The organism is Methylobacterium sp. DB0501 (assembly GCF_011043735.1).
Lineage (GTDB): Bacteria > Pseudomonadota > Alphaproteobacteria > Rhizobiales > Beijerinckiaceae > Methylobacterium > Methylobacterium alsaeris.
In genome coordinates this window covers 1-55,707 of sequence record NZ_JAAKGV010000014.1, presented here as the reverse complement: position 1 = coordinate 55,707, position 55,707 = coordinate 1, and the positions used below count along the sequence as shown (strand labels likewise).

Sequence of the window (55,707 nt, the reverse complement as noted above, 5' to 3'; positions counted from 1 at the left end):
ACCGCCAACTTCTACGGCGTCGCCAACCCGCCGCCGGAAACCGGCGAGCAGATCGAGGTCGGGACCCGGTTCGACCTCTCCCCGGACCTGAGCCTGACCGCCTCGGTGTTCGACATCACCCGCAACAACGTCGCGGCCAACGACCCGGTCAATACCGGCTTCTCGATCATCACCGGGCAGCAGCGCTCGAAGGGCGTCGAGGCCGACCTCGCCGGAACGATCCTGCCGGGCTGGAAGGTCATCGGCGGCGTCGGCTACACCGATGCCCGGGTATCGCGCGACCTCATCATCCCGGTCGGCAACCGGCTCGACGGGGCGCCCCAGTTCAGCGGCAGCGTCTGGACCACCTACCAGATCGAGGAGGGGGCCTGGCGCGGCCTCGGACTCGGTGCCGGCGTGACCCATGTCGGCTCGCGTTTCGGCGACATCACCAACACCTACAAGGTCGGTGCCTATACCCGGGTCGATGCGGCGGTGTTCTACGACCTCAACGAGCACGCGCGGTTCTCGCTGAACCTGAAGAACCTGACGAACGCGCGCTACATCGAGGCGCCGTTCAACCAATTCAACAACATCCCGGGGGCGCCGTTCTCGGTGCTGGCGACGATCACGGCGCGGTTGTAACCCCGCCTACCCCCGCGGCCAGCGGAAATCGTCCGCCCGGCCGGGCTGGGGCGGAGGCGCCACGCCGCGGGTCAGGCTGCGCTCCAGGGTGTAGCCGGCATCGCCCTCGACCCGGGGCCGGCCGGTGACCAGCCCGCCGCCGGGCGCGACCTCGTTGCGGGTCAGCGGCAGGACCGGGCCGGCGGCGGGCTTGACCGGCAGGGCCGGGATGCCCGGCGGCTCCGGCAGGCTCGGCAGCATCGCGGTAATCAGCCGGTCGATCGCCGCGTCGTCGTCGAGCTTGGGCAGGCCGGCGGCCGGCGGCGCCTCCGGGGTGAGGGAGGACACCGCGTCCGGCAGGGCAGGGGTGCCGCCCTTCGCCTCGATCAGCCGCCTGATCTCGACATCGGCGAAATGCGCCGCTTTGCGGGCGCCGGCCTGGGTGAAGTGCACGCCGTCGGCGGTGCGCAACTTCGCCGGCTGCCCCTCGAGGTCGGGCCCGCTCGCGGCGTAGCGGTTGTTCTCGTCGACGAAGGCCGGCCAGATGTCGACGTAGACGCCGCCGGCGCGCTGCACCCGGTCGCGGGCGATCTCGTTGAGCGAGGTGATGTCGGCCGACAGGGTGTCGCTCTTCATCGGCGGCTCGCCGACCCAGACCACCGGCACCTTGCGGTCGGTGAAGACCTTCAGGAAGGCGTCGACCCGGTCGCGGTAGACGGCGCGCCAGCGCTCGCTCAGGGGATCGAGGGTCTGGTCGCCGTCGCGCAGGGGCTGGCGGTCGTTGGCGCCGATCATCACGACGGCGTAGGACACTTTCGGGTTCGCCTTGAGATAGTCCTCCGCCGCCTTCGGCCAGTCGACCACGTCCTTGCGCACGAGGCCGCTGTCGCCCTTGGCGCGGCGGATCACCACCACGTCCGGATTCGCCTCGTAGACGGTGTCGAGGCCCTGACCCAGCAGGTCGGCGAGGGAATCACCGAACACCGCGATCTGCGTGTGTGGGTCGGTCTTGGGCTTGGGCGCGGCGGGGCGCGCCACGACCGGAGCGGGGCGGGGCTTCGGCCGCTGCACCGAGCGTCCCTCGCGGCTGCGCACCACCTCGCGTTCCCGCTCCCTCTCCCGCTCCCGCCGCGGGCGGGGGGTGCGGTAGGCGCTGCGCGGAGCGGGCTGGCCGTAATCCTGGGGCGGGGCTTGGACCGCGGGGCGGTCCTCCCACGGCCAGAAGAACTGCCGCTGCGGCTCGGGAGCGGGCCGGGCGGCGGGCGCGCGGCGATAGCCGTAGCCGTCGTAATATTGCGCCCGCGCCGCGTCCGGCGCGACGAGCCCCGCCAGCAGGCTTCCCAGAAAACCCCCCAAGAGGCTCCTCATCAGGAGGCGCGACAGCGTCCGTCCCGTCGGCCGATCCATCCGCATCACCCCGGCTCGCTCCGCATGCGCATCGCCGGAGTTATAGCGCGGCGACGGGCCTGTTCCCACCCGCGCCCGGGACGAGGCTGCGTCTTCGTCGTCCGTCAAGGTTATGGGATGATGAAAGACAGTGTAAAACCTCCGTTCAGCATCGCCGGAACTCGCCGGTCTTCGATGAGGACGTCCGACGGAATGACGACCACCCGTTAAGCGACGCCGGTCGAGGATGGTCGAAGGCGAGCGACGGACTCATAACCACAGTCGCCGCATATCAGGCGAGTGCGTCACATGATTCGGACTGTAGGGCGGCTGGGCGTCCAGGCCGCGCTCATCACGGCGATCGGGGCGGGCGTGCTGTTGCACCGGGGCGGCCAGGAGGCGGCGGCCGTGACCTTGCGACCGGCGCTCGACCCGGTGCCGATCGCCGCGCGTCTGGCGCGGCCGGCCGCGCCGGCACCCGCACCCGGCGTCAGGGTGGTCCTGGCGATGCCCTGGGCGAACGGCAGTGCCGAGCTGGCGAGCGACGCGCTGAACGCCCGCTACGGCTCCGACCTCAGCGATTCGCGGTGACGACCGGCGAGACCGCCCGGCCGAGGGAGACCCAGCGCGCACCCTCGTCCCCCTCGCGCTTGATGTAGGTATAGCCGGTCTTGTGCCAGGGCAGCACGGCGCTGGTCTTGTTGTCGAGGACCAGATCGCCGCGGTCGGTGCGCAGCATCAGCACGGCGTGGCCCTCGCCCTTCTCGTCGATCACCACCGTCATCCGCATCGCGCGCCGCGGCAGCCCGGCCTGGGCCAGCAGCTTGCGCTTGAGGAGCTGGAAGTCCTCGCAATCGCCCGAGCCGTCCTCGGCGAGGTCCCACCGGTCCGGTACGCCCCAGTGGTCCATGTCGGTGACCGCGCGCAGGGACGTGTTGACCTGGCGGTTGATGCCGGTGACCGTCTGCCACAGCCGCGGGGTGAGGGTGACCTGGGCCGGCTCGCTCGGGTCGACCGCGCATTCCGACGCGTAGCGGGCGCAGAACTCGGTCCAGGCCGGGACCGGCCGGGCCTCGCCGACCGGGGCGGCCGGGATGGTGACGGCGGGAAGCGCCGCCAGGGTCTGGCTTCCGGCCCCGCTCACCGGGGCGAGGAGGGCGACGGCGACGGCCGCGGCGACGGCCGCCGAATGCGCGACGATTCCGATTCCATTCCGGCGACCCGCGATACGCATCCGACCCGCACCCGCAACCGTTAAGCTCTCGTTAACGAGTTGGTCGCACGCCGGGTCCGCCGGGGCAACGGCCGAGTTAAGAAAAGGTTAACGCGTGTTCACAGGGGCCGCGCATGAGGCTCAGACCCGCCGCAGGGACAGGGCGGCGATCACCGACGCCGCCAGCAGCGTGACGGCCACCGGGGTCGCCGAGCCGTCGTGCCAGGTGGCGACCGCCAGGGTGAACAGGGCGCCGAGCGCCATCTGCATGAAGCCGTAGAGGCTCGAGGCGGAGCCGGCGGCATGGGGATCGACGTTCATCAGGCCCGCTACCGCATTCGGCCCGAGGAGCCCGATGCCGACGGCGTAGAGCACGAGCGGCGCCAGCAGCGTCGCGACGGTGAGCGACCCGCTGCGGTCGATCGCCAGCAGCGCCAGGGCGGCGGCGAGGCACAGGCCGTTGCCGGCCTTCGCCGCGCGTCGGATCGGCACCCGGCCGGCGAGGCGCCCGGCGAGCGCGGAGCCCACCACCATCCCGGCCACCACGATCAGGCAGTCGAGCCCGACCTCCTGCGACGAGCGGCCGAGCCGATCGACGAGGAGGAACGGCGCCACCGCCAGGAAGGCGTAGAGGCTGGTGCCGGCGCAGGCCCCGGCGGTCATGTAGGCCCGGTAGGCGGGGTTGCGCAGGAGCCGCAGATAGGCCCCCGCCACCGCGCCGATCCCGGGAAGCGCCACTGGTCGCCGGTTGGTTTCCGGCAGGGTCAGCACCACCAGGGCGCCGAGGCCCGCCACCAGGGCGGCGAGCACCACGAACACCGCCCGCCAGCCGAAGGCGCCGTTCACGAGGCCGCCGATCGCCGGCGCGAGCGCCGGGGTCAGGGTCATCGCCATGGTGAGGATCGCGATCTTGCGGGCGGCGTCGGTCGCGGTCGAGACGTCGCGCACCATCGCCCGGCCGAGGACGAGGGAGCCGCAGGCCCCGAGCGATTGCAGCACCCGGGCGACGATCAGCACCTCGATCGATGTGGCGGGGATCGCGAGCAGCAGGCCCGCGAGGTAGAGCGACAGGCCGGCGATCAGCACCGGGCGCCGGCCGAACCGGTCCGAGAGCGGTCCGTAGACCAGTTGCCCGCAGGCGAGGCCGACGAGGTAAAGGGTGATCGTCAGTTGCGCGGCGACCGGCGTGGTGCCGAGATCGGCCGCCGCCGCGGCGAGCGCCGGCACGAAGATGTGCAGCGCCACCGTCCCGGTCATCGTCACCGCGACGAGGAGCGGCAGCGACGCCTGGGCGGACAGCTCTCGTGACATCTTCATCGGTGCTTCCGTCCGCTCACGGTCCTTGGAGGGCTGAGGAGGGCGCCCCGGAGCGGGGCCCGACCTGTGTAAGGCGGGCCGCTCGCGGGAGACATGCCGGGCGGGAATGGCTGGGCCTTGCTGCCGGCGCCGCTCGGCCGGCCCCCGGAAACAGGCGTTCACCGGAGTGGGTAACCTTATCGTTCTTGTTTGTCTGCGAACGAATAGGACAATAATCTGTGTCTCGACGGAGCGGGCGCGAGCCCCGGGGGCGTACCCCGCGCGACGCGGCTCGAAGGACGGGAGGGACGGATGTCCGATGGTGTGTTCGATCCCGGCAAACGGCTGCGATCCTCCCACGGCGACGGGACCGTGCCCGGGGGGAGCCTGTCGGCGCGCCGCCTGCGCGAGATCGAGACCCTGCTCGGTGTGGTGATCGACCCGGCCGCCGGGTCCGGCGGCCTGCAGGAGCCCGTGCCGCCCGGCATCGTGCAGGCAAGCATCGTGCAGGCAGGCTTGGAGATCGAGGCCCAGGCGCTCGAGCTGCTGCGGGCCTTCAGCCGGATCACCGATCCCGAAACCCGTCGCGAGGCGCTGCGGCTGGTCCAGGCGGCGGCGCGCGGCGACCGGGGCTGAGCGCGGCCGCGCCGGCATGCGACATCGGCGCCGCTGTCCCGGTGGCGAACCGGTGCCGCCGGCGGGAGGTTTCCTGCTGCCGCCCGCCACGAGGCGGTCGTTGCAGCAGGAGGACACCACCATGCGGGCCATGCTGATCGGGGCATCGTTCCTGATCCCGCTCCTCGCCACCGCCGCCGCCGCGACGCCGTGCGCGGAGCAGATCGCCACGATCGAGCGCCGGCTCGAGAGCCCGGGCGCCGCCGCGGTCACCGGCAGCACGCCGACGACGCAGGGCTCGCCCAAGGCGCTGCCGGCTCCGCCCGCCGGCGAGCCGAGCGATCCCGCCACGGCGCCGAATGCCGGCCGGATCGCCGAGGCGCGTGACCTCATCGCCAAGGCCCGCGAGCAGGACCGCGCCGGCGACGAGCGCGCCTGCGAGGACACCATGACCCGCGCCAAGGAGCGGATCGGCGCCCTGCCCTGACCGTCCGGAGCACCGAGGGGCTGCGCCCGATCATACGAGGTCCGATCGATCGCCGGGCGACGGCCGCGCGATCGCTTTCGCGATGCGGACATCGCCGCCGCTCAGGCGTGCGGGGCAACGCTCCGCCGTCGCTGGCTGGCGATGCAAGCTCCGGGAGCGATCGTCCGGAGGCCGGTCACAGGGTCTCGCGAAGCCGGTGCATCGTGCGCACCCAGTCGCGCGGGCCGACGCCCGGCGTCGCGCCGACCGGGTGCAGGCCCCCGTGGGCGAGGCGGCGGGCATCCCGCGGGGACATCGCGAACCGGCTCCTGAACGAGCGGCTGAAATGGGTCTCGCTGGAGAAGCCGCTGCGGTAGGCCACCTGCGCGATGCTGCTGCGCTCGGCCTCCGGCCGGCTCAGCGCCGTGAAGGCACGGTCGAGCCGGCGCCCGGCGATGTAGGCCATGACGCCGCCGTCGAAGCCGAACAGCCGGTAGAGGCTCGCCCGCGACACCCGGCAGGCCGCCGCGATGGCGGCGGGGCTGAGCGTCGGATCGTCGAGGTGCTGGTCGATGTAGGCGCAGATCCGCTCGTGGACGCTGGCGCCGGCGGATGCGCGCACCAGGGGATCGGCCTCCCGCAGATCGCTGCCCGAGAGCATCAGGCACAGGGCTTCCAGGGCGGTGCTCGCCTCGACCGGCGACAGCGAGGGGGCGTGCTCGGCGAGGCTGCGCAGATGGCCGCCGATCACCGCCGCCAGCGCGCTGCCCCGCCCGATCGCCCGCCCGTGCAGGTCGTGCGATCCGGCCAGCGCCAGCCGGTCCCGCGGCAGGACCAGGGTCAAGTTGGAGAAATCCGTCGCCCGCGTGCGGAGGGTGCGGTTCAGGTCGAGGATGTTGATGTCGCCCGCCTCGACCGTGACGCTCCGGTCGCCGCACAGGCCCGTGAATCCCCCGCTGACGTAATGCTGGATCACGACGTGGTCCCAGCCCGAGCTGCGGACGTCGCTCAGGCTGCGCTCGAAAGACTGGGCCTGCGAGGAGCAAGTCGTCAAAAGGGCATCGGAGACGGGTACCGCCCGTACCTCGGCCTGGAACCCCGCCGCGGAGCGCTCCTCGAGGCTGACCCGGAACAACGGCTGCACCAGATCGTGCCAGAGGGCGAAGCGCTGTTCGGCCGCGAGGCGCTCGAGCCTGAAATCGGTCGTGTCCTGGTTCGACATCGCGACAGTGTCCGCCTCACCCTTCGCGACCGCCTCGTGCACCGGGACGGACCGGCACGGGGACGGGCGACCGCGGGGTCACCGATCTGGTACGCGCGATGCGAGATCGCCGTCCTGGCGTCAATCCGCGATGAAAGACCATGAGCGTCTTTTCCGCTCACGGCCGGGCCGGTCGTTCGAGCGACGATCGATTGCGGGGCGGGCCGGCGGAGGTCGGGATTGTCCGCTTCGGCGAAGAACGGCGCGCAGCTAGACACGATGAGACGCCCGAACAGGGATACGAGACGCTGAGCCTCATCCCGTCGCACCATCGCGTGCCAAGTATGCTACGACACGATAGAGTTTCTGTTCGGCAGCGCGTCGTATCATCATGGTCGGGTCAGGTTTCGACATCATTCCCGCGAAGGACCTGCCCGGGGGCGCCGGGCGCCTCGCCTCCGTCGTGTTGAGCCTCGCGCTCGTCCTCGCCATCACCCTGGTGGTCGCGGCGCCGTTGCTTATCGCATCCTGAGCCCGTCGGGCCTCACGCGGGGGGGCGCGTCGCGATCCAGACCACGTGCGGGGTGCGTCCGCGGCGTTCGGCGCGGATGCGGTGCTCCGTCACCGAAAGGCCGGTGCGCCGCAGCCGGGCCTTGAACTTCCGGTCCGGACAGCCGGACCAGACGCCGAGCACGCCGCCCGGCCGCAGGCTCCAGCGGGCCCGCTTCAGGCCCCAGGAATCGTAGAGCCGGTCGTTGCCCCGGCTGACCAGGCCGCGCGGGCCGTTATCGACGTCGAGCAGGATCGCGTCCCAGGCTTCCGGCCCGGACTGGATCACCCGGTTGACGTCGCCCTCGCGGATCTCGACCCGCGGGTCGTCGAGGCAGCCGCCGAAGACATGGGCGAGCGGGCCGCGGGCCCAGGCCACCACCGCCGGCACGAGCTCGGCCACCACGATCCGGGCCTGCGGTCCGAGCGCCCCGAGGGCCGCCCGCAGGGTGAAGCCCATGCCGAGCCCGCCGATCAGCACGCGCGGGCTTTCCTGGTCGCGCAGAGCCGCACAGGCGAGCGCTGCGAGCTCCCGCTCCGAGCCGCTGCGATGGCTGCCCATGAGCTCCATCCCGTCGACCGCGATCAGGAACTCGTCGCCGCGCCGCACCAAGCGCAGGCAGCCGTCCCGGCCGGGGATCGGGCCGGTCTCGAGTTCGGTCCAGGAGGCCAGCCGCGCCGCCTCGGACGCGCCGGGTGCGAGGGAACGCCGCATCGGTTGATCGCTCTGCCGGGGGAGGGACGGACACAGCCTCGCGCGTGAGCCGCGAGGCACCTGATCCGTTCGCTTGTCGGGGGAGGAGAGTGGTGCCGCAAGAGGGATTCGAACCCCCGACCCCCTCATTACGAAGCAGGGGTTCATAGGGAGCATAACGGATCGGGAAGCTGCACAAGGTATTGCATCTCAGGGCCTTAGCTCGATACCTTCTGATTTATGTGATCCCGGGAGATCGCTGGGAAGCAGGACCGTGCTTCCCATCAGCTTCCCAGCCGAGAGCCCTTATGCGCTTCACCCGACCGAATGTCGCCCGCCTTTCACTGCCCGAGGGCAAGAGCGAAATCATCGAATTTGACGAAGCCATGCCGGGTTTCGGAATTCGCATCCGTCAGGGCGGAAAGAGGACGTGGATTGCGCAGTACCGGATTGGAGCGAAGCAGCGGCGCATTACGCTCGGGACCGTGGAAACCGTGGACCTTGACGAAGCCCGTAAGCGCGCCCGGGAAGCGCTCTCCAAGGTGCATCTCGGGCAGGACCCGCAGGCCGAAAAATCGGAAGCCCGAGCACGCGCCGCCGTCACGATGGGCACCGTCGCGACACGCTACCTTGCGCAGGCCAAATCCAGGTTGCGCGAAAAAACTTATGAGGAAGCCGAGCGCCATTTGAACCGGCATTGGGCCGATTTGCGAGAATTGCCAATTCACAAAATCGCTCGGGCCAACGTGGCAGCATGCATGAATGACATCGCCGCGAAACACGGGCCCTACTCCGCAAACCGTGCCCGCGCATCGTTGTCCGCCATGTTTACGTGGGCGATGCGTCAGGGCGATGTGGACGTAAACCCGGTCACGGCAACGGGCAAGGCGATTGAGGAGGTAAGCCGCAAGCGCGTGCTCTCGGACGAGGAAATTGCAGCCGTGTGGGCATCGTGCCGAGACGACGATCATGGGCGCATTGTCCGCCTTCTCCTGCTTACCGGGCAGCGTCGGGAGGAAGTCGGCGCCATGCGCTGGTCCGAAATCAACCGAGCCAAGGCGATGTGGAGTTTGCCACCCGAGCGCACGAAAAACGGTCTACCCCACGACGTACCGCTGTCTCGGTCGGCACTCTCAATCATCGAAGGCACGGCCGAGCGGTCGGGGCGGGATCACATATTCGGCGACGGGGAGGGCGGATTTCAGGGATGGTCGAAATCCAAAGCATCTCTCGATAAGCGGATTTCCTCCGTCCAGGGAAAACACCCAGAGAAAAAGAGTGCAGCGGTTTCTCCGTGGCGCCTTCACGACCTGAGGCGCACGATGGTGACGCACATGAACGAGCATCTTGGAGTTATGCCGCATGTGGTCGAAGCCGTCGTAAATCACGTCACCGGGCCGGCTAAAATGGGTGTGGCAGGTGTTTACAATCGCGCGTCGTATGCCACCGAAAAGCGGCAAGCGTTGGTGCGCTGGTCCGAGCATATTGTGGGCCTTGTTTCGAAATGAGTAACAGCGGAAGCGTCGAATGCCGCCGTCATTGCATTTTCACCAACTCGATTCCGGGGCATTGTGATTTCGCGGCAGTGCCCCGCAAAATTCAACGGCATCTATATCAGGGAAATCGAAGGTCGCAGTACAAGATTTGACAATCTGAAATCAGATTAGCCGTTAGAGAGTTGTATCAAGACAACAGTCTACCGTTGCGATGCCACATGATCCCTGATAGGCCTTCAGCGTCCCGCTTGCACGCGGAAGCTCCGAGGCGTCTACATGGCTCATTCATATCTGGACGATCTGCCGAGAGAGGTGGCCTCTCAAATCGCGATGAACCGCATCGTCGGGGCGGCCGAAGCAGCATCGTTCTGCAATTATTCCCTTCCCCATTGGCGTCGGCTGTACCGAGCTAAAAGAGTGCCTGCGCCTGTCAAATTAAATGGCAGAAAAGTCGGCTGGAAACTTGGAACGTTGATTGAATTCAATTCTCAGCGCAGCGGGTACTGACGGGCAAGCATCAAGCAATTAGTGCTTATCGGTGTTTGTTATAAAGAAGCGCTTGCAGTCCCCGCTATGCATTGCGGCAGGGGCGAGAGCACGGGGCGCGAGATAGCTGACATCGCGGGCGAGGCGGCTGTCCCGATAGGCCTGTGCAATGCGCTGCCCAAGGTCACCGATCCACCCTCAGGGCTGAAGGGCCCTCGTTGCCTCCCTATAACGCCCCTACGGCGCGGCTCCCGACCACCTGCGCCAGCGTCCCGCGGCAACCCCGGTGCGCTACCGGCGGCTCTCTGCGGCCCGTCTTGGCAGCCAGGGCATCGTTCCGTTCGAAGGTGGATCCCACGGGGCACGGATTTCGCCCCTGGACGCCCTCAGCTGCCTGGACAGCGTAAAGGGCGACGAAGACCCCGCCTGAGGCGGGAGGTTCACATAACGAGCCGCCACGACGTTGCGACCGTCGCGACGGCTCTAACCGCAACCTTGGGAAAGCAAGGAAGGGCTACGCTTATGAAAGCGTCGGTTTCGCATGCGCGCAACAACGATTCATCGTGCGCCGAGGATAAAGCCAAATCACAATTAACAGGGCCACGGTGCCGGTCTATCCGAAACTCGCCCATCAGCGGGGCGCGACAGCCCTGTTCCGCAGGAGGTGGCCCGGGAGCCCGGAAAAGGGCACGGGCCGCGACTGCGGACGTGGCGGTGGGCGTGGGGAAGCCTCGGGAGGTGCTGGACGCCGAGATGATCGCCCGCGCGCTTGCAAGGATCGCCGCCAAGGGAATCCGAACGGCAACCGTGCGGGAAATCGGCGGCGTGCCTGTCGTGATGACGACAGAGCTTCCCGAGGGCGTAACCGCGATGATGGCGGTGGACCGGATAACGGCTTACCGGGCCGGCGAACCCGTCGCGTGGCTGCCAATTCCCTTGCCGCCTCGCGCGTAGCGCATCACTCGATCAAGCAATTTGTCGGGGCGCCCACGGGCGCCCTTTGCATTTATCCAATTACGAAAGTCGCGAAATCAAAATTCCCCATTTATCCGCAGACGATACGCATCCTAATTTAAATTGCCATTAGCAGTTGATACCACTGTGGAAGATGTAGACTCCGGGTCAAGGCTGATTTACTATTGGGTGCTTGCAGGGTATTCCCGTAACAAATTGTTATGGACGGGCCCGCGGCGTTCCGAGGCGCTTATGGCTGTTGCGAGCGCCAAGCACCTCGGCGCGATGCTCATTCCGCGCGCAAGCTTCCCCTCTCCACGTCTAAACGAGAAACAAGGAATAACGAAGATGTATGAGCAAGGAAAATATATTTATAATTTACAAGACGATATTCGCGAAGCCATCATAAAAATTGAAAAATACAATTCTAAATATGCAAGTTATAATATTGGAGTTGCTGGATATAATGCAGCATTGCGTAGTTTTGAAGAAGCTAAAGCGGCAAGAGATCGCAGATTGGGTAAAAACCAAGATGCAAATCTAAACTGGTTCGAAGAATTGCCAGACGCTCAGGTTTTATTGTTTGCCATATGTCCTGATTTGGACCCATTTATCGACCTAGTTATTGCTTCAAGCGGAAGAATGCAGCGACTACCCGGCGTGAAAACAAGCGATATTGAACAGCGTAAGGGTCGATTGCTCGCTGTCCTGAAGGCCAAGCTGATCCCGGGCGATGCCTGAAAATGAAACGGGGGCACACCCGCCAGGATAGCGCCCCCGTCTCTAACTCTAAGCGAGATGAAAATAATGAAAGCCGATACAAAGTCAACGCCGAATTTCGGCGAGGCGTCCAAACGATTTCGCGACGCCGGCATGGATGCCCGTTGGCTCCTCCCGATCGCGCCTGTTGATGCGATGATTTCCGCGAACGGGTTGCTTGAGGAAAAGTCCCTAGGCAAGGCACCGGGGCGCTACAATCCAAAAACCCGGGATTGGACCGGGCTCGGCGGCACGGTCACCCGTGACGGTCTGTCGTCGGGGGACATCAAAGCGGCAGCGTCATGGCCTACGCCGAATGTGGGGATTTGCGGCGCGTACCTGCCCGGCATCGATTCCGACGCCATGTCGCCCGAGGCGCGGCGGCTGGTGGACCGTGCCCTTATTCGGGCGTTCGGGGACGATGCTCAATATGCGGTGCGCCGTCGTGGTGATAACGACCGGGCGCTTTACGCATTCCAGGGCCCACCGGCGGACCAGCCGGAGAACGCGGTAAAAACGCGGTTCATCAAATACCGCCTCGCCGGGGACGACCCGAGCGCGAAGCCTCACGGGCTCGATATTATCGGCTTTGGCAATCAATACGTCGCCGCCGGCATCCACCCGGACGGCGATTTGTACGATTGGGAGGCCGATTGGCACGTCGCCACCCTGTTGGAGCGCGGCACGCTCGAACCGCTCGATAACAAGGGCGTCGGCGCCTTCCTGGAAGTCTTCACCGAGGAGCTTAAGGCCGCCGGGGGCGAAATCCTCCACGCCTCGAAAGCGGGCGGCGGGGACGTTGCCGAACAGGACTATTCCGACCTGGACCCGGTTATGCCGGTGGACGCTATCCTGGAGGGCCTGGACCGGATGCCGAACAGCGACCGGAACCGCTTCCCGTTCCGTGACGACTTCGTGCAGGCCGTGGCCGCCATCCGGGCTGCGCTCGGGTCTGAGGCCGAGGCCCACGAAGACGATATCCGCGAGTGGGCGTGCCAGGACGAAGACTGGTGCTCGCCCGAGTATTTCGACAAGGTTTGGAATTCGCTGTCCCGCGGCCAGCGCGTCGGCCGGCATTCGCTGGACGCGATGTTTCGGCGTAACAAGATTTACGTTTCCGCGAAATATGAATTCCCTGACGACGTGGAGGCGGCGCGCGAGCAAATCCGCGTAGTCAAGTCCGCGCGCAAGAGCGACAAGGAACGCCTACTGGACGAAGTAGCAGAACAATATTTTTTCGGTCACGTAAACACGCTAGAGGATAATAGCGAAGTGCAAATGCGCCTCGCATCGAACGTCGGGCGCCAATGGGCTGCGCTTAAGTGGTGGCAATTCAAATCACAGGATGCCAAGGGCAAGCCCCTGGTGCTCCGGCTACATGAGAAATATCCCTCGAACGAAGCTGGATTTTGGGATTTCATCCGCGATCTAGGCACGGTCCACCCGGACATTTGGTTCAGCGGCGAGACGCGGCACCCGGGGGCCGAGCGCGGAAAAATTGTGGTGGAGGAAAACCTGGACGGGTCCGTCACTCAATACATCAATATGCGGTATCTCTCGCCGGTGATCCGCTACGCCAAAAAAGAGCCGGAGAATAAATGGCAGGCCCGCGAGGACGTGAAGCACCTTCTTGATTTTATGGGGCGACTTTTCCCGGAAAAGCGTCTCATTGATTACGAACTGGACACGCTCGCATACATGGTAAAGACCGGAGAGCGGCCGGGCCACCTCCTGTTCATGGTCGGCTTCCCGGGCGTGGGCAAGTCGATTTACACCCACATGTTGATTTCTATGTTTGACGGCATCGGGAAAGGCATGGGTGGGCAAATCGACGGCACGAAGCTGGTCAACGAGAACAGCCGCCGTTTCGCCCTGGCGCGGGTGGAAGGGTGCCGGATCATCTCCGTCAAAGAGCTTCCGGACGGCAAGGCAAGCACCCCGGCAAACATGGCCGCCGTCACGGCCACCCTCAAGCAAATCGTGGACCCGGGTCCGGACGCCGATTATTTTCAAATTGAGAAAAAGGGCGTCGATAGCCTCACGGTGCGCAACTTTGCCCGGGTTGTACTCACCTCGAATTACGAAAATTCAATCCATATCGAGGAACACGACCGGCGCATTTTCTATAATCAATGCGGCATCACCCTGGAAAATAAGCCGGCGCCAGAGTATTACACCCGCCTAACGACCATCACGAAAAACCCCGAGCGGCTAGCTGCGTTCTGGCGCTACCTGCGCGATCGGGATACCAGCCACTATAACGTGGCGCTCCCGCCGCCGGTCACGGTGGAAAAGAAAGCTGCGCAGATTACTGGCGTAACAAACCCGGTTGAGCGCCACATGGCAGCGGCCTTTATGGCATTTCAGCGCGCGGGGCGCTCGATTTTCACCATCGGAGAAGTCGCAGAGGTAATGACTGCGATGTCATATAACGAATATGTCAACACGCACGGCGTAGTGGACGATCGCAGGAATTATGATCTCAGAGCCCCCAAAGGGCCGGAGCAAGCCGCACTCAAGCAATTAGCAAGGGATGCGATTGCCCAAAAAGAAATTAGATCGGATAGTGTCCGGCACTCAAGAATTTACGTGCTCAAAAAGGCGGAAGCTCTCATTGCTCGATTAGCAAGCGCCCGCTCGGCGGAATTAATTGAGGCGTTGGAGCGCGACCGCAAACAGCACCCCTTGTCCTCGGAACACGATATTGAAGCCTTTTCCGGTTCGCCGCGGCCAAAAGGGGACAACTAGCGGTAACGGCTGAGTGGTCCCGCGCCGGGCCTGTTGGGCTCGGCGCGGCCCTCACCACTGCGGGAGGTGTCCGCTCGCCCCGCGAGGCCACCGGCGCCGCTTCGGCAGGCTCCTGCGCCCCACCCCATCACCCGGTCGCGCCCCTAAGGCAGGCGCCCACTATCACGAGTTCAATCCCGGCTCCGGCCCTAACCAGCGCTGCGGCCAGGAAGCCGGCTGCGCCTGCCCGCTCTACCGACACCCGTGCAAGAGCTAATTAAGCGCCTCCCCGTGCGTTGTCCGGCTGTCATCGCGCAAATAATTCCGATCCGGGTGCATGGGCTGGATAGGCGCAATAATTATGAGGCGGTCAGGATAATTACGGCAGGCAAGAGATATGGCATTTGCTATAATGGCGGTGCGTAAGGGATCGGGACAAGGGTCTGACTAGGGTAGTGACATGGTTCGGGACATGGTTCGGGACATAGGTATTTTCTATTAAGGCGTTGATATATATGATAATTTGAAGATGCGCAGCATGATACGTGCAAAACTACGCGTGCGAAGGCAACGGTGCGCTGTATGCCTGTCGGCGCTGGCGCCCTGAAGTTGGGACCCATGTCATCCATGTCATCCCATGTCCCGGACGGCCCACCCATGTTCCGGACGGTCCCCGGTGCCGCGGACCCCGTGCTCTGCCCAGGGCCGAATTAACTTAGTGCTTTGGCCGGCGCGCTAGTCGGCCCGAGTGCCCGTTTCACATTGTTAATTCTCCCGCCGTGGTCGGCCTCACCCGCGCTGCCGCCATCCCCGGGTTCGAGTGGTCCGCCCGTGCCGATCGCCCTCGGGGCGGCCAGGGCGGCCCGCCAGCGCCCGGCCCAGTGCTTCAGGCATTCTTTTCCCGGGGTGGCTCTGGCAGCCGGCCCCGTGCGCCTCCTGCACGGCCGGGGGCCCGTCCCTGCTAATCGCCTACAGGGACGCCAAGGCGTCGGCCGCTGGCAATCCCGGGGCTAGGTGACCGAAGGGGCTCCGGCAGCCTGTAGCCGCCGCTCCCCGTGCTCCCCGCGGCGCCGGCCGATCCCTTGCCGTGCCTCAAGGCATCGGGCTCACCTCAGTCCAACCGCCGCCCCCGCGCCGCCGGCCGCACGCTGGTCAACGCTCGCCCGGGCCGGCGCTTGCGGCTACCGGCCGAGCCTGTTACAAAACTGTCAACGAACGTTGGCTAGTTCGTAACAGGCGTGACTGTCCATGGCCGAAGGCAAGTTCATCTCCTACCTGCGCGTCTCAACGGCGAAACAGGGCGCGTCCGGCCTCGGGCTTGAGGCGCAGCGCAAGGCGGTGACGGATTATCTCAACGGCGGCCGGTGGAGCCTCATTCAAGAGGTGGTCGAGGTGGAGAGCGGCAAGCGGTCGGATCGGCCGAAGCTGGCCGAAGCTTTACGCCTCTGCCGCCTCCACGGCGCCACGCTGGTCATTGCGAAGCTGGATCGGTTGTCTCGCGACGCGGCCTTTTTGCTCAACCTTCAGGCGGCAGGCGTGCGCTTCGTCGCCGCCGATATGCCCGAGGCAAATGAATTGGTGGTGGGCATCATGGCCGTAGTCGCTCAAGCCGAACGGAAAATGATTTCCACTCGCACCAAGGCAGCCCTGGCCGCGGCAAAGGCACGGGGTGCCAGTCTCGGGGGTGATCGCGGCGTCACCCCGTCTGCCGAGGCTCAAGCCAAAGGCGGAGCCGCCATGAAGGCGAAGGCGGATAGCCGTGCGTTCGACCTGATGGAGATTATCGAGGAGATTCGGTCCAGCGGCGCCACCAGTCTGCGGGAAATCGCAGGTGCCTTGAATGCCCGGGACATTCCTACTGCCCGGGGCGGCACGTGGTCCGCGGTCCAGGTGTCTCGGGTTCTCGCCCGATCCACGTGGTAGCCCCGGCCGAGCCCGGAACCATCGGCGGCGCGGGCTGGGGCGGCCACGTAGCCGCAGGGTGGGGGCCTTTCGAGAAAAAGCCCCCCGCCCCCGGGTTGAGGCTCAAGGCCCATCTCTAAAACGGTGGTCGCGCGACAAGCCCCCTCCAATTTAAAAGGGGAACAGCCTCATTCCCGCGTACGGGCGATTTTGCGATAGACCCCCACCCCGGGGGTGTTTTTGGCAAAAGGCCATGCACCGAAAAATTCACGAAGGGGCGTAAACCATTAACGGCGCAACGTGGGGCAAATAGCCAGGGTATCCGAAAAAGACCCGTCGCCCTCGGTGTGGTCATGCCGATGAGAATCCAGCGATAATCCAGCCAATCGCGCGACAAAGGGCGTAGACGGCGAATCCCATGATTGATGCAAGCATGACAATATACAGCCCAACAGCTTGAATTAAATTCACATCATATATGGCATAACCGCAGAAAATAAAAATCCAAATCAATGAAGATATCGTCATTCCTATCCGGTGTGCGATAACGTGCGCACGCATCTGAGAATCCTGATTATCTGTGTGAATTCAGATGATTCGCGTTAGATTTCAGCATTCTCTAACGCGACTGAATGTGAGGAGCAAACTTTAGACCCAAGATGGCTTTTTAAGCCCCATAAGGGGGACGGTTGGCATCAGGCATTCGCTATTATCTGCCCCACCGATGCGAGTAAAGATTTCTTCCAATTCGGCATCGGAGCGCTCACCTGCTTGGACAACCTCCCCGGACCATCCGCAATTATCGCAGACCGGCCGCTCCCAAACAATTTCGGGGCTTTCCTTCTCCATTCCTTCTTCGGGAAAAAGGCTTGATGATCCACATTCCGGGCACGTCTCGGGCACCGCGCGGCAATGGCGGATCACAAGCGACATCGCCAAACCTAAAACGTGCTCTGTCGTGCACTGAGCGGCTTCAGCATCGTGCCATGTCGCAGAACGGGCGTGAGTGAGCCAGTTGGTAAACACCCATGCTTCGCTGAGTAGGGATTTCAAGAGACGCCGACGCTCTTTTTGTTCCGACCCCGCAAGAGCCGTGTTGCAAATTATTTCGATCCATGCCCGGAAATCGGCACGCTTGGGCTTTTCATCTGCCGGCCATTCCGCTGCGTCTTGCGCAGCCGCAACGAACGCGAGCAAGGCTTCTCGGCTTCGCACTCCAATCGCCTGATAGTCGCCGACGTTTCGGGTTTGTGTGAGGGCGTCAGAAACCTCCCGCATCATCTCGAAAACAGCAGCGAAGGGCTTTAGGCGTCTGACCGGCGCGTTATGGCGTTCGCCGCGTGGGATTCGCAAACACAATCCCATGTGGAACGTGACAGCCAAGTCCATATTCGGAAACTGGTCCTGCGAATATAAATTCGTTGGATTGGTGATTACCCACCAGCGTCCATCTGTTGCATGCACGTCCCATACGTCGTGCTGGTGGCCCATTATGGCTTCGGAGTAGACTTTTTGCAGGAAATTGACGGTCGCACCGGGAGATTGCGATAGGTAATACGCTGCAACATCCATACGTTCTTTTTCGGTCGCAGGCAGCATGCGAGACCTCCGGCGCTACCGCTTAAAGCGCCACTTTTTCTAAACCCGAAAATTTCGGCGGCGTGTCGATTATGCATGCCGAGAAGCACGGCCGACAAGAGAGGGGAGTAGGCAATTAGCGAAGCGGCAGCGTCGGGCCACGGTAGGATTGGGCTGCCATCGCTGGCCTACCAGGAATGGCCAGCCGATCCGAATGCGCCACAAAGCGCTTCCCATACGCTTCCCAAGCCGATTTTCTGGGAAGCAGACAACGGCTGATTTCCATCTAAGCCGTTGGAAAATAATGGTGCCGCAAGAGGGATTCGAACCCCCGACCCCCTCATTACGAATGAGGTGCTCTACCAGCTGAGCTATTGCGGCGCCGACCGGACCGGGTGAACCGGGTGCCGATGGGCGTCCTATTACCTGTGGCGTTCCGGGTTGGCAAGGGTTCTTAGGCAAAGGTTCCAGGCAAGGGTCCTCGAGCAAAGGTTCTCAGGGCGGGGAGGTTCTCGAGGAAGGGGAGTCACCGGACGCGTCGTGCCGGACTCCCGCGTGGCCCGGGCTCATCGCCCGGACCGCAACGCAGACCAGCGATGCAGCCCGGGGAGCCCGGATCGGCAACCTTTGACGGTTCTTGGCGCTTGACGCGACGGCGTCGAATTCCGACCATGATGAGCCGGAAAACCTCAATCTCCCCAATGCCCCTGATCGCCCGCCTTCGCGCCTATGCCGCCGAGATGTTCGGCGCGCCCGCCTCGCCGCCCGATGCCGGGGACGAGGCGCATCTCGCCGCCGCGGCCCTGCTCGTCCACGTCGCGCGGGTCGACGGCACCCTCGCGGCGGTCGAGCGCGACCGCCTCGCCCGCCTGCTGACCCACCGCTTCGCCCCCAGCGAGGCGGCGGCACGGGCGTTGATCGAGCGCGCCATCGGCTTCGACGACCAGACCCGCGACGTGGCCGAACTCGTCGAGATGATCGGCCGCGACGTGCCGGAGGAGGAGCGGCGCGGGCTGCTCGGCCTCGCCTGGGCGGTGGCGGCCGCCGACGGGCAGGTGCACGAATTCGAGGACGACCTCGTCTGGCGCCTCGGGCAGCTCCTCGGCTTCGACGACGCCGCCATCACCGCCACGAGGGCGGTCGCCCTGGCGGGGCTGCCGGCCCAGCAGGTACCGGCCCGGTGATCATACGATGAGCCCCTCCACGATGAGCCCCGCCGGGACGCCCGGGCCCGACCGCCGGCCCGTGCTGCTGATCCTGCACCAGGAGCAATCGACCCCCGGGCGCCTCGGCCGGCTGTTCCTGGAGCGTGGCTATGCCCTCGACATCCGGCGCCCGCGCTTCGGCGACCCGCTGCCGGAGACGATGCGCGACCATGCCGGCGCGGTGATCTTCGGCGGCCCGATGAGCGCCAATGACGGCGACGCCTTCGTGCGCCAGGAGATCGACTGGATCCGCGTGCCCCTGCGCGAGGAACGGCCGTTCCTCGGCCTGTGCCTCGGCGCGCAGATGCTGGCGAAATGCCTCGGCGCGACGGTCTGCGCCCATCCGGAGGGCCGGGCCGAGATCGGCTATTACCCGCTCCTGCCGACCGAGGAGGGCCGGGACTTCGCCGGCGAGATCGGCCAGCCCTGGCCGTCGCACGTCTATCACTGGCACCGCGAGGGCTTCACCTGCCCGGCCGGGGCCGAGACGCTCGCCACCGGCGACGACTTCCCGACCCAGGCGATCCGGGTCGGGCCGGCGGCCTTCGGCTTCCAGTTCCATCCCGAGGTCACCCACGCCATGATCTGCCGCTGGACCGTGCGGGCCGCCGAGCGGCTGCGCCTGCCCGGCGCGCAGGACCGGGCGCGCCAGATCGAGGGTCGCTTCATGCATGACGGCCACGTCGCGCGCTGGCTCGACGCCTTCCTCGACCACTGGCTGGCGGGAGTCGGGACGGAGACCCTCGCGGCGTCATGATCCTCAGCCTGACCCTGCTGCTGCTGTGCCAGCTCGCCGGCGAGATCGTCGCCCGCGCCTTCGTGCTGCCCGTGCCGGGTCCGGTCGTCGGCATGGCGCTGCTCCTCGGGCTCCTGGTCTTTCGCGACCGGCGTCCCGGCGGGCTGCCGGCCCCGCTCACCGACGGCACCCTGGAGCGCACCGGCAAGGGGCTGCTCGCCCACCTGTCGCTGCTGTTCGTGCCGGCCGGCGCCGGCGTGATCGGCCGGCTCGACGTGCTGGCGGCCCACGGCCTCGCGCTGGCGGCGGCCCTGGTGGTCTCGACGGCGCTCGCGCTGGTGGCCACCGTCTATACCTTCATCGCCGTCGCCCGATGGGTCGGACGATGAGGGCCGGGCGATGACCGGGGACTTCGCCCTCTGGGTGTTCCTGTCGCGCACGCCGCTCCTGTGGCTCACCGTGACGCTCACCGCCTACGTCGTCGCCGACCGGATCTCCGCCGCCACCGGGCGGCATCCGCTGGCCAATCCGGTGCTGCACGCGATCTGGATGGTCGGCCTCGTGCTTCTCGTCACCCGCACGCCCTACGCGGTCTATTTCGAGGGCGCGCAGTTCGTGCACTTCCTGCTCGGCCCCGCCACGGTCGCCCTGGCGATCCCGCTCTACGAGCACCGCAAGACGGTGACCCGGGCGCTGGGGCCGATGCTGGCGGCCCTCGTGGTCGGCTCCACGGTGGCGCTCGCCACCGGCATCGGCACGGCGAAGCTCCTCGGCGTGCCGGATGCGATCCTGATCGCGCTGGCGCCGAAATCCGTCACCGCCAGCGTCGCCATGGGCATCACCTCGGCGCTCGGCGGCGACCCGACGCTCACCGCCGTGCTGGTGATCCTCACCGGCATCCTCGGCGCCATCATGGTGACGCCGCTGCTCGACCGCCTCGGCATCAAGGATTACCGCGCCCGCGGCTTCGCGGTCGGCCTGGCCGCCCACGGCATCGGCACCGCCCGTGCCTTCCAGGTCAGCGAGGTCGCCGGCACCTTCGCGGGCATCGCCATGGGGCTCAACGCCTTCCTGACCGCGGTGCTGGTGCCGCTCGCCCTGGCGCTGCTGCGCTGACCCGGCCGTACGACGCGTGCAGCCGCCTCGACGCTGGCGATGCGGCAGGCCGTCCCGGACGGATCCCATAGATTAAAAAATTGTAATGACGTTGATGTCGGTTTGCGGACGAAAGCCTGCAACGCGGGACTTCCTCGGTCATTATCTTGATGCAGCCGGACAACGGACGCTGCGGACACCGAAAAAATCCATCGAACTGTGGGTAACCGTCATGACGAACCCTGGAGACTTCCGCGAGGCCCTTCTCGCCCTCATCGCGCTGGGAGGCAGCGCCTTCACGGTGGAGCAGTATATCCGGTTCAGGGCGTGGCCCCGGTCTGAGCCGGAGGGAACGGCGCCCGAAGCGCAGAACGTGTGAAGTGCAGCCGCACGCCGGCTTGCACGATCCCATCACGACAGGCACCTGACGACAGGGCGGAACTCCTCGACGTCGTCGCACGAGACGACCTCGCGGAGTTCCGCTCGTCGTCTCCGATCCTCGACTGATCGTCACGACTCACGACACCGATTCGACCGCCCCGGCCGCGGCGCTCACGGTGCGCCGGTCGCACCCCGCAGCGCCCCGACGAGGTGGAGCGAGCCCGTCACCAGCAGCCATCCGCCGCGCCGGGCCGCCAGCTCCGCCGCGTGGGCGAGGCCCGCCTCCGGCAAGGCCACCGCCTCGGCCTCCACTCCTTCGCGGGCGGCCAGCGCCCGGAGCGCGGCGGCGGCGTGGCCCCGCCGCTCCGGCATCTCGGTGCAGACGACCGCCGCGGCGTGCCGGGCCAGCACCGCGAGGAAGCCGGCCGCATCCTTGTCGCCGGCGAGCGCCACGAGAGCCGTGCACGGGCCGGCGAGGTCCGGACCGCCGTCGAGGTCGCGCAGGACCGCCGCGAGGTTGAACGGCACGTGGGCGCCGTCGAGCACCACCGGCACCGGACCGTGCACGGTGCGGATCATCCTGCGCTCGAGGCGTCCGGGCAGGCGGGCGCTCGCCCGGGCCTCGGCGTCGACGAGGCCCGCCTGCAGGGGAGCACCGTCGCGGCCACGCATGCCCCTCGCGCCGAGATGGTCGAGGACGAGCCCCGCGAGGCCCGCATTCTCCTCGGCGATCGAGGCGCCGGGGGGAAGCGCGGGCCGCAGGACCGGGCAGCCGAGCGCCGCGGCGCGGGCGGCCGCGACGGTGCCGGCCTCGTCGTCGGCGGCCAGCGTGGTGACCAAGGCCGCCCCGGGCTTCAGGATGCCGACCTTCTCGGCGGCGATCGCCGCGCGGGTGGTCCCGAGAATTTCGGTGTGTTCGAGCCCGACATTGGTGACGACCGCGACCAGCCCGTCGACCGCATTGGTCGAATCGAGGCGCCCGCCGAGCCCGACCTCGATCACCGCCCAGTCGAGCCCGGCCTGGCTGAACAGCATGAGGCCGGCGGCGGTCAGGACGTCGAACCAGGTCGCGTCGGCCCCCTCGGTGCCGTCGCGCCGCGCCGCCTCGTGGGCGTCGAGGGCTCGGGTCAGCGCTCCGGCGAGCCGCGGATCCTCGACCGGGATGCCCTGGAGGCAGACCCGTTCGGTGACGGATTCGACGTGGGGCGAGGCGTAGCGCCCGACCCTGAGGCCGGCCCGCATCAGCCCGGCCTCGATCAGGGCGCAGACCGAGCCTTTGCCCTTGGTGCCGCCGACATGGATCACCTTCAGGAGCGCTTGCGGCTCGCCGAGGCGGGCGAGCAGGTCGCGCATCGGGCCGAGCCCGACCCGCATCCCGCCGCGGGGACGCTTCTCCCAGTCGGTCAGGCGGTCGAGGCGGTCCAGCACCCGGGGCAGGGGGCAGGGCGCGAAGAAATCGTCGTGCGCGGCGTTCGTCGGCGCGGCCATCATGGGTCACCCGTCGGTCGAGTCGGGGAGGGTGCCCAGGCGAGCGGCAGGAGGACGCCCGCGCTCCCCGGTGGTTTCGACCACCTTGAACCTCGCCAGTCACGCGGACAGCCCCCCATAAGAGACGAGCCGGCGGCGGGCAACCGGCTGCCCTCACTTGTGCTTGGCGCGTGCCGGCTCGGCTTGTGCCGGCTTCCCTGGGCGGCTACTCACCCTCATCCCGCCCCCGCTCAGGATCGCCCGCCGCTTTGCCCGCCCGTCTCGACGCCATCGACTGGGCGATCCTCCGGGAGCTGCAGGCCGACGGCTCCATCACCAACGTGGAGCTGGCCCGGCGCGTCGGCCTGTCGGCACCGCCCTGCCTGCGCCGGGTCCGGGCGCTCGAGGAGGCCGGCATCATCCGCGGCTACCGGGCGCTCCTGGAGCCGAAGGCACTCGGCTACGAGGTCGTGTGCTTCGCCATGGTGCAGCTCGCCGCTCAGGGCCAGGCGGAGCTTGCGGCCTTCGCGGCGGAGATGCGCAACTGGCCGATGGTGCGCGAGTGCTGGACCCTGTCGGGCGAGACCGACTTCCTGCTCAAATGCGTCGCACCGAATCTCGGGGCCTTCCAGCAGCTCGTCGGTCACCTCACCGGCTTGCCCAACGTCCGCACGGTGCGGACGGCGCTCGCCCTCGACCAGATCAAGGACGAGCCGATCGCCCCCCTCGACCAGGGTGCGCCCGAGGCGTGACGCCGCCGCCAGGTGCGGTACGCACTGTTTAACCGGCGGCCCCCGCACTCCGCAATTGGTGCCCCTCCGCACTTTTTAACTGTGAGACGCTGACCCTCGCCCCAGTCATGTGCGAATTCGATGGTGCGCGGAGCCGCTGCCTCGGGTCATCATGTGGTTCCCAGGCGAGTTCATCGATCTGGAGACGGCAAGTAAATAAAACTTTAAGTTGTTCGGCCGGGATTGGTGCGACCGTCGGAGGATCCAGGCCTGCGGTCAATACTCGGGAACATTGCCCGCGCGCCGTGATTGCCGGATGACGACGACCACAGGATGACGATGCCAGAGAGCCACGCGACCTCCCCGCAGAAGCGGCCCCCGGTTCGCCCGCAGGTCGTGCAGTTCCGTCCGGTCGTCGGATCCCCGGTCGATCCGGTGAGCCTCTTCGCCGATCCGATCGGCCGCGTGACGAGCCCGCCCGGCGATCCCGTTCCGATCACCCAGACCCTCTACCGCATGGCCGATGGCCGCTACGTCATCCGGACCTGCCTGCAGGGCGGCGGAGATCAGGCCTGCGACGTGATGATCTACGCCGACGAGGAGGCCCTGCGCGAGGCTTTGTCGGCGGCCGATATCGACCGGGCGCTGCTCGCGGCGGCGGGGCTCGGTCCGGATCGCGCGTGAGGGACGGGCCGCTCCCGACGAGGCGCCCGACGGTCGACGCCCCCGCCTCTGCGGGCTAGATATTCAGAGCCTGCTTGACAAGACCGACAGTATTCACGCCCCCCCGCATCATGCCGGAGCCGCGTAGCGGAGCCCGGAATGACACGGTGTGTTTAGTATGCCTAGAGATCAATTAAACACAATCTCGCACAACGTGATCTGATTGACATTGCCTTGTATCGGTCATGCACTCTCTACAACTTTCAGTGATATCGGGCAGGCCCGGGATCGCCTGCGGACGAGAAAAAATTCGATTTTACGATAGGTTGGACCTCATAGACGTTGTGGAAACCTTCAAGCCTCTACGGGGTAGGGTACCCCCCGGAGTGGGGCTGGAGCGGCGAGCTACGCTTCCGTTGTTCGACGCGAGGCGCCCTATCCCTGCGCTCAAGCTCCCGAGAGGATCGTGAAGGCGGTCCTCACCGCCGAAGGCATCCATGCCGATCGAACGATCGCCCACAGAATCGACCTGAGGGTCGATGTCCTGCCGGGACGCCAACGCCTCCAAGGCGCGCTTTCGCAGGATCGAACGCTTACGGTCCCCTTGCCGGACGGTCGGGCCTGGACGATCGAGGAAACGGACCGCCTCTTGGGCGATTCCTTGCAAGATATGGCCGGCCGCTCCGGCTTCGACCTGCTCTGACGGCGCCTCTCACGCTTGCCACCGGCCCCGGTTGCCCGCAATGATCCGCGCCCGATCCGCGCGTACCCGGCGAGCGAGCCCCCGATGAGCATCTACCAGCCCCGGAGCGAGGCGGAGGCAGCCGGCCTGATCGGTGAGGCGGCAACCCGGCGCGAGCGGCTGCGGCTCGTCGGCGGCGGCACCCGGGCCGGGATCGGCCGGCCCGCCCAGGACGAGGCGACGCTGTCGGCCGCGGGGCTTACCGGCATCACCCTGCACGAGCCGGCCGAACTCGTCATATCGGCCCGGGCCGGCACGCCGCTCGCCGAGGTCGAGGCGCGGCTGGCCGAGGGCGGCCAGATGCTGCCCTTCGAGCCGATGGACCACCGCGCGCTGCTCGGCTCGTCCGGCGTGCCGACCATCGGGGCGATCGCCGCCGGCAACGTCTCGGGCCCGCGGCGCATCGCCGGCGGGGCCGCCCGCGACAGCCTGATCGGCGTGCGCTTCGTCAACGGGCGCGGCGAGGTGGTGAAGTCCGGCGGCCGGGTGATGAAGAACGTCACCGGCCTCGACCTCGTGAAGCTGATGGCCGGCTCCTGGGGTACCCTCGGCTTCCTCACCGAGGTCACCTTCAAGGTGCTGCCCGTGCCGGAGCGCACGGCCACCCTGGTCCTCGCCGGCCTCGACGATGCCCGCGCCGTCGAGGCGATGAGCCTCGCCCTCGGCTCGCCGTTCGAGATCACCGGTGCCGCCCACCTGCCCGACGGAATCGACGGGCCGGCCCGCACGCTGCTGCGCATCGAGGGCTTCTCGGCTTCCGTCGATTACCGCCTCGGCGAGCTGAGCCGGCTGCTGCGCCGCTTCGGCCGTCCGGAGATCCTGGAGGCCGAGCCCGCGGGCCGGCTCTGGCTCTCGGTCCGCGACGTCCTGCCCTTCGCCGGCGGCGGCGAGGCGGTGTGGCGGCTCTCGACCGCCCCGGGCCGCTTCCCCGCGGTGACCGCCGCGATCGCCGCCGCCCGGCCGGCACGCTGGTTCGCCGACTGGGGCGGCGGCCTGATCTGGCTCGCCACCCCGGCGACGGCCGATGCCGGGGCGGAGACCGTCCGCGGGGCCCTCGCCGGCGCCGGCCACGCCACGCTGGTGCGGGCGCCCGATGCGGTCCGGGCGGCGGTGCCGGTCTTCGAGCCGCTCTCCGAGCCGCTGATGCGGATCACCGCCGGCCTCAAGGCCGCGCACGATCCCGCAGGGCTGTTCAACCCGGGGCGGATGTATCCGGGGCTCTGACCGGCGCGGTCGGGAGCGGGATCCGGGAGGATTTTCAATCCGTGAGCGTCATCTCGCATGTCTGCTTCGGCACGGCGGACCTCGCCCGCGCCGTCGCCTTCTACGCCCCGCTCTTCGAGGAGCTGGGCCTCAGGCTCCGCTTCCATGAGCCCGAGAACGGGTGGGCCGGCTGGATGCCGCGGGATGCTGACCGGCCGCTGCTGATCGTCGGCCGGCCGTGGAACGGCGAGCCTCCCGCGCCGGGCAACGGGCCGATGACGGCGCTGACCGCCCGGTCCCGGGCGAGCGTCGACCGCTGCCATGCGCTCGCCCTCGCGGCGGGCGGCACCTGCGAGGGTCCTCCCGGGCTGCGGCCGCACTATCATCCTGCCTATTACGGCGCGTATGTCCGTGATCTCGACGGCAACAAGCTCTGCGTGGTGTGTCATGAAGCCGAAGGTGATGCCTGAGAGAGCGCCCGGAATCCGGGCTGGACGGATGATCCGGCCGGCGTGACGCATCTCGACCGGTCTGCCGCGATGTTCCGCCTCGCCCACCTCACCGATCCGCATGTCGGCCCGCTGCCGCGCCCGCGCCTGCGCCAGTTGATGAGCAAGCGCGCCACCGGCTGGGTCAACTGGAGCCGCGGCCGCAAGCTCACCCACGACATGGAGATCCTGGCCGCCCTGGTGTCCGACCTGCGCGCCGCCGCACCCGACCACATCGCCTGCACCGGCGACCTGTGCAATATCGGCCTGCCGAGCGAGTGGGAGACGGCCCGCACCTTCATGGAGGGGTTGGGCGAGCCCGGCTTCGTGAGCTTCGTGCCCGGCAACCACGACGCCTATGTCCGCGGTTCGCTCAAGGGCCTGCTCGACGCGGTCGGGCCCTGGACCCGGGACGATGCCGGCCGCGACAAGGCGTTTCCGTACCTGCGCCGGCGCGGCCCCCTGGCGCTGGTCGGGCTGTCCTCGGCGATCCCGACCGCGCCCTTCGTGGCGACCGGGCGCCTCGGCTCCGACCAGATCCGGGCCGCCGAGCGGATGCTGCGGGATCTCGCCGCCGAGCCCGAGCGGCCGTGCCGGGTGGTGATGATCCACCATCCGCCGCATGTCGGCGGCGCCAAGGCGGGGCGCAACCTCACCGATGCCCACGCCTTCGAGGCGATGATCGGCCGTGTCGGCGCCGACCTCGTGCTGCACGGCCACAACCATGTCGGCTCGGTCGCCTTCCTGATGGCCCCGGGTGGGCGGCGGGTGCCGGTGATCGGTGCGCCCTCGGCCTCCGCCCGCGGCGGGGCGCTCAAGCATTGCGCCGGCTACCACCTCTACGAGATCGGGCGGACGGGCACCGGCTACGCGATCACCGCAACCTTGCGCGGCCTCCTGCCGGAGGGTGGGATGGGTGATCTCGGCACCCTGACCCTCAAGGCCTGAGATCAGGGTCTAACTCGCGCCGCAACATTTCAGGCGAGCCGGCGTTCTCCCGCCGACGCGCCGCCCCGCGGGCGGCGCCGGTGTTGCGGCAGGGCAGGGCGGCAGGGCCGCCCGCGGCGGCGCCTGTGGCGTCCCGACCCGGAGAACGAGGTCGCTCGGATGGCGGACGAAGCAGGCGACGTGAAGGCGCAGGTCGCGAATGCGCGGGCCGAGGATGTCGGGCGGGGCGTCGCCCGGGTCGGCGCCGCGGTGCTGCAGAGCCTCGGCCTGCAGGAGGGCCAGCCGATCGAGATCATCGGCAAGCGTCACACCACGGCGCTCGCCATCGCGCTGGGCCAGGAGGACGAGGGCCTCAGCATCATCAGGCTCGACGGCCTCCAGCGCGTCAATGCCGGCGTCGGCTCCGGCGACCACGTCGAGATCCGCAAGGCCGAGGTCCGCCCCGCCACCCGGGTGGTGCTCGCCCCGGCCCAGAAGAACCTGCGCCTGCAGGGCTCCGGCGAGGCCCTGCGCCGCACCTTCTACCGCCGGCCGCTCGTGTCGGGCGACGTGATCTCGACCTCGGTGCCCTCGCGCTTCGCCCGCGACCAAGTGCCCGAGGAGCTGCGCCAGATGTTCAGCCTGCCGGCCTACGGGTTGCAGGAAATCCGCCTCGTCGTGGTCTCGACCCAGCCGGCCCGCGGCATCGTCCAGGTCACCGCCGAGACCGAGGTCGAGCTGCGCCCGCTCTACGAGGAGCCGAAGGAGGTCCGCCGCGCCGACGTCACCTACGACGACATCGGGGGGCTCGGCACCACCGTCGACCAGGTCCGGGAGATGGTCGAGCTGCCGCTTCGCCATCCCGAGCTGTTCCAGCGCCTCGGCATCGACCCGCCGAAGGGCGTGCTGCTCTACGGCCCGCCCGGCACCGGCAAGACCCTTTTGGCCCGCGCCGTGGCGAACGAGACCGAGGCGCAGTTCTTCCACATCGCCGGCCCCGAGATCATGGGCAGCCAGTACGGCGAATCCGAGCAGCGCCTGCGCCAGATCTTCTCCGAAGCCCAGCGCAACGCCCCGGCGATCATCTTCATCGACGAGATCGATTCGATCGCTCCGAAGCGCGAGGAGGTGCGCGGCGAGGTCGAGCGGCGCATCGTCGCCCAGTTGCTCACCCTGATGGATGGCCTCGAGCCGCGCCAGAACATCGTGGTGATCGGCGCCACCAACCGGCGCGATGCGATCGACGAGGCCCTGCGCCGGCCCGGTCGCTTCGACCGCGAGATCATCATCGGCGTGCCCGACGAGCCCGGCCGGCGCGAGGTGCTGACCATCCACACCCGCGGCATGCCGCTCGGCGACAACGTCGATCTCGACGAGATCGCGCGGACCACCTACGGCTTCGTCGGCGCCGACCTCTCGGCGCTGGCCCGCGAGGCGGCGATGGATGCGCTCCGCCGGGTGCTGCCCCACATCAACCTCAAGGAGGGGATCCCGCCGGAGATCCTGGAGAAGCTCCAGGTCTGCCGCGAGGATTTCTTGAACGCCCTCAAGCGCGTCCAGCCCTCGGCCCTGCGCGAGATCATGATCCAGGTCCCGAACGTGACCTGGGACGATATCGGAGGCTTGGGGGACGTGCAGACCAAGCTGCGCGAGGGCGTCGAGCTGCCCTTGCGCAACCCGGAGGCGTTCCGCCGCATCGGCATCCGCCCGGCCAAGGGCTTCTTGCTGTTCGGCCCCCCCGGCACCGGCAAGACCCTGCTCGCCAAGGCGGTGGCGCGCGAGGCGCAGGCCAATTTCGTCGCCACCAAGTCCTCGGACCTGCTCTCGAAGTGGTACGGAGAATCCGAGCAGCAGGTGTCGCGCCTGTTCGCCCGCGCCCGCCAGGTCGCCCCGACCGTCATCTTCATCGACGAGATCGACTCGCTCGCCCCGGTCCGCGGCGGCGGCCTCGGCGAGCCCGCCGTGACCGATCGGGTGGTCAACACGATCCTGGCCGAGATGGACGGGCTCGAGGACTTGCAGGGCGTGGTGGTGATGGCCGCCACCAACCGGCCGAACCTCGTCGATCCGGCTTTGCTGCGCCCCGGCCGCTTCGACGAGCTGGTCTACGTGCCGGTGCCGAGCATCGCCGGGCGCCGCCACATCCTCGGCATCCACACCCGGGCGATGCCGCTCGCCGACGACGTCGACCTCGATGGGCTGGCGGAGCGCACGACGCGCTTCACCGGCGCCGACCTCGAGGACCTGACCCGCCGTGCCGGCCTGATGGCGCTGCGCGAGGATCTGGCGAGCGAGCGCGTCCACCAGGGCCATTTCGACGCGGCCCTGCACGAGACCCGGCCCTCGGTGACGCCCGAGATGGAGCAGGATTACGAGACCATGCTGCGCACCCTCAAGCAGGAGGGACCGCAACGCCAGCCGATCGGCTTCATGCCGCTCCGGCCGGCGGCGGAGTAGCTCGCGTCCCCCGCGCCTGCGGGCGCGGGCAAGTCCGCGTCGGCGCCGATGCGCCGGGCTCGGCGCCGGGAATGCCCTGTGGCGCAGATGCACCACGGGCCGCCCGGCGACTGTTTCTGCCCTGTTTTCGCCACAGCCCGGCGGCCAACCCGTTCCATGTTAACCGAACGGGAGGGGACGATGACCCGTCTGACCGCGCCGCGGCGCCTGCTGAAGCCGCTCCTGACGGCGGCCACGCTGTTGACCCTGGCGGTGCCGGCCCACGCCATCAGCCTGCTCGACCGTGGGCCGATCGCCGATTTCCTGACGGTCTTCCGCCAGCAGGGCGTGCCGCGCCAGACCATCGGCTGGAACAGTCCCTACAAGCCCGGCACGGTGGTGATCTCGACCAGCCAGCGCCGGCTCTACTACATCCTGCCGAATCAGGAGGCGGTGCAGTACGGCGTCGGCGTCGGCCGCGAGGGTTTTTCGTGGTCCGGCACCAAGACCGTGACGATGAAGAAGGAATGGCCGGCCTGGCGCCCTCCTGAACAGATGATCAAGCGCCGCCCCGACCTGCCGCGCTACATGGCCGGCGGCAACGACAACCCGCTCGGGGCGCGAGCGCTCTATCTCGGCTCGTCGCTCTACCGCATCCACGGCTCGAACGAGCCGGAGACGATCGGCGCGGCGGTGTCCTCGGGCTGCATTCGGATGACCAACCGGGACGTGATCGATCTGTACGATCGCGTGAAGGTGGGGACGAAGGTGGTGGTGCTGCCGTAGGATCTGCCGCGCTAGTCCCGGCTGCGAAGCGGCGGTGCCGGCATGAACGCCGGCACCGCCGCTTCGCTTCGGGCGCGAGGCGCCGTGGCCTACAGCACCACGACCTTTCCCGGATTCATGATGTTGTCCGGATCGATCGCCCGCTTCAGCACCCGCATCAGGCTCAGCGCCTCCGAGCCGTGCTCCATCTCCATGTAGCGCATCTTCTTCTGGCCGATGCCGTGCTCGCCGGTGCAGGTGCCCTCCATGGCGATGGCGCGGGCGACCAGGCGGTCGATGAAGCCGGCGACCCGGGCGATCTCGTCGGGATCGTCCATCATCACGAGCGGCGCGGTGTGGAAGTTCCCGTCGCCGACATGTCCCGCGATCGGCGCGGTGATGCCGCTCTCGACGATGTCGCGCTTGGTCTCGTCGACGCATTCGGCGAGCCGCGAGATCGGCACGCAGACGTCGGTGGCGATGACCTTCGCACCGGGGCGCATGGCGACCGCCGCCCAGTAGACGTCGTGGCGGGCCTGCCACAGCCGGGTGCGGTCCTCCGCCTTGGTCGCCCACTCGTAGGGCCCGCCGCCGAACTCCGCCGCGATCTCGCCGAAGCGCTCGGCCTGCTCGCGCACGCCGGCGTCGGTGCCGTGGAACTCCACCAGCAGCAGCGGGGTCTCGGGCAGGGTCAGCTTCGAATAGGCGTTGCAGGCCGCGACCTGGACCTCGTCGAGGAGCTCGATGCGCGCCACCGGCAGGCCGGACTGGATCGTCACGATGACGGCGTCGCAGGCGGCCTTGATGCTCGGAAAAGGACAGACGCCGGCGGAGATCGCCTCCGGGATGCCGGCGAGCTTGAGGGTCAGTTCGGTGATGATGCCGAAGGTGCCTTCCGAGCCGACGAGGAGCCGTGTCAGGTCGTAGCCGGCCGAGGTCTTGCGGGCGCGCGGGCTGGTGCGGACGATGTCGCCGTTCGGCATCACGGCGGTGAGCGACAGGACGTTGTCCTTCATCGTGCCGTAGCGCACCGCGTTGGTGCCGGAGGCCCGCGTCGCCGCCATGCCGCCGAGGGAGGCATCGGCGCCCGGATCGATCGGGAAGAACAGGCCCTGGTCGCGCAGGTGCTCGTTCACCGCCTTGCGGGTGACGCCGGGCTGGACGACGCAATCCAGATCCTCGGCATGGACCGCCAGGACCTTGTTCATCCCGTTCAGGTCGATCGAGATGCCCCCGAACGGCGCGTTGACGTGGCCTTCGAGCGAGGTGCCGGTGCCGAAGGCGACGACCGGTACCTTGTGGGCGGCGCAGACGCGCACCACCGCCTGAACGTCCTCGGTGCTCTCGGCATAGACCACCGCGTCCGGCGGCTGGTTGGCGACCCAGGTCAGGGTGCTGGCATGCTGCTCGCGCACCGCCTGCGAGGTGACGACGCGGTTGCCGAACTGCGCCGTCAGCTCGCGGATCACCGCCTCGACGGTCTCAGGGGACGGGCGCTCGCGCGACGGGGCGGGGCTCTGGGCGTTCATGGGACATCGACCTCCCGGGCGGGCTCAAGGCGGACGGCCGTTGCGCGGCCTTTTGCCGACCATTCTAGCAGCCGGCGTCTTACGGGCATATCCGGAGGCCCGGTCACGGAGAAGTGCGCTGCGGGTGGGCCACCTTGCCCCAAGGTGCAACGCATCCGGGGGTGCATCGCCGGGTCAGGCATGGTACGCCGCTCGGCGCCCTTGTCATCCCGCCTGCGCCTGATCGGGAGCCCCACAATGGCTGACGACCGTCCCGCATCGGTCTTCTTCTTCGCGCCCTTCGTGTCGTCTACGATGGCGATCGAACCCGGCTGGATCGATTATAACGGTCACCTGAACATGGCGTACTACCACGTCCTGTTCGACCGTGCGGTGGACGAGGCGTTCGGCGTCGTCGGTCTCGGGCCCGACTACATGGAGAGCGGACGCGGCACGACCTTCGCGGCCGAGGTTCATGTGCGCTACCGCCGCGAACTGGTGCTCGACGATCCGGTCCGGGTGACGCTCCAGCTCATCGGCTTCGACGAGAAGCGAATCCACTTCTATTCCGAGATCCGCCACGCCGCCGAGGGCTGGGTCGCGGCCAGCTCCGAAAACCTCTCCCTTCACGTCGATCCGGCGACGCGGCGCGTGGCGCCCTTCCCGGAGGACATCCAGACCAATCTCGGCATCATGCTCGGCTCGCATGCCCGGCTGCCGCGGCCCGACGATCTCGGCCGGGTGATCGGCATCCCGTCCCGCAGCCATGCCCGACCGGAGACGATGGCTTTCGCGGCCGTCGGGGCCCGGGTCCGCCACTAGGGCGTTTTCCGACGAAGCGGTCGCCGGTTCGTCGAAGGAAATGCGCCCAATCAAGGATGTGGAGCAGCGTCCGATCGCCGGCGATCGGGCGCAGCCCCGGCGAACCCGCCGCCCTTCTTCGCGTCAGCGGTGCGGGACGATGATCGGAACCGGTGCCGGCGGCGGGGCGACCTGTTGGCGCTGGATCTGTCCCTGGAGCTGGTTGGTCTCGAACCGGTTCTGCTGCTGAATGCCGCGCGTCGCGGCGCCGGACTCGATCGAGCGGTTGATCCCCTCGACGGTCTGCTGCGAGCGGTTGGCCGGCACCTGGTTCTGAGCCAGCGCCGGGAGCGGCGCGGCGGCGAGCGCCAGGATCAGGAGGGTGTGGGCGCGCATCGGAATCCTTCGCGGGCGAGTATCCATCTGTGTGGAACGACGCCGGCGATCCTGCAAGGTTCCGGCCTGCGACGAAAGACGGATGCGCCCAGCACCCTCGACGCCGTTCGCGTTTTGGTCCAGTGATGCGGGCATGACTCGCGAACTGCCCGCCGGGACCGCCTCCACCTCGATCTCCGCTCGCGCCCGCGCCGCGGTCGTGCCGCAGGAGGGGTCCTATCTCGCCGGACTCAACCCCGAGCAGCGCCGCGCCGTCGAGGCGACGGACGGGCCGGTGCTGGTGCTGGCCGGAGCCGGCACCGGCAAGACCCGGGTGCTCACCACCCGCATCGCCCACCTGATCGCCACCGGCCGCGCCCGGCCCTTCGACATCCTGGCGGTGACCTTCACCAACAAGGCCGCCCGGGAGATGAAGGAGCGGATCGGCGCCCTGATCGGCCCGGCTGGGGAGGGGATGCCGTGGCTCGGTACCTTCCACGCCATCGGCACCAAGATCCTGCGCCGGCACGCCGAGCTGGTGGGCCTGCGCTCCGACTTCACCATCCTCGGCACCGACGACCAGCTGCGCCTCCTGAAGCAGGTGATCGCGGCGGCCGACCTCGATGAGAAGCGCTGGCCGGCCCGCAGCCTCGCCGGCACGATCGACGGCTGGAAGAACCGCGGCCTCGGACCCGAGCAGGTGCCGGCGGGCGAGGCCGGCGCCTTCGGCTTCGGCAAGGGCGGCGCGCTCTATGCCGCCTACCAGGAGCGGCTGAGGGCGCTGAACGCCGTCGATTTCGGCGACCTCCTGCTGCTCTGCCTGCGGCTGTGGCGCGAGAACCCGGACGTGCTGACCAACTACCAGCAGCGCTTCCGCTACATCCTGGTCGACGAGTACCAGGACACCAACGTCGCACAGTATCTCTGGCTGCGCCTGCTGGCGCAGGGCCACCGCAACGTCGCCTGCGTCGGCGACGACGACCAGTCGATCTACGGCTGGCGCGGTGCCGAGGTCGACAACATCCTACGCTTCGAGCACGACTTCCCCGGCGCCCTGGTGGTGCGGCTCGAGAACAACTACCGCTCGACCGGGCATATCCTTGCCGCGGCGTCCGTGCTGATCGCCCATAACGAGGGGCGGCTGGGCAAGACCCTGCGCACCGACAGCCCGCAGGGCGAGAAGGTCACGGTCACCGGCGCGTGGGATTCGGAGGAGGAGGCCCGGCTCGTCTGCGAGGAGATCGAGAGCCTGCAGGCCAAGAGCCACAAGCTCTCGGAGATCGCCGTGCTGGTGCGCATCTCGGCCCAGATGCGCGAGATCGAGGACCGCTTCGTCCAGCTCGGCCTGCCCTATCGCGTGGTCGGCGGCCCGCGCTTCTACGAGCGGGCGGAGATCCGCGACGCGCTGGCCTACCTGCGCATCGTCGCCAACGGCTCCGACGACCTCGCCTTCGAGCGGATCTTCAACACGCCGAAGCGCGGCTTGGGCGATGCGACGCTCCAGGCCCTGCATGGGCTGGCCCGCCGCGCCAAGGTGCCGCTGCTCCAGGCGGCGCGCATGATGAGCGAGACCGAGGAGCTGAAGCCCAAGCCCCGCTCGACGCTGCGCGCCCTGTGCCAGAGCTTCTCCCGCTGGGCCAAGCTCCTGGAGGACCAGCCGCACACGGAGGTGGCGCAGACGATCCTGGAGGAATCCGGCTACACCGAGATGTGGCAGAAGGAGCGCACCGCCGACGCCGCCGGGCGCCTGGAGAACCTCAAGGAGCTGGTGCGCTCGATGGAGGAGTTCCCGGACCTCGCCGGCTTCCTCGAGCACGTCTCGCTGGTCATGGACGCCAACGAGGCCGAGGGCGGCGACCGGGTGAGCCTGATGACGCTGCACGCGGCGAAGGGCCTGGAATTCGACACCGTGTTCCTCCCCGGCTGGGAGAACGGCCTGATGCCCAACCAGCGCGCCCTCGACGAAAGCGGCCGCGCCGGCCTGGAGGAGGAGCGGCGCCTCGCCCATGTCGGCCTGACCCGGGCGCGCAAGCGGGCCAAGATCTCGTTCGCGGTCAACCGCCGCATCCACGGCCTGTGGTCCTCGACCGTGCCGAGCCGCTTCATCGACGAATTGCCCGAGGAGAGCGTCGCGGTGATCGACGCGCCGGCGAGTTTTTCGCAAGGCCCCTCGCGCTTCGACCGCCAGGCCCCGGCCTTCGGCTCGTCCTATGCCACGCCGGGCTGGCAGCGGGCACAAGCCCAGACCGCGAACCAGGACCGGTTCGGCGGGGGAGGGCGCGGCAGCGCGCCCGGACGGCGCGGGCCGCAGCAGATCGAGGGGACGCTGGTCGCCAAGTCCACCGGCACGCCGTCGGCCTTCGAGCCCGGCGCACGCATCTTCCACACCAAATTCGGACCGGGCTCGGTGGCGGCCGTCGACGGCAACAAGCTCACCGTTGACTTCGACAAGGCCGGCCGGAAAATGGTCCTCGACAGCTTCGTCCAGCCGGGCTCTGGCTGAAGCCGTCCCGCGCGGGGTCCCCGCGCCAGACCGGGAGCGGCGATCAGGTGGCGACCTCCTCCGGCCGGCGGGCCCCCGGGACCCGCGCCGATCCGTCCCCTCCCTCGTCCGCCTCAGTCCCCTCCACCGCTGTGTGGTTTTCGTCACGCTCCGGCACGCCGTTGCGCGCCGGCCGGTTTCGCATGGGCATGGTGCGGCGCGACAATTGCTCGTTCATCATCGGCTGCTTACCTTGTTGGGAGAAGCGGGCGGACTTGTCCACCGCCTGCGTCAACCCCGACCGGAACCGTTGCGGCCCGTGAGGCTTTGAGTCGTCACAAGAACACAGGAGTTCAGGGACACGAGAGGGCACACGATAATCGGCACCGCAAGTCCAGTGGGAGTGTTGATCCGTGAAGAGACGACGCGCACGACTTGAACTGGTTGATGACCGCCCGATCCGAGTGCATCGCACCCGATTCGAGGAGGAGCGCAACCCGCCACCGATCCAGCCGATGACGGCCCGTCAGGCCGAGTATCTGGACGCCCTCGGGTCCCACCCACAAGTCATCGTTCTCGGCCCCGCCGGTACCGGCAAGACCTACATCGCCGGAACCCGTGCCGCCGACCTGCTGCGCCAGCGCCGGGTCGCCAAGGTGGTCATCACCCGGCCAAACGTGCCCTCCGGCCGGTCCCTCGGATACTTTCCGGGCAGCCTCGAGGAGAAGATCGCCCCCTGGGTCGCCCCCCTCACCGAGACCATGAAGGAGCGCATGGGCGACGGCGCCTTCGAGATCGCCGTGAAGGCCGGCGACATCGAGGTCGTCCCGTTCGAGGTGATGCGCGGCCGCACCTTCAAGAACTGTCTGGTGATCCTCGACGAGGCCCAGAACACCACCCCCGCCGAGATCAAGATGTTCCTGACCCGGATCGGCGACGACACCCAGGTCATCATCAACGGCGACGTCTCCCAGACCGACCTGCGCGAGACCTCGGGGCTGCGCACCGTCATCCACTTGGTCAAGAGCCGGATGATGCCGATTCCGATCGTCGAGTTCGGGCTGGACGATATCGTGCGCTCGGGGATCTGCGCCGAGTGGGTGCGGGCCTTCGAAGAGGCGCGGGTCTAGAATCGCGAGGCTTGCCCGGCCGGGCAAGCCTCCGTGAGTTGGTGCGGCCGTCCTGACATGGACGGACCATTGGACCCCCGACATTCGTCCGAACCACGACCTCGTCCTGGGGTGTTTCGCAACACTTCAGGATGAGATCGTGAGTGTATGACATGGGATATCCCTGACAGGGGTTCGCAGCGTATCGGATTTGCTGCGTCTCGAGTTTTGCTGCGTCTTGGGAAATTCGACGCCTGCGCGAGCAACCATCCCGCCCCCCGAGGTTTCCTAGGGTCTGTCGCCTCACGCACACCCAGGACGCACCATGGCCCATCTCCTCGTCATCGGCGCCAGCCAGGGCATCGGCCTGGAGACGGTCAAGGCGGCGCTGGCCGCCGGGCACCGGGTGCGGGCTTTCGCCCGCTCGGCCGGCAAGATTCAACTCTCCGACCCGAACCTCGAGCGCTTTCCCGGCGACGCCCTGTCGGCGCCCGACGTGGCCGGCGCCCTGGAGGGGATCGACGCCGTGGTGCAGGCCCTCGGCGTACCGTTCCGCGACCTGTTCGGGCCGGTGCGGCTGTTCTCGGACGCCACCAACGTGCTCGTCCCGGAGATGGAGACGGCAGGGGTGCGCCGGCTGATGGCCGTCACCGGCTTCGGCACCGGCGACAGCCGCGCGGCGATCGGCCCGTTCCAGCGCCTGCCGTTCCGCCTCGTCTTCGGCCGCGCCTACGACGACAAGGACGCGCAGGAGATGCGGATCCGCCGCTCCGCCCTGGACTGGACCTTCGTGCGCCCCGGCGTCCTCACCGGCGGGCCGGCGACCGGACGCTACCGGGTGCTCGACCAGCCCTCGTCCTGGACGAACGGGCTGATCGCCCGGGCCGACGTGGCGCAGTTCATCGTCGGCGACATCGAGAGCCGCGACCACATTGGGCGAGCGGTCGTCCTCATCAGCCATCCGCTCCCGCTCTGATCCGGCGATCCGACGCCATGGACAGGATCCTCTACTACGCCGTCACCCTGCTCGAATCCGTCCTCGGGGTGTTCGGCGTGCGTGCCTTCTACGACCAGCCGCGCTACGCGGTGGTCGAACGGCTCGACCGCGGCGTCGAGATCCGCGCCTACGAACCCCGCGTCGCCATCGAGACCGATGCGCGGGGCCAGGGCGACGGCGAGGCGTTCGGACGCTTGTTCCGCTACATCACGGGGGCCAACCGGGCCGGCGACCGCATCGCGATGACCGCGCCGGTGGAGGCCGGCGGGCAGCGCATCGCCATGACGGTGCCGGTCGAGCAGGGCACCGGCGGCACGATGCGGTTCTTCCTGCCGCACGACGTCGCGGCAGCCGGCGCGCCGGAGCCGACCGAGGCCGGGGTGCGCCTGGTGCGAGTGCCGGAGGAGCGGATTGCCGCCCTGCGCTTCTCGGGCCGCATCACGCCGGAGGCTCGGGCAGACCAGGAGCGCATCCTGACCGAGGTGCTGCGGGCGGCGGGCCGGGCGACGGCGGCCCCGCCGTTCTTCATGGGCTACGACCCGCCCTTCGCGATTCCGGCCTTGCGGCGGAACGAGGTGGCGGCGAGGCTGGCGGCGTCGGAGGCCGGAAAGTAGAGACCGTCGCTGACACTCTCTTGGTCATCCCGGGTTCTCGCCTTCGGCGAGCCCCGGGACGACGCGGAGGGTGGAACGAACCGCAGCCAGACTTGTCGAGCCGGTAGACCATCTCGATCGACTTGAATCGCGATCGGCCCGGCCCCTCACCGACCATCCGCCCTCGCCAACGCCCGCTTGATCACCTGCTGCACCTCGACGTTCGACAGGAACAGGTCGTGGTTGATGATGCCGCTGCCGTAATCCGAGGCGTCGGCGACGCGCACGCCGAGTGCCTCCAGGCGGCTGCGGTCGGCGGCGCCGGCGCGGATGACGCCCCCCGCGATGGTGCTCGACAGTTCGAGCGCCCGGTCGTTGGTCGAGGAGATCACGGTGATCTTCTGGGCCGCGGTGCCCAAGCGCTCGATGCCGTTGGTGAACAGGTCGATGTCGATGTCGGGGGCGGCGAGCACGATGGCGCCGATCCTGTCGAGGGCCGCCTCGCCGGCATCGGCGCGCAGCATCCGCAGCGTCTCCAGCGTGAGCAGCGTGCCCATGGAATGGGCGACGATGTGGATCCGGCCGCCCTGCGCGGCGGCGAGCGCCCGCAGCAGGTCCTCGAAGGCGTCGCGCGACCACAGGGCGCTCTCGCGGTCGTAGCCGTAATCGAAGGTTTTTCCCGCGGACGGCCAGGTGAACAGCCCCGACACGCCGCGGAACCGGATGCCGTCGGAGAGCTGCGCCGCGCTCACCGCCGCGGTCTCGAACGATTCGCGATAGCCGTGGACGTAGAGCAGCACGTCGCGGCCCAACACCGCTTCCGCGAAGGCGGTGGCGGCCTCGGGGCCGCTCACCACCTGGGGCGCCCCGGCGATGCGCCAGTCCCCGGTGACCACCGACGAGACCTTGCCGATCAGCGAGCGATCCGGCGGGGCGAGCCGCACGGCGGCGAAGGAGAGCCCGCGGCCGCGCTGGTCGGTGAAGTAGGGCGGACGTCCGGCGGGGTCGGCGGGGCGGCGGGTGGTGGCGACGAGCAGGACCGGGCTGACGTCGAGGGCCGATTGCTTCTCCGGCGCCGTCTCGCCCAACAGCCCGTCACCGAGGCAGCCGCCGAGCGACAGGCTCGCGAGGGCGGAGAGGCCGAGGCGGGCAAAGCCCCGGCGTGTCGGCGCGGCGGTCAGCGTCATGTCGTCCCACTCAGGTTCCGGCCGTCCAGGGTCCGGTCGGCCGGCATATGCCCGCGCTTTCAGGCCGGGGATGCGGCATGATCGTGGCCGTGCGGCGACGCACCGGGGCAAAGCCGCGCCTGTTGCCGGCAGGTCACGCGTGTCGGTCCTTGGTCCACAGGCGAAGCCCTCGACGGGCGGGCGGCGAGGCGGCAGAAAGACGGCATGACCGTTCCGGCCCCCGATCTCGACCAGCTCCTGTCCGGCAACCGCGCCGCCCTCGCCCGCGCCATCACGCTGGTCGAATCGAAGCGGGCCGATCACCGTGCCGCCGCCCGCGCCCTCCTCGACGCGGCCCTGCCGCACGCCGGAAAGGCGGTGCGGGTCGGCATCACCGGCGTGCCGGGGGTGGGGAAATCCACCACCATCGACGCCCTCGGGGCGAGCCTCACGGGACGGGGCCACAAGGTCGCGGTGCTGGCGGTCGATCCGAGCTCGTCGCGCACCGGCGGCTCGATCCTCGGCGACAAGACTCGGATGGCGCGGCTCGCCATCGATCCGAACGCCTTCATCCGGCCCTCGCCCTCCTCGGGCACGCTGGGCGGCGTCGCGGCCAAGACCCGCGAGACGATGCTGCTCTGCGAGGCCGCGGGGTTCGACGTGGTGCTGGTCGAGACGGTGGGCGTCGGCCAGTCCGAGACCGCGGTCGCCGACCTCACCGATTTCTTCCTGGTGCTGATGCTGCCCGGCGCCGGCGACGAGCTGCAGGGCATCAAGAAGGGCATCCTCGAACTCGCCGACATGATCGCGGTCAACAAGGCCGACGGCGAGGAGGGGATGCGCCGCGCCCTGGCCGCGGCGGCCGAGTACCGGGCCGCGCTCCACATCCTGACCCCGGCGAGCGCCACCTGGTCGCCGCCGGTCACCACCATCTCGGGGCTGGCCTGCCAGGGGCTCGACGCCCTGTGGGAGGCGATCCTCGACCACCGCCGTAAGCTCACGGCGACCGGCGAGATTGCCGCCAAACGCCGCGAGCAGGACGTGAAGTGGATGTGGGCCCTGGTCCACGAGCGCCTGCACCAGCGCCTCACCGGCAGCGCCGAGGTACGCAGGACGACCGCGGAGGCCGAGCGGCGGGTCGCGGCCGGCGAGCGCTCGCCGGCCGCGGGAGCGGACCTGATCGCCGAGCTGATCGGGCTCTGATCGCCCGGCTACGCTTCTGCGTCCCCCACCGGCTCAGGCAGCACCATCACCCGCGGCGGGTGTCCCGTCGCCTCCAGGAAGCGGATCAGGTCGCCCGGCGCCACCGCGGTGGTCGCCCCGTTGTGGAGCGGGTGGAAATTGACCGGGTCCTGCGCCATCAGCCCGGCATCGAGGACCACGCCGACGGTGCCGTCGCGGTCGTTGAGGAGCCCGAACGGCGTCACCGAGCCGGGGCGCACGCCGAGGCGCTCGAAAAGAAGCTCGGGCGAGCCGAAAGACAGCCGGCCTCGGGCCCCGAGCGGCCCGTGCAGGCGCTTGAGGTCGATCCGGGCCTCGGCCTCGGCGACCACCAGGAACAGCCGGCCGCTCTTGTCCTTGAGAAAGAGGTTCTTCGAGTGGCCGCCCGGCATCCCGGCCTTGAGGTCGCGCGATTCCGCCACCGTGTGCACGGGCACGTGCGCCACGGTGGCGTGGGCGATCCCGAGGCCGTCGAGGAAGGCGAACAGCTCCTCGGGAGTCGCCGGATTCATGCGGCGAGGTGGCGGGCCAAAGCCGCCGGATCGACGTTGCCGCCCGACAGGATCACGCCGACGCGCTTTCCCTTCACCGGCACCGCGCCCTCGAAGGCGGCGGCCGCGCCGAGGCAGCCGGTCGGCTCGACCACGAGCTTCATCCGCTCGACGAAGAACCGCATCGCCGCGACGAGCTGCGCGTCGGTGGCGGTGACGATGCCGGCGGCATCGCGCCGGATGATCGGGAAGGTGTGCCGGCCCAGATGCGTGGTCAGCGCGCCGTCGGCGATCGAGACCGGGACGGGAATGCGCACCACCTCGCCCTTGGCGAGCGATTGCTGGCCGTCATTGCCCGCCTCCGGCTCGACGCCCCAGATCTCGACTCCCGGCGACAGGGCTTTCGCCGAGAGGCAGGAGCCGGCGAGCAAACCGCCGCCGCCGAGGCAGACGAGGAGGACGTCGAGAGGGCCGACCTCCTCGATCAGCTCCTTCACCGCCGTGCCCTGGCCGGCGATCACGTCCGGGTGGTCGTAAGGCGGGATCACCGACAGGCCGCGCGCCTCGGCGAGCCGCTGGCTCACCGCCTCGCGGTCCTCCTCGTAGCGGTCGTAGGTGACGATCTCGGCGCCGTAGCCGCGGGTCGCCGCGACCTTGATGGCGGGAGCGTCGTGCGGCATCACGATCACGGTCGGCACGCCTTGCAGCGCGCCCGCATAGGCGATCGCCTGGGCGTGGTTGCCGGAGGAGAAGGCCAGCACCCCGCGGCTCCGCTGCTCGGGCGAGAGCGCCGCGATGGCGTTGCAGGCGCCCCGGAACTTGAAGGCGCCAGCGCGCTGCAGCGGCTCGGCCTTGAAGAACAGGGTGGCGCCCGTCCGCGCATCGGCGGTGCGGGAGGTGAGCACGGGCGTGCGGTGGGCGATGCCGTCGATCCGGCCGGCGGCGGCCTCGACGTCGGCGTAAGTGAGGCTCATCAGCGGTTCTCGAAGTTGGGCTTACGCTTCTCGACGAAGGCCTTCATGCCTTCCTTCTGGTCGTGGGTGGCGAAGAGGCCGTAGAACACCCGGCGCTCGTAGCGGATGCCCTCGGTCAGGGTGGTCTCGAAGGCGCGGTCGATGCTCTCCTTGGCCACCATCACGGCGGGCAGCGACATCGACGCGATCGTCTCCGCGGCCTTCATCGCCTCGTCGAGGAGATCAGCCGCCGGCACCACTCGGGCGACGAGGCCGGAGCGCTCGGCCTCGGCCGCATCCATCATCCGGCCGGTGAGGCACAGCTCCATCGCCTTGGCCTTGCCGACCGCGCGGGTCAGGCGCTGGGTGCCGCCGGCGCCGGGAATCACCCCGAGCTTGATCTCGGGCTGGCCGAACTTCGCATTGTCGGCGGCCAGGATGAAGTCGCACATCAGCGCCAGCTCGCAGCCGCCGCCCAGCGCGTAGCCCGCCACCGCGGCGATGATCGGCTTGCGGCGCCGGCCGACCTTGTCCCACTCGCCGAACGGGTCGGCCATGTAGAATTCGGGATGGGTGCGGTCCTGCATCTCGCGGATGTCGGCGCCGGCGGCGAACGCCTTCTCCGAGCCGGTGATGACGACGCAGCCGATGCCGTCGTCGCGCTCGTAGCCGTCGAGGGCGTGGTTCAGCTCGGCGATCAGCGCATTGCACAGGGCGTTCAGCGCCGCTGGGCGGTGCAGGGTGACGAGCGCCACGCGCCCGCGCGTCTCGACCCGGATGTTCTCGTAGTCCACGGCGTTCCTCCCGCTCGTCTCCCCCGTTTGGCTAGGGGAGGGCGCGGCGGCGCGCAAGCGGGTCGATCGGAAGCCTGGTCGACCTGTGACGCACGCCGGGTGGTCGCGTCCGTTCGGCACCTCTCCCGCGTCGTTCGGGGCTTCGCTGCGCGGCCCCGGAACGACGCGGTTGACGGCAATCCCGTCGAGGATGCCGGCGAGGCGTCCCGGTATTCACGCCGGCGGCGGCGGGTCCGGCGCCTCGACCACTTCCTGTCGCTGCAGCTGCAGGGCGACGAACCAGCACAGCGACGCCCAGGCGGCGCCGATGCACCAGCCGGCGAGCACGTCGCTCGGCCAGTGCACGCCGAGATAGATCCGGCTGATCCCGACCAGCAGCGTGGTGACGACGCCGAGCCCCATCACGAAGGCCTTGACCTTGCGCGAGCGCTCGACCCGGGCGAGCAGGATCGCGAGCGTCAGGTAGGCGATCGCCGACAGCATGGCATGGCCGCTCGGAAAGCTCGCCGTGAAGGTCTCCATGCCGTGCGGCACCAGTTCCGGCCGCGGGCGGTGGAAGAACAGCTTCAGGCCCGTCGACAGCAACTCGCCGCCGCCGATCGCAATCACGACGAACAGAGCGGCGCGCCGGCGCGCGGTGATGGCGAGGTAGAGCACCACGCAGGCCGTCACGTAGACGATGCCGAACACGCTGCCGAAGGCGGTGATGTCCCGCATCGTCTCGGGCAGCCATGACGGGCCGATCGGCTGGGCGAGGTCGCCGGGCACGCGCAACGCCAGCAGCAGCCGGTCGTCGAAGCCGAACGAGCCGCCCTCGCGGACCTCGTCGGCGAGCTTGAAGAAGCCGAAGCCGAACAGGCTGACGGCGAGCAGCGAGGCGAGCGGCCCGATCTCGTTGAGGCGCAGGCGCAGCCACACCGCCGTGGCGTGGCGCCGGAACGGAATCGCGACCATCAGGCGCCCCCGAACGGGAAACGGCCGCGGGCCTCCCACGGCCCTCCGAGATAGCGCCAGAGCAGGAGCCCGGTGCCGACGACCTCGCGCGGCACGAAGGCGGCTTCCAGCTCGCGGTGGAGGGCCCGCGCCTCTTCCGGCGCGACCTTGTTCTGCACCGTAACGTGCGGCCGGTAGCCCTGACGGTCCTGCGGCGTCAGCCACTGCGCGAAGGCGGTGGCGAGGCGCCCGCGCAGGGCCGAGAGGCGGGGCGCTTCGAGCGCGTAGGCGACGCCGCGGCCGATGAAGCGTAAGGACGCGACCTCGACCGGGATCGGGCCTTCCGCCCGCACCTCCGCGGCCAGCGTCTCGACGATGCCGCGCTCCTCCTCGCCGGGCAGGTGATGGAACAGCGTGACGTGGGCCGGAATCTTGTTGAGGGCAGGCGGGAAGTGGCGGCGGCGCAGGCCGTCGAACTCCGCGAAGGCGGCCTCGTCGAGTTCCAGGGTCAGGATCAGGGGGCTTTGCGACATTCTCCGGGCGAAATGGCGCGGGCCGCCGCAAAGGCCAGGGCCGGCTCCGCTGTTCAGCTCGCGGACTTCCCGCTACACGGCGCGGATGCGCGACAGCACCGACGACATGGTCCATCTCGGCCGGGACGGATGGCTCTTCCTGACCGGCGGCACCAACCGGGTGCGGCAGCAATACCGCGCGAGCCTGCCTGTCGCCTGGCGGCTGTGGCGCTGGCGCCGGCTGATCGAGGCGCGCACCGTCCGCGCCGCGGCCCTGGGACTGCGCGCCTTCCACGTCGTGGTGCCGGAGAAGCTGAGCATCTACGACGACCGCCTCGACGGGCTCGACCTCGATCCGGCGCTCTCGCCGGCCCGGCGCCTCGGCGTGCGCCTCGCGCTCTCCCCGGCGGCCCGGGCCTGGATCGACCTCGTCGGCCCGTTGCGGGCGGCGCGGGACGCCGAGCCGCCGCTCTACCTGCGCACCGACACCCATTGGAGCCAGGAGGGCTGCCGCCTCGCCTATGGCGAGATCATGCGGGCGTTGGGCGCCGTGCCGCCGGGCGACCTCGGATCGCGGCCGTTCCACGACCATGACGGCGTGCGCGACCTCGGCGCCAAGCTCGATCCGCCCCGGCGCGAGACGATGCGGGTCCACGAGGTGCAGCGCGACGCCGTGCGGGTCTTCGCCAACCCGCTGGTCCTCGGCCACGAGGCGCGCGGCACGGCCGCCGACCTGCATGTCGGCGCCCACGTGGTGTTCCGCAACGAGAGCCCGGCCGCGGACCCGCGGACCCTGATGCTGTTCGGCGATTCCTGCTCGCATTTCCATCCGATCTTCCTGACCGGACTGCTCGCCGAGAGCTTTCGCGAGCTGCACTTCGTCTGGTCGTCGAATCTCGACTGGGCCTATGTCGAGCGGGTGCGGCCGCACCTGCTGCTGGTCGAGGTGGCGGAGCGCTTCCTCGCCCGGGTGCCGAACGACCGGTTCGACGTCGAGGCCGAGGGCGCGCGGCCTCTCCCGCTACCGGACCGGGCCGCCGGGATCTGAGCGGCGGCCGTTGCGGTGCTCAAGGACCGCCCCACCTTCAGGCCTGGGAGTTGAGGAGAGTGCGATGGGACTTCTGGTCGACGGCGTCTGGCACGACAGATGGTACGACACGAAGGAGACCGGCGGGCGCTTCGTGCGCAAGGACGCGGCCTTCCGCAACTGGGTGACGCGGGACGGCACTGCCGGACCGAGCGGGGAGGGCGGGTTTCCGGCCGAACCCGGGCGCTATCACCTCTACGTCTCGCTCGCCTGCCCGTGGGCCCACCGCACCCTGATCGTGCGCGCCCTCAAGGGGCTGGAGGACGCGGTCTCGGTGTCGGTGGTCGACCCGCATATGGGCCACGAGGGCTGGGTGTTCGGCGACAGCCCGGGGGCGAGCCCCGACACCGTGAACGGCGCGACCCGGCTCTACGAGGTCTATCGAAAGGCCGACCCGCACTATACCGGCCGGGTCACCGTGCCGGTGCTGTGGGACAAGGCGCGCGACACCATCGTGTCGAATGAGTCGGCCGAGATCGTCCGGATGCTCAACGCCGCCTTCGGCGGCACAGGCCCCGACCTCTGCCCCGAGGATCTGCGCCCCGAGATCGAGGCCGTGAACGCCAGGGTCTACGACCGGGTCAACAACGGCGTCTACAAGGCCGGTTTCGCCACCAGCCAGGACGCCTACGCGGAGGCGGTGACGGCGCTCTTCGAGGAGCTCGACGCCCTCGATGCCCGCCTCGACCGCTCGCGCTACCTGATGGGAGACCGGCTGACCGAGGCCGATATCCGGCTGTTCACCACGCTGGTGCGGTTCGATCCGGTCTATGTCGGGCACTTCAAGTGCAACCTGCGCCGGATCGCCGACTACCCGAACCTCGCGCCCTACCTGCGCGACCTCTACCAGACCCCTGGCATCGCCGAAACGGTGAACCTCACCCATATCAAGCGGCACTATTACGAGAGCCACCCGACCATCAACCCGACGGGCATCGTCCCGCTCGGCCCGGTGCTGGACTACGACGCGCCGCATGGGCGGGCGGAGCGGTTCGGGGCCTGATTCGCTTCGGAGACCGTTCGAGCGGATGCGTCCGGGGAAGAGCGGGAGAAAATCGGTGCATCCCACCCTCTCGCCTCATGACGAGGTGAGAGGGTGGGATGCACCCTGCCCGCCGCGAATCGCCTGCGGAGCCTTGCGCTCCGTCAGGCTCTCACGCCTTCGCGGAGAAGACATCCGGCAGCGACGGCAACCTCTGCCGCAGGCGTAGCAGCGCGATGGTCTCGATCTCACCGAGCGCCCGGGCCCGCTCATCCTCCGGCGAGTTGTCCAGGCGCTGGCTGAGCTGGGACAGGATCTCGTCCGGGCTTTTCCCCCGCACCGCCATCACGAACGGGAAGCCGTGGCGGGCTCGGTAGCGCTCGTTGAGGTCGAGGAAGCGGGCACGTCCCTCGGCATCGAGGGCATCGAGCCCGGCCGAGGCCTGCTCGGCGCGGGAGTCCGGGGCGAGGTCGGCCGCCGCCACGCGCCCGGCGAGGTCGGGATGCGCGCGGATGAGGGCGAGCTGCCGCTCCGGCTCGGCCGCCCGCATCGCCTCGATCATGGCGGCGTGGAGCCCGTCGGCATTGTCCTGCATCGGCGACAACCCGGCCCCGTGCGCCCCCTCCGCCACCCAGGGCGAATGCTCGAACACGTCGCCGAAGCTCTCGACGAACAGGGCCCGGCCCATCCGGCTCGGGGTCAGGCCGGCGGGCGCGTGGGTCCTGGCCCAGTGGCGGGCGATGTCGATGCGCCGGGTCACCCACACGTCGTCATGCGCCGCCACGTGGTCGAGGAAGCGGGCGAGCGCCGCGATCCGGCCGGGGCGCCCGACGAGGCGGCAATGCAGGCCGATCGACAGCATCCGGGGCGTCTCGGCGCCCTCGGCATAGAGCACGTCGAAGGAATCCCGCAGGTAGGCGAAGAACTGGTCGCCGGCATTGAAGCCTTGCGGCGTGGCGAACCGCATGTCGTTCGAATCGAGGGTGTAGGGCACGACGAGCTGCGGCGCGCGGGGGCCCTCGACCCAGTAGGGCAGGTCGTCGGCGTAGGAATCCGCCGAGTAGAGGAAGCCGCCCTCTTCCATCACCAGCTTGAGGGTATTCTCCGAGGTGCGGCCCGTGTACCAGCCCAGCGGACGCTCGCCGGTCACCTCGGTGTGGATCCGGATCGCCTCGTTCATGTGCGCCTTCTCCTCCTCGTAGGAGAAATCGCGATAATCGATCCATTTGAGGCCGTGGCAGGCGATCTCCCAGCCGGATTCGCGCATCGCCGCCACGGCGTCCGGGTTGCGCTGGAGAGCCGTCGCGACGCCGTAGACCGTCACCGGCAGGTCGCGCTCGGCGAACAACCGGTGCAGCCGCCAGAACCCGACCCGCGAGCCGTACTCGTAGATCGATTCCATGCTCATGTGGCGCTGGCCCGGCCAGGCCTGCGCGCCGACGATCTCGGACAGGAACGCCTCCGAGGCCCGGTCGCCGTGCAGGAGGCAGTTCTCGCCGCCCTCCTCGTAGTTGATGACGAACTGCACCGCGATGCGGGCGCCGTTCGGCCATTGCGCCTGCGGCGGGGTGCGACCGTAGCCGACGAGGTCGCGGGGGTAGGGGGTGTCGGTCATGGCACGCAATCCGATGGAGGCCGAAGCCGCTCCGTTCGGTGCGAGATGAAGCGCGGAATCCCCCCTCCCGCGTGGGAGAGGGGAGACCCGCGCCCGATCCGGCATCCGGAGGAGCAAGACGGCCAGGGAAAAATCGTGCCGCAACCTTAGCCGTGCGGCAGCCCGGGTGCAAAACGGGTCCGGGCCTTACCCTGCGACGGCCGCAAGCGCCGGATCGACCCGGGCAAAGTGGTCCTCCCAACTCGGTGCCCGGTACCCGGCGAGGCGTCCCGCCATCGCGGCCCGTCGCCCCGAGCCCGGTACCGCCAGTTCCTCGACCGCCCGCATCCAGCCCAGACCGTCGAGCGGGTGCAGGAACTCCGCGAAGTGCCCGGCAATCTCGCGGTGGACCGGGATGTCGGAGGCGACGACCGGCAGTCCGGCGGCGGCCGCCTCCAGCACCGGCAGGCCGTAGCCCTCGGCGAAGGAGGGCATCAGGAGCGCGGTGGCCTGCCCCATCAGCCGCACCAGTCCGGCGGTCGAGAGGCCCGAGACCTCGGTGACGTGGTCGCGCACCGCCGGGCAGCGCTCCAGGAGATCGACCACGTTCTCGCTCTCCCAGCCGCGCCGACCGACGACGACGAGGCGCGGCGTCGCCTCCCGGTGCCGGAAGCTCAGCTCGCGCCAGGCCGTGAGCAGCGCGATCAGGTTCTTGCGCGGCTCGATCGTGCCGCAGACCAGGAAGAACGGACGGGGCGTCGGCGCCGATGAAGCACCCCTGAAAATGTCCTCGATCCCGAGCGGCCCGACGGTGACCGGCGGCGGCCGGCGCCCGAGCCGGGCGAGGAAGCCCGAGAAGCGTTCCCCGACATCGGCCGAGTTGACCACCACGGCACGGGCGTGGCGGGCCACGGTCTCCATTCGCACCCGGTGCCGCTCCGCCTCGCCGGAGCGGCCGTATTCGGGATACTCGATCGGGATCAGGTCGTGGACGAAGAAGACCGGCTTCACGTCGGTCCGGTCGTAGAGCCAGTCGAACCGCGCCGGCCGGTCGAGGCGCAGATGCGAGGTGTGGAGGTAGAGCGTGCCCCGCGGGAGCCGCTCCGGCCCGGGCGCGCGCGACGCTGCGATCCAGGCCTCGAGCTCGCGCTTCCGGCGTCGGCGCGATCCGGCCGGCGCCATCGGCCGCGCGCTCGCCGCCGGGGCCGACAGGCCGAGCGTCCCGGCCACGCCGCGATAGACCGGATCGTCCCCCGCCGCGACCTCCTCGGTCCAGGCCGAGACCGCCGCCTCCACCAGTCCGGCCATCTGCCCGCGGTCGAGCACCTTCGGGCCGAGCGGCGTCGAGACCACGCCGAACCGCTCGCCGTCCTGCCCCAGCAGATGCCTTGCATAGGCCAGGTCGACCCGGTCGATCCCGGTCGGGCTCGCATGCCGCAGGCGGGTGACGAGGCGGGTGAGATCGAGGGCGACGGGGGAACGGAGCATGACGGTCTCGACGCTGTGACGGCACTCGGCCGCTGTCGTATACGGCGGAGACCGGGAAGCCGAATCCGGCTTCGCCCTGTGCGGCAGCGCACAAGACCCGCCCCGACATCGGGATCGTCGCTCTTGCAACGCTGAGCACTGATGATTTATCGCAATCGTCACCGCTCCGTCGCGTCGCGGTGACAAGTGTCGGACGCGCCGCTTATGATCGCGGGTCGGCGCGGGGCCGGCATTTGGGTGAGACTATGGCGATCGTCGATCTGGATCGGGATGCGGTGAAGAGCGGGCTGGCGGACGGCTCGGTGCTGTTGATCGACGTGCGCGAGCCCAACGAGTTCGATTCCGGCCATATCCCGGGCTCGGTCTCGTTTCCCCTGTCGAGCTTCGACGTCGAGCGGCTGCAGGCGCTGATCGCCGGCGACGGACGCCGCCCGGTCCTGTCCTGCGCCGCCGGCGTGCGCTCGGCGCGGGCATTGCAGTATCTCCAGAGCCAGGGGATCCCGCTCTCCGAGCATTATGCCGGCGGCTTCAAGGACTGGGCCAATGCCGGCGAGACCATCGAATAGACGATCCGCGCTTCGCTGATCCATGGCCGGCAGCCATCGGTTCGTTCGCCGGCTCCACGACATCCCGCCCGTGAGGGCGGTTCGACATTCCCGGCCCCGGGCGGGCCGTGCCGAGGGCGGCGCGGCTCCCCACACGGGCCAGCCCCTCGACGCGGATGCTCCCCGGCGCATCTCTCAACGCGCGTCCGACGGGCCGCATGCACGAGATGAACGGGAGAGTGAGTATGCGCAGGCTGAGGCTGGCGGCGGTGATCCCGGCGCTTCTGCTGATGGCCGGTATCCCGGCGCGGGCCCAGGCTCCCGGCGGTCCGCCCCCCACGGTCACGGTCGCCAAGCCCGTGGTCAAGGAGGTGGTGGAGCACGACGACTTTACCGGTCGCTTCAACGCGATCGAGTATGTCGAGGTGCGCGCCCGCGTCACCGGCTATCTTCAGAAGATCCACTTCCAGGACGGCGCCGTGGTGAAGAAGGGCGAATTGCTCTTCACCATCGACCGGCGCCCCTACAAGGCGGCCCTCGACCAGGCGACCGCGGCCCTGGCCTCGGCCCAGGCGCGCCTGAACTTCACCCAGACCGACCTCGAGCGCGCCCAGACGCTGAGCCGGTCGGGCAACATCTCCGAGCAGGTCACCGACCAGCGCCGGCAGAACTCGCTGACCGCCCAGGCCGACGTCGACAGCGCCACCGCGGCCCTGCGCCAGGCCCAGCTCAACTACGACTTCACCGAGGTGCGCTCGCCGATCGACGGCCGGATCTCGCAGCGCAACGTGACCGAGGGCAACATCGTCATCACCGACCAGACGATGCTGACCACCATCGTCTCGCTGGACCCGATCTACTTCTCGTTCACCGTCGACGAGCGCTCGTTCCTGGCCTACCAGGGCACGCTCAAGATCGGCATGGGGGCGACCCAGAACGAGCACACCGTGCCGATCCTGGTGGCGCTGACGGGCGAGGCGAAGCCGACCCGCAAGGGCACGCTCAACTTCGTCGACAACCGGGTCGACGAGGCGACCGGCACGGTGCTCCTGCGCGCCACCGTCGAGAACCCGGACCGCTTCATCAAGCCGGGCCTGTTCGGCATCGTCAGCATGCCGGCCTCGAAGCCCTATCGCGGCATCCTGATCCCCGACGATGCGATCGCGGCGAACCAGGACAAGCGCCTCGTCTACGTGCTCGGGCCCGACAACGTCGTGCAGCCGCGCAACATCCGCCCCGGCCCCAAGATCGACGGCTACCGGGTGGTGCGCGACGGGCTCAAGGGCGACGAGACCATCGTGATCGTCGGCCTCACCCGGGTGCGCCCGGGCGCCAAGGTCACGCCCGAGGTCAAGGAATTGCCGCCGGTCCGCGAGTGAGCGACCGCGCCGCCCGCTGACGGGCGGCGCGTCCCGTCAGGACGCCACGGCCCCCGCCTGCGCGGGGGCGCCACGCCCGAGAATCCGAAGGGCGCGAGAGGCCCACCGATGCGTTTTGCCCATTTCTTCGTCGACCGGCCGATCTTCGCCTCGGTGACTTCGATCGTCATCCTGATCATCGGCTACGTCTCGTACATCTCGTTGCCCGTCTCGCAATATCCCGAGATCGTGCCCCCGACCGTGGTGGTGCGCGCCTCCTATCCGGGCGCCAATGCCGAGACCGTGGCGGCCACGATCGCGACGCCGATCGAGCAGGAGATCAACGGCGTCGACAACATGCTGTACATGTCGTCGCTGTCGACCAACGACGGCAACATGCAGCTGACCGTCACCTTCGCGCTCGGCACCAACCTCGACATCGCCAACGTGCTGGTCCAGAACCGGCTCTCGGTCGCCCAGCCGCGCCTGCCCGGCGACGTGCGCAACCTCGGCGTCACGGTCCGCAAGTCCTCGCCGGACCTGATGATGGTCGTGCACGTGCTGTCGCCCGACGGCACCTTCGACCAGAACTATCTCGCCAACTACATCTACCTGCGCCTGCGCGATCCGCTCCTGCGCCTCAACGGCGTCGGCGACATCACGGTGTTCGGCGGCTCGGAATACGCGCTGCGGCTGTGGCTCGACCCGAACAAGCTCGCCTCCTACCAGCTCTCGACCACCGACGTGATCAACGCGCTGCAGGAGCAGAACGTCCAGGTGGCGTCCGGTGCGCTCGGCGCGCCGCCGGCTCCCGCGAGCCAGGCATTCCAGCTCACGGTCCAGACGCAAGGCCGGTTCCAGGATCCGAGCGAGTTCCGCAAGGTCATCGTCAAGGCCTCGGACGGGCGTCTGGTACGGGTCTCCGACATCGCCCGGGTGGAGCTCGGCCAGAAGGACTACACAACGAAGTCGTTCCTCAACGGCCAGCCGGCGATCGGCATCGGCGTGTTCCAGCGCCCCGGCACCAACGCGCTGGAGGCGGCCGAGCAGGTCCAGGCGCTGATGAAGACCCTGTCCAAGGACTTCCCGCCCGGCCTCGAATTCAAGATCGCCTACAACCCGACCGAGTTCATCGCCGAATCGGTGCACGAGGTCTACAAGACCCTCGGCGAGGCGGTGGTCCTCGTCGTGGTGGTGATCCTGGTCTTCCTCCAGAGCTGGCGCACCGCGCTCATCCCGATCATCGCGATTCCGGTGTCGCTCATCGGCACCTTCGCGGTGATGGCGCTGCTCGGGTTCTCGCTCAACAACCTGACGCTGTTCGGCCTCGTGCTCGCCATCGGCATCGTGGTCGACGACGCGATCGTCGTGGTGGAGAACGTCGAGCGCAACATGGCCGAGGGGCTGTCGCCCGGCGAGGCGGCCCACAAGACCATGGACGAGGTCGGCGGCGCGGTCGTCGCCATCGCCCTCGTGCTGTCGGCGGTGTTCATCCCGACCGCCTTCATCCCGGGCATCTCGGGCCAGTTCTACCGGCAGTTCGCGCTCACCATCGCGGCCTCGACCATCATCTCGATGTTCAACTCGCTGACGCTGTCGCCGGCGCTCTGCAAGCTGCTGCTGAAGCCCCATTCCGAGCACCACCGGCCGCGCTTCTTCGTGGCCCGGTTCGGGTCCTGGGCGGCCAACACCTTCAACCGCGGCTTCGACGCGACGGCGAACGCCTATGCGGCGACGGTGCGCTTCCTCACCGGACGGCTGGTGCCGCTGCTGGCGATGCTGCTGCTCTATGCCGGCGTCATCTACGGCGTGCTGCACCTCGTGCGCACCACGCCAACCGGCTTCATCCCGCTCCAGGACCAGGGCTACCTGCTGGTGGTGGTGCAGCTGCCGCCGGGCTCGTCGCTGGAGCGCACCACCGCGGTCGTCCAGGAGGTCTCGCGCCGCTCCCTCGACATCGACGGCGTCGGCAACACGGTCGTCATCGCCGGCTTCGACGGCGCCACCTTCACCAACACCACCAACGGCGCGGTGATGTTCCTGCCGTTGAAGCCGTTCAAGGAGCGCCTGGAGAAGGGCCTCACGGCGGGCAAGATCCTGCAGGCCGTGCTGGCCAAGACCGCGCCGATGCAGGAGGCGCGGATCATCGCGATCCCGCCGCCGCCGGTGCGGGGCCTCGGCAATGCCGGCGGCTTCAAGATGCAGGTGCAGAGCCGCGAGGGCTCGGACCTCGCCCGCCTGCTTCAGGTCTCGGGCGATCTCATCGGAGCGGCCAACCGCGACCCGGCGCTCACCCGCGTCTTCACCACCTTCGGCAACGACACGCCGCAGATCTACCTCGACATCGACCGCACGGTGGCGCGGATGCTGAACGTGCCGCTCGCCAACGTGTTCTCGACGCTCCAGGTCAATCTCGGCGGCGCCTACGTCAACGACTTCAACACCTTCGGCCGCGTCTACCAGGTCCGCGCCCAGGCCGACGCCAAGTACCGGATGGAGAAATCGGACATCGAGCGTCTTAAAGTTCGCTCCTCCACCGGCGCCCTGGTGCCGATGGGCACGCTCGCCAGCATCCGCGACATCTCGGGGCCCCAGATCGTCCAGCGCTACAACCTGTACTACTCGATCCCGGTGCAGGGCGACGCGAAGCCGGGCATCTCCTCGGGCCAGTCCCTCGACGCGATGGAGAAGCTCGCCCGCCAGACCCTGCCCGACGGCATGAGCTTCGAGTGGACCGACATCGCGTTCCAGGAGAAGGCGGTCGGCAACACCGCGATCTACGTCTTCGCGCTCGGCGTGCTCCTGGTCTTCCTGGTGCTCGCCGCCCAGTACGAATCCTGGGCGCTGCCGCTCTCGATTCTCCTGGTGGTGCCGACCGGCGTGCTCGCGGCCTTGGCCGGCGTGCAGTTCCGGGCCCAGGACAACAACATCCTGACCCAGATCGGCCTCATCGTGCTCATCGGCCTCGCGGCCAAGAACGCGATCCTGATCGTCGAGTTCGCCCACCAGATCGAGGAGAGCGAGCGCCGCGGACCGGTCGCGGCGGCGGTCGAGGCCTGCCGGCTTCGCCTGCGGCCGATCCTGATGACCGCCTTCGCGTTCATCCTCGGCGTGGTGCCGCTCGCCTTCGCCACCGGCCCCGGCGCCGAGATGCGCCAGGCGCTCGGCACCGCGGTGCTGTTCGGCATGCTCGGCGCCACGGTGTTCGGCCTGTTCCTGACCCCGGTCTTCTACGTGGTGATCCGCAATGTCCTGATCCGGATCAACCGCTGGCGCGGGGTCGACGACCACCACGGCGAGCCCGAGCCGGCGCGGTGACGACGACCGCGCCGTGACACCGGCAATCCAGCGCCCCCGACGAAGCCGTCCGGGGGCGCTGTCCGTTGTGCGCCCAGCATGGGCGCTATCCTCCCTCGGTTTCGCGGACACCTCTGATACGCTCGTTACGGGCGGGAAAGGTGTTTGATGGCAAAGACACGACGCGAGTTCACCCCCGAGTTCAAACGCGAGGCGGTCGCCCTGCTCGAGAGCAGCGGCCGGTCGCAGTTGCAGATCGCCGCGGAACTCGGGATCCAGCCCTCCATGCTGCGCCAGTGGCGAACCGTGCTGATGGAGGGCTTGCCGCCAAAGCGACCCGCGGGCTTGCCGGGTCCCGCTCCTACGAGCCTCGTTGCCTCGCCGTCCGATCAGGCAGCGGAGATCGCCCGGCTGCGCCGTGAGCTCGACCGGACGCGCATGGAGCGCGACGTGCTAAAAAAAGCGACCGGCATCGTCACGCAGATGCCCAGATGACGTTCGCCTTCATCGAGCAGCATGCGACCACCTGGCCGGTGCGTCTCATGTGCCGCGTGCTCGGAGTGTCCTCCAGCGGGTACTCCGGATGGCGAGCACGTCCCGAGAGCGCTCGTTCGGCGTCCAATCGGCAACTCTTCGACGACGTGCAGCGGATCCAGG

54 protein-coding genes, 1 tRNA gene, 1 pseudogene and 1 riboswitch (1 of these 57 only partly in view) are annotated in these 55,707 nt (G+C 68.6%); of the genes and pseudogenes, 36 read left to right on the top strand and 20 right to left on the bottom strand.

Translation table 11 applies throughout. The annotated features are described in order from the left end of the window. Positions 1-624, top strand: the 3' portion of a protein-coding gene (locus G4G93_RS20375; RefSeq protein ID WP_165086699.1) for a TonB-dependent siderophore receptor. It extends 1,536 nt beyond the left edge of the window; only the last 624 of its 2,160 coding nucleotides appear in the window; its start codon lies off the left edge, out of view; its stop codon occupies positions 622-624. A 6-nt stretch (positions 625-630) separates the two neighbouring features. Here G4G93_RS20375 and G4G93_RS20370 read toward each other — a convergent pair whose 3' ends face one another. Beyond that, the gene (locus G4G93_RS20370; RefSeq protein WP_246736911.1) at positions 631-1,959 is read right to left on the bottom strand and encodes a DUF459 domain-containing protein; all 1,329 of its coding nucleotides are present in this window, start codon (positions 1,957-1,959) and stop codon (positions 631-633) included. Between the two features lie 339 nt (positions 1,960-2,298). On the opposite strand from G4G93_RS20370, the gene G4G93_RS20365 reads away from it, so the two are divergent. Further along, positions 2,299-2,580: a hypothetical protein gene (locus G4G93_RS20365; protein ID WP_165086698.1), complete on the top strand. Its 282-nt coding sequence runs from the start codon at positions 2,299-2,301 to the stop codon at positions 2,578-2,580. Here the strand turns inward: G4G93_RS20365 and G4G93_RS20360 are convergent. Together G4G93_RS20360 and G4G93_RS20355 are read right to left on the bottom strand one after the other, a co-directional pair. Further along, complete coding sequence (locus tag G4G93_RS20360; RefSeq protein ID WP_165086696.1) at positions 2,564-3,223, bottom strand: transglutaminase-like cysteine peptidase; 660 nt, start codon at positions 3,221-3,223, stop codon at positions 2,564-2,566. The two genes, G4G93_RS20365 and G4G93_RS20360, sit on opposite strands and share 17 nt — an antisense overlap. 120 nt (positions 3,224-3,343) lie before the next feature. Continuing rightward, positions 3,344-4,519 (bottom strand): multidrug effflux MFS transporter, encoded by a 1,176-nt coding sequence (locus tag G4G93_RS20355; RefSeq protein ID WP_395409815.1) that lies wholly within the window; start codon positions 4,517-4,519, stop codon positions 3,344-3,346. A 291-nt stretch (positions 4,520-4,810) separates the two neighbouring features. On the opposite strand from G4G93_RS20355, the gene G4G93_RS20350 reads away from it, so the two are divergent. After that, the gene (locus G4G93_RS20350; protein WP_165086693.1) at positions 4,811-5,134 is read left to right on the top strand and encodes a hypothetical protein; all 324 of its coding nucleotides are present in this window, start codon (positions 4,811-4,813) and stop codon (positions 5,132-5,134) included. Positions 5,135-5,264: 130 nt separating this feature from the next. After that, a complete protein-coding gene (locus G4G93_RS20345) occupies positions 5,265-5,600 on the top strand; it encodes a hypothetical protein (protein ID WP_395413576.1) in 336 nt (111 codons plus the stop codon). A 175-nt stretch (positions 5,601-5,775) separates the two neighbouring features. Here the strand turns inward: G4G93_RS20345 and G4G93_RS20340 are convergent, their stop codons facing one another. Then, the gene (locus G4G93_RS20340; RefSeq protein WP_165086692.1) at positions 5,776-6,801 is read right to left on the bottom strand and encodes a helix-turn-helix domain-containing protein; all 1,026 of its coding nucleotides are present in this window, start codon (positions 6,799-6,801) and stop codon (positions 5,776-5,778) included. Positions 6,802-7,171: 370 nt separating this feature from the next. Between G4G93_RS20340 and G4G93_RS20335 the strand changes: the two genes are divergently transcribed. Beyond that, positions 7,172-7,312 carry a hypothetical protein gene (locus G4G93_RS20335; RefSeq protein ID WP_165086690.1) on the top strand — a complete coding sequence of 47 codons (141 nt, stop codon included), beginning with the start codon at positions 7,172-7,174 and terminating at the stop codon, positions 7,310-7,312. A 12-nt stretch (positions 7,313-7,324) separates the two neighbouring features. Here the strand turns inward: G4G93_RS20335 and G4G93_RS20330 are convergent, their stop codons facing one another. After that, on the bottom strand, positions 7,325-8,002 hold the full coding sequence (locus G4G93_RS20330) for a spermidine synthase (RefSeq protein ID WP_395413573.1): 678 nt from the start codon (positions 8,000-8,002) through the stop codon (positions 7,325-7,327). Positions 8,003-8,331: 329 nt separating this feature from the next. Here G4G93_RS20330 and G4G93_RS20325 point away from each other — a divergent pair, with 329 nt between their 5' ends. The 6 genes from G4G93_RS20325 (at position 8,332) to G4G93_RS20300 (ending at position 16,368) form a co-directional block, all read left to right on the top strand. After that, complete coding sequence (locus G4G93_RS20325; protein WP_165086687.1) at positions 8,332-9,531, top strand: site-specific integrase; 1,200 nt, start codon at positions 8,332-8,334, stop codon at positions 9,529-9,531. Between the two features lie 264 nt (positions 9,532-9,795). Next, the gene (locus G4G93_RS20320) at positions 9,796-10,026 is read left to right on the top strand and encodes a helix-turn-helix transcriptional regulator (RefSeq protein WP_165086686.1); all 231 of its coding nucleotides are present in this window, start codon (positions 9,796-9,798) and stop codon (positions 10,024-10,026) included. 717 nt (positions 10,027-10,743) lie between these two features. Next, on the top strand, positions 10,744-10,959 hold the full coding sequence (locus tag G4G93_RS20315; protein WP_165086685.1) for a hypothetical protein: 216 nt from the start codon (positions 10,744-10,746) through the stop codon (positions 10,957-10,959). 252 nt (positions 10,960-11,211) lie between these two features. Further along, positions 11,212-11,700 carry a hypothetical protein gene (locus tag G4G93_RS20310; protein WP_165086684.1) on the top strand — a complete coding sequence of 163 codons (489 nt, stop codon included), beginning with the start codon at positions 11,212-11,214 and terminating at the stop codon, positions 11,698-11,700. 66 nt (positions 11,701-11,766) lie between these two features. Further along, on the top strand, positions 11,767-14,466 hold the full coding sequence (locus G4G93_RS20305; RefSeq protein WP_165086683.1) for a DUF5906 domain-containing protein: 2,700 nt from the start codon (positions 11,767-11,769) through the stop codon (positions 14,464-14,466). A 1,227-nt stretch (positions 14,467-15,693) separates the two neighbouring features. Then, positions 15,694-16,368, top strand: coding sequence for a recombinase family protein (locus G4G93_RS20300; RefSeq protein WP_165086682.1), 675 nt, complete (start codon positions 15,694-15,696; stop codon positions 16,366-16,368). A 330-nt stretch (positions 16,369-16,698) separates the two neighbouring features. Here the strand turns inward: G4G93_RS20300 and G4G93_RS20295 are convergent, their stop codons facing one another. The 3 genes from G4G93_RS20295 to G4G93_RS20285 form a co-directional block, all read right to left on the bottom strand. After that, on the bottom strand, positions 16,699-16,908 hold the full coding sequence (locus tag G4G93_RS20295; protein WP_165086681.1) for a hypothetical protein: 210 nt from the start codon (positions 16,906-16,908) through the stop codon (positions 16,699-16,701). Positions 16,909-16,995: 87 nt separating this feature from the next. Continuing rightward, on the bottom strand, positions 16,996-17,946 hold the full coding sequence (locus G4G93_RS20290) for a hypothetical protein (protein ID WP_165086680.1): 951 nt from the start codon (positions 17,944-17,946) through the stop codon (positions 16,996-16,998). 284 nt (positions 17,947-18,230) lie between these two features. Continuing rightward, positions 18,231-18,306: transfer RNA gene (locus G4G93_RS20285), tRNA-Thr, on the bottom strand. Positions 18,307-18,626: 320 nt separating this feature from the next. Between G4G93_RS20285 and G4G93_RS20280 the strand changes: the two genes are divergently transcribed. From G4G93_RS20280 to G4G93_RS20260, 5 genes are all read left to right on the top strand, one after another. Next, a complete protein-coding gene (locus G4G93_RS20280; protein WP_165086679.1) occupies positions 18,627-19,109 on the top strand; it encodes a TerB family tellurite resistance protein in 483 nt (160 codons plus the stop codon). Between the two features lie 7 nt (positions 19,110-19,116). After that, the gene (locus G4G93_RS20275) at positions 19,117-19,887 is read left to right on the top strand and encodes a glutamine amidotransferase (RefSeq protein WP_246736910.1); all 771 of its coding nucleotides are present in this window, start codon (positions 19,117-19,119) and stop codon (positions 19,885-19,887) included. Further along, positions 19,884-20,255 carry a CidA/LrgA family protein gene (locus G4G93_RS20270; RefSeq protein ID WP_165086678.1) on the top strand — a complete coding sequence of 124 codons (372 nt, stop codon included), beginning with the start codon at positions 19,884-19,886 and terminating at the stop codon, positions 20,253-20,255. Before G4G93_RS20275 ends, G4G93_RS20270 begins: the two co-directional genes overlap by 4 nt. 10 nt (positions 20,256-20,265) lie before the next feature. Continuing rightward, positions 20,266-20,982 (top strand): LrgB family protein, encoded by a 717-nt coding sequence (locus tag G4G93_RS20265; protein WP_165086676.1) that lies wholly within the window; start codon positions 20,266-20,268, stop codon positions 20,980-20,982. Positions 20,983-21,067: 85 nt separating this feature from the next. Further along, entirely contained in the window at positions 21,068-21,340 is a 273-nt protein-coding gene (locus G4G93_RS20260; protein ID WP_165086675.1) for a hypothetical protein, read from the top strand. A 173-nt stretch (positions 21,341-21,513) separates the two neighbouring features. Here G4G93_RS20260 and G4G93_RS20255 read toward each other — a convergent pair whose 3' ends face one another. Beyond that, positions 21,514-22,830, bottom strand: coding sequence for a bifunctional folylpolyglutamate synthase/dihydrofolate synthase (locus tag G4G93_RS20255; protein ID WP_246736909.1), 1,317 nt, complete (start codon positions 22,828-22,830; stop codon positions 21,514-21,516). A gap of 26 nt (positions 22,831-22,856) precedes the next feature. Further along, a riboswitch (ZMP/ZTP riboswitch) is annotated at positions 22,857-22,943 on the bottom strand. A 135-nt stretch (positions 22,944-23,078) separates the two neighbouring features. Here G4G93_RS20255 and G4G93_RS20250 point away from each other — a divergent pair. The 8 genes from G4G93_RS20250 (at position 23,079) to G4G93_RS20215 (ending at position 30,785) form a co-directional block, all read left to right on the top strand. Further along, entirely contained in the window at positions 23,079-23,561 is a 483-nt protein-coding gene (locus tag G4G93_RS20250) for an Lrp/AsnC family transcriptional regulator (protein WP_165086673.1), read from the top strand. Between the two features lie 312 nt (positions 23,562-23,873). Beyond that, positions 23,874-24,224, top strand: coding sequence for a hypothetical protein (locus G4G93_RS20245; RefSeq protein ID WP_165086672.1), 351 nt, complete (start codon positions 23,874-23,876; stop codon positions 24,222-24,224). Between the two features lie 445 nt (positions 24,225-24,669). After that, positions 24,670-24,906, top strand: a complete 237-nt coding sequence (locus G4G93_RS20240; protein WP_165086671.1) for a hypothetical protein — start codon at positions 24,670-24,672, stop codon at positions 24,904-24,906. Between the two features lie 84 nt (positions 24,907-24,990). Further along, positions 24,991-26,169 (top strand): FAD-binding protein, encoded by a 1,179-nt coding sequence (locus G4G93_RS20235; RefSeq protein ID WP_165086669.1) that lies wholly within the window; start codon positions 24,991-24,993, stop codon positions 26,167-26,169. A gap of 41 nt (positions 26,170-26,210) precedes the next feature. Further along, entirely contained in the window at positions 26,211-26,618 is a 408-nt protein-coding gene (locus G4G93_RS20230; RefSeq protein WP_165086667.1) for a VOC family protein, read from the top strand. A 69-nt stretch (positions 26,619-26,687) separates the two neighbouring features. Then, a complete protein-coding gene (locus G4G93_RS20225; RefSeq protein ID WP_165086859.1) occupies positions 26,688-27,584 on the top strand; it encodes a metallophosphoesterase family protein in 897 nt (298 codons plus the stop codon). Between the two features lie 159 nt (positions 27,585-27,743). After that, positions 27,744-30,020, top strand: coding sequence for a CDC48 family AAA ATPase (locus tag G4G93_RS20220; RefSeq protein ID WP_165086665.1), 2,277 nt, complete (start codon positions 27,744-27,746; stop codon positions 30,018-30,020). 180 nt (positions 30,021-30,200) lie between these two features. Continuing rightward, complete coding sequence (locus G4G93_RS20215; protein WP_165086663.1) at positions 30,201-30,785, top strand: L,D-transpeptidase; 585 nt, start codon at positions 30,201-30,203, stop codon at positions 30,783-30,785. Positions 30,786-30,874: 89 nt separating this feature from the next. Here G4G93_RS20215 and G4G93_RS20210 read toward each other — a convergent pair whose 3' ends face one another. Continuing rightward, positions 30,875-32,293, bottom strand: a complete 1,419-nt coding sequence (locus G4G93_RS20210) for an FAD-binding oxidoreductase (protein ID WP_165086662.1) — start codon at positions 32,291-32,293, stop codon at positions 30,875-30,877. 237 nt (positions 32,294-32,530) lie between these two features. Here G4G93_RS20210 and G4G93_RS20205 point away from each other — a divergent pair, with 237 nt between their 5' ends. After that, a complete protein-coding gene (locus tag G4G93_RS20205; protein WP_165086660.1) occupies positions 32,531-33,094 on the top strand; it encodes a thioesterase family protein in 564 nt (187 codons plus the stop codon). A gap of 123 nt (positions 33,095-33,217) precedes the next feature. Here G4G93_RS20205 and G4G93_RS20200 read toward each other — a convergent pair whose 3' ends face one another. After that, a complete protein-coding gene (locus G4G93_RS20200) occupies positions 33,218-33,469 on the bottom strand; it encodes a hypothetical protein (RefSeq protein WP_165086658.1) in 252 nt (83 codons plus the stop codon). A gap of 133 nt (positions 33,470-33,602) precedes the next feature. Between G4G93_RS20200 and G4G93_RS20195 the strand changes: the two genes are divergently transcribed. After that, entirely contained in the window at positions 33,603-35,951 is a 2,349-nt protein-coding gene (locus G4G93_RS20195) for an ATP-dependent helicase (protein ID WP_165086656.1), read from the top strand. Between the two features lie 43 nt (positions 35,952-35,994). Here the strand turns inward: G4G93_RS20195 and G4G93_RS20190 are convergent, their stop codons facing one another. After that, complete coding sequence (locus G4G93_RS20190) at positions 35,995-36,213, bottom strand: hypothetical protein (RefSeq protein ID WP_165086655.1); 219 nt, start codon at positions 36,211-36,213, stop codon at positions 35,995-35,997. Between the two features lie 130 nt (positions 36,214-36,343). On the opposite strand from G4G93_RS20190, the gene G4G93_RS20185 reads away from it, so the two are divergent. From G4G93_RS20185 to G4G93_RS20175, 3 genes are all read left to right on the top strand, one after another. Then, positions 36,344-37,060 carry a PhoH family protein gene (locus G4G93_RS20185; RefSeq protein WP_165086654.1) on the top strand — a complete coding sequence of 239 codons (717 nt, stop codon included), beginning with the start codon at positions 36,344-36,346 and terminating at the stop codon, positions 37,058-37,060. A gap of 304 nt (positions 37,061-37,364) precedes the next feature. Beyond that, on the top strand, positions 37,365-38,015 hold the full coding sequence (locus G4G93_RS20180) for an NAD(P)-dependent oxidoreductase (protein ID WP_165086652.1): 651 nt from the start codon (positions 37,365-37,367) through the stop codon (positions 38,013-38,015). A 17-nt stretch (positions 38,016-38,032) separates the two neighbouring features. Then, positions 38,033-38,650 (top strand): heme-binding protein, encoded by a 618-nt coding sequence (locus G4G93_RS20175; RefSeq protein ID WP_165086651.1) that lies wholly within the window; start codon positions 38,033-38,035, stop codon positions 38,648-38,650. A gap of 146 nt (positions 38,651-38,796) precedes the next feature. Here the strand turns inward: G4G93_RS20175 and G4G93_RS20170 are convergent, their stop codons facing one another. Continuing rightward, positions 38,797-39,816, bottom strand: coding sequence for an alpha/beta hydrolase (locus tag G4G93_RS20170; protein ID WP_165086649.1), 1,020 nt, complete (start codon positions 39,814-39,816; stop codon positions 38,797-38,799). Between the two features lie 204 nt (positions 39,817-40,020). Here G4G93_RS20170 and meaB point away from each other — a divergent pair, with 204 nt between their 5' ends. Then, positions 40,021-40,998 (top strand): methylmalonyl Co-A mutase-associated GTPase MeaB, encoded by a 978-nt coding sequence (meaB, locus tag G4G93_RS20165; RefSeq protein ID WP_165086647.1) that lies wholly within the window; start codon positions 40,021-40,023, stop codon positions 40,996-40,998. A gap of 8 nt (positions 40,999-41,006) precedes the next feature. On the opposite strand, the gene G4G93_RS20160 is transcribed toward meaB, so the two are convergent. The 5 genes from G4G93_RS20160 to G4G93_RS20140 form a co-directional block, all read right to left on the bottom strand. Continuing rightward, complete coding sequence (locus G4G93_RS20160; RefSeq protein ID WP_165086646.1) at positions 41,007-41,528, bottom strand: prolyl-tRNA synthetase associated domain-containing protein; 522 nt, start codon at positions 41,526-41,528, stop codon at positions 41,007-41,009. Beyond that, positions 41,525-42,481, bottom strand: coding sequence for a threo-3-hydroxy-L-aspartate ammonia-lyase (locus G4G93_RS20155; protein ID WP_165086645.1), 957 nt, complete (start codon positions 42,479-42,481; stop codon positions 41,525-41,527). The genes G4G93_RS20160 and G4G93_RS20155 overlap by 4 nt, the downstream gene beginning before the upstream one ends. Beyond that, positions 42,481-43,254, bottom strand: coding sequence for an enoyl-CoA hydratase (locus tag G4G93_RS20150; RefSeq protein WP_165086643.1), 774 nt, complete (start codon positions 43,252-43,254; stop codon positions 42,481-42,483). Before G4G93_RS20150 ends, G4G93_RS20155 begins: the two co-directional genes overlap by 1 nt. Positions 43,255-43,467: 213 nt before the next feature. Next, positions 43,468-44,208 (bottom strand): phosphatase PAP2 family protein, encoded by a 741-nt coding sequence (locus tag G4G93_RS20145; RefSeq protein ID WP_165086641.1) that lies wholly within the window; start codon positions 44,206-44,208, stop codon positions 43,468-43,470. Then, complete coding sequence (locus tag G4G93_RS20140) at positions 44,208-44,720, bottom strand: 2'-5' RNA ligase family protein (protein WP_165086639.1); 513 nt, start codon at positions 44,718-44,720, stop codon at positions 44,208-44,210. The genes G4G93_RS20145 and G4G93_RS20140 overlap by 1 nt, the downstream gene beginning before the upstream one ends. Before the next feature lie 85 nt (positions 44,721-44,805). On the opposite strand from G4G93_RS20140, the gene G4G93_RS20135 reads away from it, so the two are divergent. Both G4G93_RS20135 and G4G93_RS20130 read left to right on the top strand, forming a co-directional pair. Next, entirely contained in the window at positions 44,806-45,747 is a 942-nt protein-coding gene (locus G4G93_RS20135; protein WP_165086637.1) for an alginate O-acetyltransferase AlgX-related protein, read from the top strand. A gap of 64 nt (positions 45,748-45,811) precedes the next feature. Continuing rightward, positions 45,812-46,789 carry a glutathione S-transferase family protein gene (locus tag G4G93_RS20130; protein WP_165086636.1) on the top strand — a complete coding sequence of 326 codons (978 nt, stop codon included), beginning with the start codon at positions 45,812-45,814 and terminating at the stop codon, positions 46,787-46,789. A gap of 151 nt (positions 46,790-46,940) precedes the next feature. Here the strand turns inward: G4G93_RS20130 and puuE are convergent, their stop codons facing one another. Both puuE and G4G93_RS20120 read right to left on the bottom strand, forming a co-directional pair. Beyond that, positions 46,941-48,383, bottom strand: coding sequence for an allantoinase PuuE (gene puuE, locus G4G93_RS20125; protein ID WP_165086634.1), 1,443 nt, complete (start codon positions 48,381-48,383; stop codon positions 46,941-46,943). Between the two features lie 186 nt (positions 48,384-48,569). Then, entirely contained in the window at positions 48,570-49,850 is a 1,281-nt protein-coding gene (locus G4G93_RS20120) for a glycosyltransferase family 1 protein (RefSeq protein WP_165086633.1), read from the bottom strand. Between the two features lie 245 nt (positions 49,851-50,095). Between G4G93_RS20120 and G4G93_RS20115 the strand changes: the two genes are divergently transcribed. The 4 genes and pseudogenes from G4G93_RS20115 to G4G93_RS20100 all read left to right on the top strand — a co-directional run. Then, complete coding sequence (locus tag G4G93_RS20115; RefSeq protein WP_165086631.1) at positions 50,096-50,416, top strand: rhodanese-like domain-containing protein; 321 nt, start codon at positions 50,096-50,098, stop codon at positions 50,414-50,416. A gap of 224 nt (positions 50,417-50,640) precedes the next feature. Next, positions 50,641-51,774, top strand: coding sequence for an efflux RND transporter periplasmic adaptor subunit (locus G4G93_RS20110; RefSeq protein WP_165086629.1), 1,134 nt, complete (start codon positions 50,641-50,643; stop codon positions 51,772-51,774). Between the two features lie 108 nt (positions 51,775-51,882). After that, complete coding sequence (locus G4G93_RS20105; protein WP_165086628.1) at positions 51,883-55,071, top strand: efflux RND transporter permease subunit; 3,189 nt, start codon at positions 51,883-51,885, stop codon at positions 55,069-55,071. 147 nt (positions 55,072-55,218) lie between these two features. Next, positions 55,219-55,707: pseudogene (locus G4G93_RS20100) on the top strand (transposase); the annotation flags it as partial.

Bases quoted from the DNA above. Each gene is read 5' to 3' on its own strand.
- G4G93_RS20365 (WP_165086698.1), top strand. From the start codon at position 2,299: ATGATTCGGACTGTAGGGCGGCTGGGCGTCCAGGCCGCGCTCATCACG.
- G4G93_RS20360 (WP_165086696.1), bottom strand. From the start codon at position 3,223: ATGCGTATCGCGGGTCGCCGGAATGGAATCGGAATCGTCGCGCATTCG.
- G4G93_RS20355 (WP_395409815.1), bottom strand. From the start codon at position 4,519: ATGAAGATGTCACGAGAGCTGTCCGCCCAGGCGTCGCTGCCGCTCCTC.
- G4G93_RS20350 (WP_165086693.1), top strand. From the start codon at position 4,811: ATGTCCGATGGTGTGTTCGATCCCGGCAAACGGCTGCGATCCTCCCAC.
- G4G93_RS20345 (WP_395413576.1), top strand. From the start codon at position 5,265: ATGCTGATCGGGGCATCGTTCCTGATCCCGCTCCTCGCCACCGCCGCC.
- G4G93_RS20340 (WP_165086692.1), bottom strand. From the start codon at position 6,801: ATGTCGAACCAGGACACGACCGATTTCAGGCTCGAGCGCCTCGCGGCC.
- G4G93_RS20335 (WP_165086690.1), top strand. From the start codon at position 7,172: ATGGTCGGGTCAGGTTTCGACATCATTCCCGCGAAGGACCTGCCCGGG.
- G4G93_RS20325 (WP_165086687.1), top strand. From the start codon at position 8,332: ATGCGCTTCACCCGACCGAATGTCGCCCGCCTTTCACTGCCCGAGGGC.
- G4G93_RS20320 (WP_165086686.1), top strand. From the start codon at position 9,796: ATGGCTCATTCATATCTGGACGATCTGCCGAGAGAGGTGGCCTCTCAA.
- G4G93_RS20310 (WP_165086684.1), top strand. From the start codon at position 11,212: ATGGCTGTTGCGAGCGCCAAGCACCTCGGCGCGATGCTCATTCCGCGC.
- G4G93_RS20305 (WP_165086683.1), top strand. From the start codon at position 11,767: ATGAAAGCCGATACAAAGTCAACGCCGAATTTCGGCGAGGCGTCCAAA.
- G4G93_RS20300 (WP_165086682.1), top strand. From the start codon at position 15,694: ATGGCCGAAGGCAAGTTCATCTCCTACCTGCGCGTCTCAACGGCGAAA.
- G4G93_RS20295 (WP_165086681.1), bottom strand. From the start codon at position 16,908: ATGCGTGCGCACGTTATCGCACACCGGATAGGAATGACGATATCTTCA.
- G4G93_RS20290 (WP_165086680.1), bottom strand. From the start codon at position 17,946: ATGCTGCCTGCGACCGAAAAAGAACGTATGGATGTTGCAGCGTATTAC.
- G4G93_RS20280 (WP_165086679.1), top strand. From the start codon at position 18,627: ATGCCCCTGATCGCCCGCCTTCGCGCCTATGCCGCCGAGATGTTCGGC.
- G4G93_RS20275 (WP_246736910.1), top strand. From the start codon at position 19,117: ATGAGCCCCTCCACGATGAGCCCCGCCGGGACGCCCGGGCCCGACCGC.
- G4G93_RS20270 (WP_165086678.1), top strand. From the start codon at position 19,884: ATGATCCTCAGCCTGACCCTGCTGCTGCTGTGCCAGCTCGCCGGCGAG.
- G4G93_RS20265 (WP_165086676.1), top strand. From the start codon at position 20,266: ATGACCGGGGACTTCGCCCTCTGGGTGTTCCTGTCGCGCACGCCGCTC.
- G4G93_RS20260 (WP_165086675.1), top strand. From the start codon at position 21,068: ATGACGTTGATGTCGGTTTGCGGACGAAAGCCTGCAACGCGGGACTTC.
- G4G93_RS20255 (WP_246736909.1), bottom strand. From the start codon at position 22,830: ATGGCCGCGCCGACGAACGCCGCGCACGACGATTTCTTCGCGCCCTGC.
- G4G93_RS20245 (WP_165086672.1), top strand. From the start codon at position 23,874: ATGACGATGCCAGAGAGCCACGCGACCTCCCCGCAGAAGCGGCCCCCG.
- G4G93_RS20235 (WP_165086669.1), top strand. From the start codon at position 24,991: ATGAGCATCTACCAGCCCCGGAGCGAGGCGGAGGCAGCCGGCCTGATC.
- G4G93_RS20225 (WP_165086859.1), top strand. From the start codon at position 26,688: ATGTTCCGCCTCGCCCACCTCACCGATCCGCATGTCGGCCCGCTGCCG.
- G4G93_RS20220 (WP_165086665.1), top strand. From the start codon at position 27,744: ATGGCGGACGAAGCAGGCGACGTGAAGGCGCAGGTCGCGAATGCGCGG.
- G4G93_RS20215 (WP_165086663.1), top strand. From the start codon at position 30,201: ATGACCCGTCTGACCGCGCCGCGGCGCCTGCTGAAGCCGCTCCTGACG.
- G4G93_RS20210 (WP_165086662.1), bottom strand. From the start codon at position 32,293: ATGAACGCCCAGAGCCCCGCCCCGTCGCGCGAGCGCCCGTCCCCTGAG.
- G4G93_RS20205 (WP_165086660.1), top strand. From the start codon at position 32,531: ATGGCTGACGACCGTCCCGCATCGGTCTTCTTCTTCGCGCCCTTCGTG.
- G4G93_RS20200 (WP_165086658.1), bottom strand. From the start codon at position 33,469: ATGCGCGCCCACACCCTCCTGATCCTGGCGCTCGCCGCCGCGCCGCTC.
- G4G93_RS20195 (WP_165086656.1), top strand. From the start codon at position 33,603: ATGACTCGCGAACTGCCCGCCGGGACCGCCTCCACCTCGATCTCCGCT.
- G4G93_RS20180 (WP_165086652.1), top strand. From the start codon at position 37,365: ATGGCCCATCTCCTCGTCATCGGCGCCAGCCAGGGCATCGGCCTGGAG.
- G4G93_RS20175 (WP_165086651.1), top strand. From the start codon at position 38,033: ATGGACAGGATCCTCTACTACGCCGTCACCCTGCTCGAATCCGTCCTC.
- G4G93_RS20170 (WP_165086649.1), bottom strand. From the start codon at position 39,816: ATGACGCTGACCGCCGCGCCGACACGCCGGGGCTTTGCCCGCCTCGGC.
- meaB (WP_165086647.1), top strand. From the start codon at position 40,021: ATGACCGTTCCGGCCCCCGATCTCGACCAGCTCCTGTCCGGCAACCGC.
- G4G93_RS20160 (WP_165086646.1), bottom strand. From the start codon at position 41,528: ATGAATCCGGCGACTCCCGAGGAGCTGTTCGCCTTCCTCGACGGCCTC.
- G4G93_RS20155 (WP_165086645.1), bottom strand. From the start codon at position 42,481: ATGAGCCTCACTTACGCCGACGTCGAGGCCGCCGCCGGCCGGATCGAC.
- G4G93_RS20145 (WP_165086641.1), bottom strand. From the start codon at position 44,208: ATGGTCGCGATTCCGTTCCGGCGCCACGCCACGGCGGTGTGGCTGCGC.
- G4G93_RS20140 (WP_165086639.1), bottom strand. From the start codon at position 44,720: ATGTCGCAAAGCCCCCTGATCCTGACCCTGGAACTCGACGAGGCCGCC.
- G4G93_RS20135 (WP_165086637.1), top strand. From the start codon at position 44,806: ATGCGCGACAGCACCGACGACATGGTCCATCTCGGCCGGGACGGATGG.
- G4G93_RS20130 (WP_165086636.1), top strand. From the start codon at position 45,812: ATGGGACTTCTGGTCGACGGCGTCTGGCACGACAGATGGTACGACACG.
- puuE (WP_165086634.1), bottom strand. From the start codon at position 48,383: ATGACCGACACCCCCTACCCCCGCGACCTCGTCGGCTACGGTCGCACC.
- G4G93_RS20120 (WP_165086633.1), bottom strand. From the start codon at position 49,850: ATGCTCCGTTCCCCCGTCGCCCTCGATCTCACCCGCCTCGTCACCCGC.
- G4G93_RS20115 (WP_165086631.1), top strand. From the start codon at position 50,096: ATGGCGATCGTCGATCTGGATCGGGATGCGGTGAAGAGCGGGCTGGCG.
- G4G93_RS20110 (WP_165086629.1), top strand. From the start codon at position 50,641: ATGCGCAGGCTGAGGCTGGCGGCGGTGATCCCGGCGCTTCTGCTGATG.
- G4G93_RS20105 (WP_165086628.1), top strand. From the start codon at position 51,883: ATGCGTTTTGCCCATTTCTTCGTCGACCGGCCGATCTTCGCCTCGGTG.